The organism is Streptomyces sp. NBC_00878, assembly GCF_026341515.1.
GTDB lineage: Bacteria > Actinomycetota > Actinomycetes > Streptomycetales > Streptomycetaceae > Streptomyces.
The window spans coordinates 4,938,688-4,993,233 of the sequence record NZ_JAPEOK010000001.1; the positions used below are offsets into that span (position 1 = coordinate 4,938,688).

Genomic DNA, 54,546 nt, shown 5'->3' on the forward strand with positions numbered 1-54,546 from the left:
ACAGGGCCCAGGGCTCCGCCCCGAAGAGTAGGGCGGGGCCCTGCGGGGTTTTGCTGTCGCGGACGCGGACGGGGACGAGGTCGGGGTAGCCGTCGGCTACCTCGACGCAATTGCTCGCTCCCCCGTCGCTGTAGGACGACTTGCGCCAGGCGGCGGTGCTGAGGTCGGGGGTGCTCGTCATGAACTGTGCTCCTCCAGAACGCCCTTGATGAACGGGGGCCGGTGCCCCAGAAAGGCAGCGCTCACTGCCAGAAGAGCTCCACCACCACGATCTGCGGATCCTCAATACGCCGCTTGAAGGTGTAGACCAGCCAGCCTTTGTAGGTGTCGAAGTACAGAATGCGCGGTCCCTTGGGATCGGTGGACCGCACCGGCTCAACGCTCATGGTCTCCGGCAGGCCACCATCGGCATCAATCCCCCGAAAATACGGGTCCTTCGCCGTAACCAGCTCGGCGCGGACCTCGTCAACCATCTTCCGCACGTGCTCAGGCAGTGCATCACGGTAGGCGAGGACATCGAGCCGCCAGTCCATCTGCCAGGGCGGCCCCATGAACGCGCCGGTCACTCGCCAGGCTCCAGTTCCCGCGTCCTGTAGCGGATCTTCGACACCTCTTCGAGGAGAGCCTGAGCCTCAGCGAAGTCGGCGGTTTCTGCCGCACGGCGGTGAAGGTCCCTCACGTGAGCGTCGAGCCTGGGATCACGGGCAATCGCGTACTCGCACCACCAACGCGCCACGAAAGCGGGCTCAGGTTCAATATCGTATGTGTCGGCGATCGCGCGCTTCCAGTGCTTGTCGAAGTCGGGGAGGAGCTGGGGCGCATCCTCGGCGAGGGCCCTGCGCAGCGCCTTGGGAGTCCGCTCGGGCATGGGAGAAATGGTCGGATCGGTCTCCGCAGCGTGAGCAGCCATGATCGATGTCCTCCTTCGACGCGCCGTGTCTACGACCATAGCCGCGCTCACCTTCCCCGCGCGGACTGTCCGGGCACCGGCTCCAAGAGAGACGGTAAGCCCCGGGCGCGGATCTTCTCGGCGGCCAGGGCGTACAGGTTGGCCAGTACGTCTGGCCCTTGATCGAGTCGATCGGCGGTGAGCCGCTCAGCCGCCAAGGGGTCTGTGGTCGTGATCTCTGCCATGGCATCACCGTGGCCGGACCGCACACCTTTCCGTCCAGGTTTCCCGCCCGCTTCACCCGGCGGTGTTCACACCCGCCTCACGGTTGACGCCCTCCACGAACGCGGACCATGACGCGGCCGCGAAGACCAGCGGCCGGCCCGCCGGGGTCTTACTGTCGCGGACCGGGACGAGGCCGGGGTAGCCGTCGGCTACCTCGACGCAATTGTTCGCTCCCCCGTCGCTGTAGGACGACTTACGCCAGGCAGCGGTGCTGAGGTCGGGGGTGTACTTCATGACCTGTGCTCCTCCAGAACGCCCCGGATGAACGCCAGCGAGTCTGACGGGGGCAGCGCCAAGTCTCGGAACCGATCGTAGGACAAACGGTGGCGCAGGACCTCCTCCGAGTCGTCGATCAACTCGCCGCCGCCGCTGCCCTCCTTGTAGGCAACGGCGCTTCCGTCGTTCTGCCACAGCAGGGTCAGGGATCCGTCCATGAGGTGGTGCACTCCGGTGGCGAAGGGGAGCACCTGCAGGACAACGTTCGGCCACTCGGCCACGGCCTCGATACGAAGCAGCTGGTCGTCCCAGGTCTTCGCGGTGGCCGCAGGACGGCGGAATGCGTACTCGTCAATGATGAAGCGGAAGTTAGACACTGGCTCCCGGCTCAACAGAAGCTGCCGCCCCATGCGCGCGGCCACCTGTTCCTCAATTTCCTCGGTGTTGCCAGCCGTTGCCTGGGCTCCAGACAACACCCCACGGGCGAACTCCTCGGTCTGCACGAGTCCGGGCACGCCGGGCGTGAACAGGTGCATGATCCGCGCCGTCGCTTCCAGCCGCATGAACTCCTTGTACTTGTCCTTGAACGCGTCGTGCCGTGCCACCTTCCAGAGCTGAACCAGCAGGTCACCGGACCCGTAGTAGCGGTCCAGGTCCTCCATGACCGCCAGCTTGGACAGCCGCTTGCCCGATTCCAGGCGGCTCAGATAGCTCTTGTCGTATGCCGTCTCCTGGGCCACTTGCCCCAGTGACTTTCCGGCCTTCTCCCTCAGGTACCGAAGGGTCCGCCCGAGCCCCGCGAGCCCCGACTCCCCATCCGTGTCAACAACTTCGCCCACTGTCACCCCTAACCGTTGCCTGGCGCCCCAGACAACACCGACCCCCTTCCGCAGCGTACGTCCAAGCAGTGACGATCGAGCCACGAACGGTAATCACCGCTCGTCAAAGCCCCCTCCCCCCAGAAGGAGCACGACCATGGGCCAACTCGTCACAGTCCTCTGCGAGTTGTTGCTGCGCGTACTGCTGCCCGCACGCGGCCGACATCGAGGAACGCCCACCACCACCACCGCCGCCCCGCCCGACAGGAGCGAGTCATGGGCGCCCGCCGCACCCCCGTGCCGCTGCCAACTCAGCCCCGGGGCAAGGAACTTCGAGTGGGACACCCCTCTCGCTCGCCCCTACCTCCGCGACATGGAGGTGTCCGCGTGACGAGTCCGCTGCGTCTGCTGCCGTGGACGTCCCCGGAGGGCAAGCCCTGTTACCTCAGTACGGACAGCGAGGAGAGCAGGCTCTCCCGGCTCGCCGACGACCTGGAGGCGGCGCAACTCGACTCCGGCGAACAGGTCCTCACGGGAGCCAGAGCCGTACTCGCCGACACCGAGGCAGGCGAACGCGCAGTGCGCTTCGCGCTCACCAGGGCGGTGGAGTGCCTCGGGGACGTACTCCGCATCGCGGTCAGCCGGGGCGGACGCATCCCCGGGAACGAACAGTGATGCCGCGCTGGTGGCGGGGCGGGGCCGCAACACTCCGTGGCCCGCTCACCTCGTCATCACCTTCATCCTCCAGCACTCGGCACCCAGCACGCTCTACCGTGGGCCTCCGGTCACCACACACCGCCCCTGCCGGAGAAGAGAAACCGATCATGGCTCACGAGGTGGATCCGAGCTCCTGCGAGAGAACGCCCGAGGCAATCCGCGCGGCCTTGCAGCGGCGCCCCGACTGGCTGCAGGCCTTCGAGCAGGACTGGCTGAGTGCGGCGGCGGACTTCGACCAGTCGGCGCTCGACGCCGTGACCGACAAGTGGTTCCCCTTCGCCTGCGCCTGCGCGACACCCGGCTATCTGGACGACATGGAACAGACCGTCAAGCGCATGACGGAGGGCGACACGGACGGCATGGTCTTCCGCGACGCGGACGGGAACGCCTACGACGCCGACAACCACCCGATCGACCCCATCGACGCGGGCCGGCGCGGGTGAGCGCGTACGACATCAGGTACGTGGACCGCGCGGCTCAGCGCAAGTCCGCACTGAGCGCACCGCAGCGGGCCTCGCTGGAGGAACTGGAGAAGCGGCTCAGCCTGAACCCGTTCGGCGCGCCCGCGGTCAGTAACCGTGACAACAGCTGGTCGGCCTCGTTCAAGGGCGGCTTCATCACCTACGTCGTATCGAACCGTCACGTCGTGATCAACGTCGTCGATCTGGTGGCCCTCTGAACCACGGCCCCCACCAGCCCTCACCCGGCTCTCAGCCGACGAACAGCCGCCCCATGGATCCCCCACAGACAGCGCGCCTACTGTCATTTCCATCAGCGGGTGGCACAGACGTGGATACAGCCACAAACAGGCGCCACAGACAGGCACAGGAGAGCGGCCATGAGTGAAGAACTGCACGATCACGACCGAGGTCTCTCCTTCGACCTGCCGACCCTTCACCGGCGGAAGATGATCCGGCTCCTGGCCGGTGCCAGTCTGGTGCCGCTCGTCGGGTGCGGTGGAGACGACTCGGACAGCTCGGCCTCGTCGGCCTCGTCGGCCTCCTCATCCAGTTCGTCCTCCGCCGCCTCCTCCGGGAGCGCCGAGTGCGAGACCATCCCCAACGAGACCGCCGGGCCGTACCCCGGTGACGGCTCCAACGGAGTGAACGTCCTCAAAGAGAGCGGTGTCGTCCGCAAGGACATCACCTCCAGTTTCGGCTCGGCGAGCGGCAAGGCGGAAGGCGTACCGCTGACCATCACGCTCACCGTCGTCGATGCCGCATCGGGCTGCGGTACGCCCAAGGAGGGCGCCGCCGTCTACCTCTGGCACTGCGACCGGGACGGCAACTACTCCCTCTACTCGGAGGGCGTCACCGAGGAGAACTACCTGCGCGGCGTCCAGGAGACCGACGCCAAGGGGCAGGTCACGTTCACCAGCATCTTCCCCGCCTGCTACACCGGCCGCTGGCCCCACATCCACTTCGAGGTGTACGACAGCCTGGAGGACGCCACCAAGGCCACGTCCATCACGGCCACTTCGCAGCTCGCCTTCGCCAAGGACGTATGCGACACCGTGTACGCGTCGGACGGCTACGACCGCAGTGTCCAGAACATGAGCCAGCTCTCCCTGGAGACCGACAACATCTTCAGCGACGGCTACGACCAGCAGCTGGCCACGACCAAGGGCAGCGTCGAGAAGGGCTACACCGCCACGCTGACGGTTCCCGTGTAGGCCAGCGCCCATCGCGCCCATCGCGCCCGCCGCGCTCGCCTCTCGGTTCTTCCTCCCCAACTCGCGCCTCCGTCCCCTCCCCCGGGGCGGAGGCGCGTTCGTGTTCGTGTTCGCGTTCCATGGCTCGGCAACCCATTCCCGGCAACCTTTTCCCTGGCGGCGGCGACCAGCAACTGACGCCTCCCTCCACAGACTTGAACGGAAGCCGCCGTGAGCGAGAACCGCAGCAAGGCCCGCCATCGCAGACGTAAGACCGCCGTGGTCTTCGGCGCTCCGCTGGCCCTGGGTGCCGCCGGGGTCATGGCCTACGGCACCGCGCTCGGCGTCTTCGGCGAGGACGCCCAGCCGAAGGCCTCCGCCGCGACCAAGGCGGCGGCCACCACCCTCACCGTCGCCAAGGACGGCTCCGGCACGTACGCGACCGTGCAGGCCGCCGTCGACGCCGTCCCCGCGAACAACCCCTCACGCGTCCTGATCTCGGTCAAGCCAGGCACGTACCGCGAGATGGTGAAAGTGCCGTCGAACAAGCCGCACGTGACCATCCAGGGCACGGGCTCCAGCCGCAAGGACACCGTCATCGTCTTCAACAACGCGGCCGGAACGCCGAAGCCCGGCGGCGGCACGTACGGCACCGGCGGCAGCGCGACCGTCGCCGTCGAGGCCGACGACTTCCAGGCCCGCAACCTGACCATCGCCAACGACTTCGACGAGGCGCGGAACCAGAGCCTGAGCGGCCACCAGGCTGTGGCGCTGCGTACCGCCGCCGACCTGGTCCTCCTCGACGGGATCATCGTCGACGGCGACCAGGACACCCTGCTCCTGGACACCGCGGCCAAGGAAAGACTCGGCCGGGTCTACGTCACCAACTCCTACGTCAGCGGCAACGTCGACTTCATCTTCGGGCGCGCGACCGCGGTGATCGACCAGTCCGTCATCACCCTGAAGAAGCGCTGGGACGGCAGCTCGGCGGGGTACGTCACCGCCCCCAGTACGGCGGCCGACCGCAAGGGCATCCTCATCAACCGGTCCGTCGTGAACGGTGACGTGGCCGCCGGAAGCTACTTCCTCGGCCGCAACTGGCACGCGGGCGGCGACGCGACCCTCGACCCGCAGACCACCGTCCGCAACTCCACGCTCAGCGCCGCGATCAAGTCGACCCCCTGGTCGGACATGGGCGGCTTCCCGTGGAAGGACGACCGCTTCGCGGAGTACAAGAACACCGGCCCCGGATCGGGCACCGCGAGCGGCAACCGCCCGCAGCTGACCGACGCCCAGGCCACCGGCCAGGAGGTCGCGGACTGGCTGGGCACCTGGAACCCGACCGCCTGACACCCCGACCCCGACGTCACACCACTCGTCACACAAACGGCTCGTCACGTCGGTCCACACCAGTCGACACCCACCCGGCTCGTCACGCCGGTCCACACCAGTCGACACCCACCCGGCTCGTCACGCCGGTCCACACCCGTCCGGCTGGGGAGTGCGAGCCACGAGCCGCTCCCCAGCCGGCGACCCCGCCACCCGGCCACGCCCCTACGGGCACGGCTGCGGCAGCAGCAACCTCATGGTCGTCTCCACATCCGCATCCACATCCGCATGCGCATCCACGCCCACGCCCACCGGCAGCGGCAGCGGGCCCGCCAGCCTCGCGTACACCCCTCCCCGCGCCAGCAGTTCCTCGTGCGTGCCCTCCTCCACCAGCCGTCCGCCGTCCACCACCAGGATCCGGTCGGCGTCGGGGGCGAGGGTCAGATCATGGGTGATCATGACGGTCGTACGCCCGGACACCAGGCGCCGCAGCGGCTGGACGACCCGGCGCGCGGCGAGAGCGTCGAGTCCGGTGGTCGGTTCGTCGAGTACGAGGACGGGGGCGGCCCGCAGGATCGCGCGGGCGAGCGCGACCCGCTGGAGCTGGCCGCCGGAGAGGGCGGCCGTGCCGGGAGCGATCTCGGTGTCGTACGCGTCCGGCAGCGCGGTGACGAAGGCGTGCGCGTCGGCGTCCCGCGCGGCCCGCTCGATCTCCTCGTCGGTCGCGCCCGGCCGCCCGCACGCGATGTTCTCGCGGATCGTGCCGCGCAGGACCAGCGTCTCCTGGGGCAGCAGGGCCACGTTCTCGCGCAGGAACTCCAGGGGTACGTCCGTCAGCGGGACGTCGTCCAGGCAGATCACGCCCGCGGTGGGGTCGTAGAAGCGGGTCAGGAGTTTGGAGAGCGTCGACTTTCCGGCGCCGCTCGGGCCCGTGACGAGGACGAACTCGCCGGGTCCCGCGGTGAACGTCACGTCGTGCAGCGCGTCGTGCAGCCCGTCGCGCAGCCCGTCGCCGCCCGGGTAGCGGAAGGAGACGCCGTGGAAGCTGACCCAGCCGCGTACGGGCCAGGGCCGGACCGGTTCGGCGGGGTCGGTGACGGCGGGCTCCGCGTCCAGGATCTCCTGGAGGCGCTGGGCGCCGGCCGTCGCTGCGGTCAGCGTCAGGCCGAGCTGGCCGAGGTCGCGGATCGGCGGGTAGAGGTAGCCGAGGAAGGCGGCGAAGGCGAGCAACTGCCCGAGCGACATGCGCCCTTGGGCGATCTCCCAGGCGCCGAGCCCGATGACCGCGAGCACGCACACCGTCTCGACGACCTCGACGAACTGCTCGTACAGCTCACTCGCGCGGGCGCCCCGCACACTGGCGCGCAGCCAGGCCCGGGCCTCCCGGTCGAGGCGCTTCTCCTCGGCGTGGCGGCGGTTGTAGGCCTGGGTGAGTACGACGTTGCCCAGTGACTCCTCGACGACCGAGGTGATCGCGCCGTCGGCCGTGCGCTCGTCCTGGGCTGCCGTCCTGATGCGGCCGGCGAAGCGGCGGGCCGCGACGAGGAAGAGGGGGGCGAGGAGGAAGGTGACCAGGGCGAGGTCCCAGCGGAGCCAGAGGGCGGCGGCGGAGTAGAAGAGCGCCGAGAACATGGCGGAGACCGTTCCCACGACCCCCGACACCACCATCTGCTCGATGGCCTCGACGTCGCCCGTGAGCCGTTCGACCAGATCGCCCTGCCGGTGCTTCTGGAAGAAGTGCGGCGGCAGGTCCTGGACGTGCCGGAAGACGCTCGCGCGCAGCCGCAGTACGAATCTCTCGGCCGTCCAGACCGCGAGGGAGTTCCCGAGGTATCCGACGATCGCGCCGAGCACGGCGACACCGAGCCAGGCCCCGGCCGGCCCCCAGAACGCGGCGAGCGAACCGGCTTTCAGCGCGTGATCGGTCAACTCCGCGAAGAGCAGGATCGAGGCCGTCTCCGCCAGCGCCGACACGATCACGCACGCGACGATCAGCAGCAGCCACCTGCGGTCGTCGCGCGTCAACGGCCAGAACCGCGCGAATGCCTCGCGGACTTCCCGCATGCCGTCACATTCCCTTTCCTGATTACTGGTTCCCTGGTTCCGGGTTCCGGTCAACAGATCCGGAAAATAGCCGAGGCGGGGTCTCCGGAACGAATCCGGAGACCCCGCCTCGCGGCAGTGACTACTTCTTGCCCACCGGACGACGCTGCGGCTTCTTGGCACCGTGCTTCGGCGCGGGCTTCGCGGCGTGCTTCTTGGCGGCCGGGGCGGGCTTGCGGGTCTTCTTGACGGGGGCGATCTTGTGGAAGCTCATGGGAGTCCCTTTCCTCGGTTTCCTCGGTGTCCTGCTGCGGTTGATGCTGCGATTGATTCTCTTTCGCCGTAAGCCCCGTTCGGCTTCGACATGGAAAACACTACGAGACCGCGGAAGCGAAAAACACCAGATCCGCTGAGACCTCAATTAATTGCAGCTGAGACCGATTTTCAGGAACTCACGGGAACCGGACCGCTATTCACACAGAACTTATTACGCGACTCACCTGGATTTTATTTACCCCGGTGTCTACTTGCCGACGGCCAGCCCCTGCCCGGTGACCCGCACTCTGATCCCGTCCTTCTGCACGCGCACGTCCCGCAGGGTCAGTTCGCCCTTCGGGGGCTTCGGGAGGCGGAAGCCGAGGGAGAGGCGGTCGACGAGGGCGGGGCGGGTAAGGCGGGAGAGACCGTCGAGGAGCGCCAGGTCGAAGCCGAGGCGCTTCAGCAACTCGGGGTTCTCCACGGCGAGGTCGATGAGGTTGACCTTCATCAGCCCGTCGGCGAAGCGCGGGGAGCCGGTGAGCTCCTCGAACTTGGTGTCGTCGCTCAGCGCCTCCTGGACCGCCGAATCCGGTACGCCGAGCCGCTTCGCGATCGACGGCACCGACAGCAGCTCCTTCGCCCGCTTCTTCTCCTTCGCGAGGCGCGTGGCGGACTTGCGGGTCAGGTGCAGGCCCTGGGACTCGCGGGTGCCGGGGCTGAAGGTGGCCAGGTCGCCGATGTCCAGGCGCATGCCGCCGACCTCCGTCGAGATGCCGCGCTCGCCGTCCCGCTTGATCCGCGCGTCGGCGCGCATCCGCAGGTCGTGCCCGGCGACCGGCAGTACGCCGCGCGCCCGCACCTCGTCGCCGCCGTGACCGGTGAACGTCATCTGGGACGCGCCGAGTTCACGGTTCAGGTCGTTGAAGGAAAGCAGCACCTCGCCGCGCAGCTCCGGTATGCGGGCGCCGCGTATGGAGGTGGGGCCGCCGTCGATCCGTATGCCCGTGGCCTCGGCGGAGACCTTGGCCAGGGAGACGCGGTTCGCCGCCACGTCCGGGACGGTGACCGACACGGAGTCGATCCTGCGGTCGAGGACCTGGGTGAGGAAGGGGAAGCCGTCGATCTCGACCTCGGGCGCCGCGCTGAGGTTCAGCTGGTCCCGGACCTTCTCGGCCGCCGTGCGCTCGGCGTACAGCAGCGCCCAGCGGTCACCGAGGGCGAGGAAGGCGGCGAGGACGAGGACGGCGATGACGGCCTTGGCCGCGAGGGACAGTCCCGCGAGGGGGCTTCGACGGCGACGGGTCCGGCGGGTCCGGCCGGTCCGGCCGGTCCGGCGGCGTGGGCGGGTTCCGGAGTCCCGACGTCCGCGGGAGCCCCGGCGGTGATCGGGCGGTGCCCAGTCCGCATCTTCTCCGGCCCCCTCGGTCGCGTCGGGCTCCTCATGGAGGAAGTCCTCCAGAGGTCCGTCGTCGAGGGCGGCGAGATCCTCGTACGGGCTCGGGCTCGGGCTCGGGCTCGGGCTCGGAGGGGAATGAGAATGCGCTGCGATGGGGTGGGGGGTACGCATCATCTGATTCGATCACGCGTACCAACCCCACCCGCAACTCGTACCGGCGGTTTGGGATCTACCTCACGGACAGACCGCCGTTACCGAGTGGCTACTTCACTTCACCGGATGGCTACTTCACGACCGTGATCCGGTCGGCCGCCGGCGGCGCGATCGGGTTCGTGGCCGACGAGTTGGCCAGCAGGTACTTCTCCAGGGCGGCGAGGTCGTCGTCGCCCACCAGGTCGTTGGTGCCCTGGCCGAGCGTGGTGAAGCCGTCGCCGCCGCCCGCGAGGAAGCTGTTCGTCGCGACGCGGTAGGTGGCGGCGGGGTCGATCGCGGCCCCGTTCAGCTTGACCGAGTCGGCGACGACACGGTCTGCGCCGGTCTTCGTCAGGTCGAGCGTGTAGGTGAGGCCCTTCGAGATCTGGAGCACCTTCGGCGAGGCCGCGTTCGTGCCGGTGACCTGCTCCTTGAGCACCTGGACGAGCTGGGCGCCGGTGAAGTTCTGCAGGTTCACCGTGTTGGCGAACGGCTGGACCGTGAAGCCCTCGGCGTACGTGACGACGCCGTCGCCCTCGGCGCCCTTGGCCGCGTAGGTGAGGGGTGCCCGGATACCGCCCGGGTTCATCAGCGCGAGGTCGGTCTCGGGGTCCAGCTCCTTGCCGTACGCGAGCTGCGCGTCGGCGATCAGGTCGCCGATCGGGGACTCGGTGCCGATGTTCGAGATGTCACCGGAGATGTACCCGATGGCCTTGTTGCCGATCGGCGCGGCGAGGGTGTTCCACTTGGTGATCAGCTCGGTCATGTCCGGCGCCTTGGGCACGGTACGCGTCACCACGTGGTTCGCGGAGGCGACGGCGGTCCGGGCGATGTCGCCGGTCCGGCGGTCGTACGTCAGCGTCGTGTCGGTGTAGAGCCGCCCGAAGGACGCGGCCGAGGTGACCATGCGGGGCTTGCCCGACGGGTCGTTGATCGTGCACGCGTACGCGGCGTGGGTGTGGCCGGTGACCAGCGCGTCGACCTTCGGCGTGATGTTCTTGGCGATGTCCACGATGGGGCCGGATATGCCGTCGCCGCCACCGGGCGAGTCACAGTCGTAGTTGTACGCGGCCGAGGCCGGGAGTCCGCCCTCGTGGATCAGCGCGACGACCGACTTGACGCCCTGCTTCTCCAGCTCCTTGGCGTACTTGTTGATCGTCTCGACCTCGTCCTTGAACTTGAGGCCCTTCACACCCTCGGCGGAGACGACACCCGGGGTGTCCTCAAGGGTCACGCCGATGAAGCCGACCTTGACGCCGTTCTTCTTCCACACCCAGTAGGGCTTGAGGATCGGCTTCTTGGTCTTCTCGTCGAGAACGTTCGCCGCGAGGTACGGGAAGTCGGCGCCCTTGAACTTCTTGCCCGGCGTGTAGCAGCCGTCCGTGGGGTGGCAGCCGCCCTTCTGCAGACGGCCCAGTTCCTTGGCGCCCTCGTCGAACTCGTGGTTGCCGACGCTCGTCACGTCGAGGTCGAGCTTGTTCAGCGCCTCGATGGTGGGCTCGTCGTGGAAGAGCCCGGAGATCAGCGGGGAGGCACCGACCATGTCGCCGCCGGCCGCGGTGACCGAGTACTTGTTGCCTTCGCGGGCCTGGCGCAAATGCGTCGCCAGGTACTCGACACCGCCCGCGTCGATCGTCTTGCTGGTGCCGTCCGGCTGAAGCTCGGTGACCCGGCCGGAGGAGCCGGCCGGCGGCTCCAGGTTGCCGTGCAGATCATTGAAGGAGAGCAGCTGGACGTCCTGGTAGCGGCTCGGGCGCTGGTAGCCGGGCTTCTGGCCCGACTCGCCCGCGGACGCGGGCAGCGCGGCGACGAGCGCGCCGACGGTGGCGACGCCCGCGGCCGCCGCCAGGAGGCGGGTGGTCCGGCGTCTGCGGCGGTACGGATGAGGTGTGGCTGACATGTGCCCCCCTGTGGGTCGGCTGATATGTGGGCCCCGTCCGGCCGCAGCCTAGAGTCAACGCGCGTAGCGCGACAGGGGGTTCAGGGTTACGGACTGGTTGCCTTCAGGGGCGATTCGCCACCAACCGGACAGGCGGCGCGTCGGCGGCGCCCTGGCCGCGCGCTCACCCGTCGGACTCGTCGGACCACTTCGCCATGAACCGGACACGCCGTACCCTCGTACTCATGACCAGCGACGACACCGCACCGGCTTCCCCCAGGGTCTCGGCTTCGCTCGACCAGGGTGGTTCCCCCACCGTCCGCTCCCTCGACGTCCTCTCCGCGCTGCGCCCCGAGCAGACCGAGGCCGTGCTCGCGCTCCTCGCGGAGGCCGCCCTGGCCGACGGACAGCAGGCGGTGTCCGAGCAGGGCCGGCTGCAACTGCGCGGTGGCGCCCGGGAGGGGGTCCGGCATCTGCTGCTGACCGCCCAGGGCCTGCTCGTCGGGTACGCGCAGCTGGAGGACACCGACCCCGTCGAGGCCCCGGCCGCCGAACTGGTCGTCCACCCGGCGCACCGCGGCCACGGCCACGGGCGGGCGCTGGGCAACGCGCTCCTCGCCGAGTCCGGCAAGCGGCTGCGGGTCTGGGCGCACGGCGGCCACTCGGCGGCCCGCCATCTCGCCCAGGTCCTGGGCCTCACCCTCTTCCGCGAACTGCGGCAGATGCGGCGGCCGTTGACCGACCTCGACCTGCCCGGGCCGAAGCTTCCCGACGGCGTTCGCGTGCGGACGTTCGTACCCGGCGAGGACGACGCCGCGTGGCTCGCCGCGAACGCCGCCGCCTTCGCCCACCATCCCGAGCAGGGCTCCCTCACGCAGCGGGACCTCGACGACCGCAAGGCCGAGCCGTGGTTCGACCCCGACGGTTTCTTCCTCGCCTTCCGGGGCGGGGAGCTGGTCGGCTTCCACTGGACGAAGGTCCATGCGGCGGAGGGGCTCGGCGAGGTGTACGTCGTGGGTGTGCGGCCCGGTGCGCAGGGGGGTGGGCTGGGTAAGGCCCTCACCACGATCGGCCTTCGGCATTTGGCGGGGCAGGGGGTGCCTACCGCCATGTTGTACGTCGATGCGGACAACAAGGCCGCGGTGACCGTCTATGAGCGGCTGGGGTTCGTTACGTACGAGACGGATTTGATGTATCGGACGGAGTCCTGAGCGGGGTCCTCGCCGGACGGGCAACGGGATTCAGCGGACCGTTTCGAACGTGCGGGCCGGTGGGGGCTGGTCGCGCCCACGCTGCGAAGCCGCATATGTCACAGCCCCGCGCCCCTAAGGGCGGCGCAGCCGCAATCCCGCCCGCAGCGGCTCCGCGCACGCCCTCGCCCCCACCGCCGTCGCCGCTATCAGCAGGATCGCCCAGTGATCGTGGGTCGTGTCCCAGCGGGGGTTGTCCGGGGTGACGAGGAGTGTCCAGGTGCCGGGCAGGAGCAGGTACGCGGCGACCGCGGTGGACAGGAGCCAGGTCGACACCGCGACGCCCGGCTCGGTGGCCGCCATGCGGCGGACGGTCAGGGCCGCCGCGGTGAGGGCCAGCACGGCGGTGCCGGCCGCCTCCAGGGAGAGGGCGCCGGCCGCGGGCCTCGCTCCCTCCGGGACCAGGAACAGCGCGGCCGTCCAGCAGAGCGCGGCCCACGGGGCGACGAGCGCCACGCGCAGGCCGACGCGCAGCGGGCGCCGGACCGGCACCACCGAGGTGGTGTGCCGGGCCGGGTCGTCCAGCAGGTAGGCGAGACCGAGGGCGAAGGCGAGTGCGGCGCCCCGCAGCGCGTTGAGGCCGAGCCACGGGTCGGGCTCGCCGGACTGCAGGCGCGGGAGGCCGGCCAGCAGCAGTCCCGCGGCACCGGCGGCCGTGAGCGCGCGCCAGGGCAGTGTGCGCCACACGGGGGTGATGAGGGCGCGTGTCATGGCGGTCATCCCTCCTCCTCGCACGAGTCGGCGTCCGCCTCTGCCACGTCCGCCGTCTTGCTCGCGGCCGGGACCCCCAGCAGTTCCGCCACCCGTGCTGTCGACGTCTTCGGCGAGGTCAGCTCCGTCCAATGGGCCTTCACCTTGCCCGCGACGCTGTAGCGCGGCTTCTTGAGCAGGTTCGCCACGATCCGGGTCTGTTCGGCGCTCATGCTGAAGGTTTCCGTGGGGGACAGGAGGATGGCGGAGCCCGAGACACTGTCGTCGATGCGGACGTCGCTGAGCGCGGACATCGGGTCGGAGTCCCCGCCGAGCGCGAGCCACATGATCGTCACTATGCGGGCGTCGCAGACCAGGCTGGCCGTCTTCTCGTCCCCCGCCACCAGCACGGACGCGACGGCCACGGCGAACTCGGGGACGCGGTTGCCGCCCCAGTCCGTGCCCACGGTCACATGGCCGGGCTCGGTGGACGGGGAGAGCGTGGTGTCGGTCTGCAGCCCGTAGCGGGCTTCGAGGCGCTGCTGCACGGTCAGCCGCTCGCCGCCGGCCCGGCCGCCCGCGAGGTTCTGGACCCGGTCGACCACGGCGGCCCAGTCGGCGGTGCGGCCCGTCCACTCGGGGAAGGCGCAGTACGAGGACTTGCCGTGCTCGATGCACGACCAGACCTTCTCGGGGGTGGTCGACGCCCGTTCGCGGGCCGGCGTCGTCCCGGCCGGGGTGCCCCCGGACTGGCCGACTCCGCCGACCAGCGCCAGCGCGAGCGATCCGGCGAGGGCCGCCTTGACGACCGCCGTACGCCCGCCGCTGACCAGCACCGCGAGCACCGCCAGGAACAGGACGAGCCCGACGAGGTACAGGGCGTGCCAGGCGGCGGGGCGGTCCAGCAGGTCGGAGGGGAACGGGGTGGAGCCGGTCTCGGTGACCATCGGGCCCAGCCAGTTCGTCCAGTTCGTCCCGTACGGGTTCCCCACGAAGAGCAGGCCGAAGATCAGGAGGAGCAGGACGAGCGGCGCGGCGAAGAGGGAGCGGACCAGGCGGGCGAGGAGGACACCGAACACGCCGAACAGCAGGACCGTCAGGGGGCCCACGGCGAGTTCGGCGGGCGAACCGTGCCCGACCGCGCCGGGCTTGAGCGCGGCCCAGGTGAACTGGGCGATGACACACACCGCCGTGAGCAGCACCGCCGGGACGGCGGACAGCACGTGGGCGACCGTACGCCGCCAGGGCTCGACGACCAGCACGTCGAAATGGCGGTCCGTGTCGCGCCGGTGGGAGCGCAGCACGGCGCGGTTGACGCCCAGCATGACGGCGAGCGCGACGAGGACCGGCATGGCCTGCGTGGACCGGTCGACGTCCTGGAGCACCGGGTAGTCGCCCTGGCGCTGCGTGGCCTGCCACACGGTCACGGCGACGTACAGGACGGTGATGCCGAGGAAGCCGACGGTCATGCGCAGCTCGCGCGCCTCGAAGCGGGCGAGGGCGAACACGGCCGCCCAGGGGCGGGGCGGGTGCGCCGGACGGACGGCCCGGGCGGGTGTCTCCAGTACGGTGCTCATGCCGCCGTCACCTCCGAGGACGCACCGTCGAGGGTGAGCAAGTAGCCGTCCTCCAGGGTCGGTTCGACGAGTTCGGCGCCCTCGGGGGGCTCGCCCACATTGCGGAAGGAACCCGTGCCGGTGCGCCATCCGGCCCACGCGCCCGGGTCGCGTTCCGTACTGCTCCACACCCGGCCCGCCGCCCGGGCGGTCAGCTCGGCCGGGGTGCCCTCGAAGCGGACGCGGCCGCCGGCCATGACGATCACGCGGTGGCAGAGCATCGCGACGTCCTCGGTCTGGTGGGTGGAGAGCAGCACGGTCCGCCCCTCCCCCGCCCGGGCGATCAACTCCCTGAAGCGCATGCGCTGTTCGGGGTCGAGTCCGACGGTCGGCTCGTCGAGCACCAGGAAGCCGGGGTCGCCGACGAGGGCGGCGGCCAGCGCGACCCGCTGGCGCATCCCGCCGGAGAGCTTCTTGATGCGCTTGCTCCGTACGTCGGACAACCCGACGGAGTCCAGGACCCGCCGCACCTCGCGGTGCCGGGCGGTGCGGTCCGTCAGCTCCTTCAGGATCGCCACGTAGTCGACGAACTCGAAGGCCGAGAAGTCCGGGTGGAATCCGGGCGCCTGCGGCAGATAGCCCAGCATGCGCCGTAGTTCCTGTCGTCCGGCCGCGGTGCCCGGGTCGTGCCCGAGCACGGTGAACGCGCCCCGGTCCGGGGGCACGGCGGTGGCCAGGACCCTCAACAGGGTGGTCTTTCCGGCTCCGTTGGGCCCGAGCAGCCCGGTGACGCCCTCGCCGAACCGCAGCGACACGTCGTCGAGGGCGGCCGTTCCGCCGTAGCGGAGGGTCAGCCCGGAGGCGGACACCGTCGGTGTCGTAGGAAGGTCGGACACGCGTGACTCCTGGAGAAGAGGGCTAAAGCAAGGGGAGGGGGAGGCGGGCGGCCGGGATACGGCACCGGCGCCGGAGTGGGGCAGCGGCCCTCACCCGTCGCCTCCGTCGGAGGAGCTGTCGGAGGAGGTGAAGGGGGAGGAATTCCGTTTGCGGGAGGACCTCGGGAGGATCACGGCGATGAAATGGAGTACCCGCAGGACGACCGAAGCGGTCATCAGCAGCCCGGCCTTGAGCAGCTTGAGCCTCCTGCGCGTGGTGTCGGACATCACGCTTTACCTCCGTCCGTGAAGCCCGCGAACGGCGTGTTCGCGGGGGACAAGTCGAATCGGTCACGGCCGAGGTAGAAGAGCCCGGCGGCGAGTGCGGCGACCGCGGCCGCGATGCCCTGCCCCGCCGCGGTGTACGGCGCGAGGGTCCCGTGGCTCGTCCCGTGCGCGACCACCAGCAGGGCGACCCATGTCCCGCCGACCAGGCCGGGCGCGAGGACCGGACCCAGCCGGGGCGTCAGCGCGAGCCCGGTCGCGGTGAGCGCGAGCGCGGGCAGCAGCCAGGCCAGGGCGCGCAGTCCGTACGAGGGAAGCGCGAGCGTCGCAAGGCCGTTCAGGACGAGCGCGACGGCCAGCACGGGGACCGTGCGGATCATCAGCAGCCGGAACCCGTGCATGGGCGATACCACGGCCATCTCGTACGTCGGGTCGAGGACCGGCCCGTACGACAGCGCGACCCCCGCGAGGGGCAGCAGCGGGGCGAGGGCGAGGAACAACGCCGGAGAGTCGGACGTCCGAACGGAGTCGGTGGCGATCACCGTCATGACCAGCACGGCGACGACCGCGGCCAGCCACGACCGGCGCAGCACCGGCGTCGCGGCGAGCAGCCGCGCGGTGTGGTCGGCCACCCCGGCCCGCATGAGCAGCGACTCCATGAATCCCGGTCGCGGCACGTCCAGTTCGGCGTCGAGCCGCTCCCATCCCGCGTCCAGGGCGACCGGGTCGCTCACTTCGGCGAGCTGTGCCCGGCAGCGCGCGCAGGCGACGAGGTGCGTGTCGGCCGACCAGAGCATCGGCTGCGCCAACTCGCCCCGTACGTACGCCCGGAGGTCGTCCTCCGCGACGTGCCAGGTCATGCCGTCCGCGTCACTCATGCCGTTCCTGTCGCTCATGCCAACTCCTCCCGCAGCTGCTTGCGGGCCCGCAGGGCCCGTGTCTTGACCGTCCCCGGCGGGATGCCGAGCAGGACGGACGCCTCCCTGGTGGTCAGCCCGTCGATGACGGTGGCCTGGAGAACCGCCCGCAGCTCCGGCGACAGCCGGACCAGGGCGCCCGCGAGGTCCCCGTGCTCCACCCCCGCGAGCACGCGCTCCTCCGCGGACGCCTCGTCGCGGTGCCGCAGCCGCGCGAGCGTCTGCCGCAGCCGGCCCCGGGCGCCGTCGCCGCGCAGCGCGTCGATCAGCCGCCGCGAGCCGATGCGCCACAGCCACCCCGCCACGTCGCCCTCCTCGCGGTAGCGGGCTGTGCCCCGCCACACCGCGAGGAACGTCTCCTGCACGACGTCGTCGACTATCCCGGCGTCCGCGCACCGCCCGCGCAGCCGTGCTGCGAGCCAGGGCGCGTACCGCCGGTACAGCTCTTCGAAGGCGCGCCGGTCACCGTCCGCCGCGATGGCCCGCAGCAGATCCCCGTCGCTTCTCGTTTCCCTCACACCCCCTCATCGCACGAGCCCCGCCGATCGGTTCACGGCTCCGCGAGAAGTTTCCGGAACCTCGCATTCACGTTGCCAGGCTCCCGCATTCGCCTTGACAAGGCCCCCAGCCTTCCACCACCCTTTCACTACTCAATTAGTGAAAGGGTGGTGGTCGGTTGTGGTCGAGTACCGCATCGACCGGCGCAGCGGTGTCGCCACGTACGTCCAGATCGTCCAGCAGACCAAGCAGGCCCTGCGGCTGGGCGTTCTCGAACCGGGCGACAAGCTCCCCACGGCCCGCGAGGTCGTGGAGGCCACCGCGATCAATCCGAACACCGTCCTGAAGGCCTACCGCGAGCTGGAGCGCGAGGGCCTGGTCGAGGCCCGGCGTGGCCTCGGCACCTTCGTACGGCGCTCGCTGGGCGCCGCACCCGCCGACCACACCGCCCTGCGCTCGAAGCTGACCGCCTGGCTGGACGAGGCACGCAAGGAAGGCCTGGAGCGCGAGGACATCAGCGCGCTCTTCACCTCCGTACTGGACGAGAAGTGCCCTGAAGGGGAGCGATGAACAGGGTTGGGGAGATGGACAAAGACGGGGAAGGGACCGCGCTGGCAGCGGTCGGGCTGGGCAAGCGGTACTGGCGGCGGCGCGGCCCCGCGCTGCGGGACTGCTCCTTCCGGCTGCCGGCCGGCCGGATCTGCGCCCTGGTAGGGCCGAACGGCGCGGGCAAGTCGACCCTCCTGCAACTGGCCGCCGGGCTGATACGCCCCACCGAGGGCGCCCTGACCGTCCTGGGCACCAGCCCCGCCGAGGCCCGCGAGCGGCTCGCCTACGTCGCCCAGGGCAAGCCGCTGCCGCCCCAGCTCACGGTCGCCGCCACGCTCCGCCTCGGCGCCGAGCTGAACCGCGCCCGCTGGGACCGGTCGGCCGCGGAACGGATCGCGTACGGAGAGCGCGCCGACGCGCACACCCCGGCGGAGCCCCGGGAGGGCGCCCTCGAACCCACCGCCAGGATCCGCTCCCTCTCCGGCGGCCAGCGCACCCGCGTCGCCCTCGCCCTGGCCTTCGGCAAGCGGCCCGAACTGATGCTGCTGGACGAGCCGATGGCCGACCTCGACCCGCTGGCCCGGCGCGAACTCCTCGGCGCGCTGCTGGGCGAGGCCGCCGAACACGGCACGACGATCGTGCTGTCCTCGCACGTCGTCGCCGAGCTGGAGGGCGCCTGCGACCACCTGCTCCTCATGGGCGGCGGCCGGATCCGGCTCGGCGGCGACCCGGACCGGCTGCTCGCCGCGCACACCCTGCTCACCGGCCCGGCGCGCGACCTCACGGGCCACACCGTCGTCGAGTCGCGCGACACCGGCCGCCAGCTCACCGCCCTGATCCGCCCGGGCGGCCCGCTGCCCGACGACTGGCAGACCACCGCGCCCTCCCTGGAGGAACTGCTCCTGGCCCACCTGCGCAACCCGAAGGCACCGGACCTGCTCACCGAGGAAATCGAAGAGGCCGACGGGGCCGAAGCGACCGATGGGGGCAGCCGGAACGAGCCGAACGGGGCCGCCGAGGAGAGTGCGCGCGCATGACGACACCCCTCCTCACCTCCGCCGGCCCCACGCCCAGCCCCTCCCCCGGCACCTCCCCGCGCCCCGACCGTGGACCCGGCCGCGGCCTCGCCTGGTCCGTGCTGCGGCTGCACCGGGCAGCCCTGTGGTGTTGGCTGCTGCTGGTCGCGGCCCTGTCGGCGGCGATGCTGTGGGCGTACGGTCCGGGCTTCGACGCCGCCCTCGCGGACGTCCGGGAGCAGTGCCGCGGCAACGTCGAGGCCTGCCACTCCCCCGGCGGCCCCTGGCTGAACAAGTACGACACGACCGTGGGCCTCACCACCCTCGTCGTCGCCTACCTCCCCCTCCTCGTCGCCGCCTGGGCGGGCGCGGCCCTCATCGGCCGCGAGCTGGAGAACGGCACCGCGCACCTCGCCTGGACCCAGTCCGTCTCCCCCGCCCGCTGGCTCGCCGCGAAGCTCGCCGTACCCGCGCTGCTCATCACCGCGGGCACAGCCGTGCTGGTCCCGCTGCACCACCTGATGTGGAACGGCGGCGAGGAACTGCTCTGGACGGACTGGTACGACCAGGAGGGCTTCCGCGCGGGCGGCACCGTCACCCTCGCCTACGCCCTGTGCGGCCTGGCCGTCGGCGCCCTCGCGGGCCTGCACCTCGGCCGCACGCTGCCCGCCCTGGGCGTCGCCTTCACCGCCATGGCGGCCGTCACCCACCTCGGCAACAGCTACCGCCCGAGCCTGTGGCCCACGGTCACGGTCACCGGCGCCAAGGTCCTGAACCCGCCGGACCAGGCCCTCCAGCTCGACCAGGGCGTGATCACGGACGAGGGCACCCGCATCGCCGACAACATGGCCTGCACCGACGCCGACGGCGCCGCCGATCTCCAGCGCTGCCTGGCCCGCGGCGGCCTCGACGACATCTGGGCCACCTACCACCCGCGGTCCCACTTCTGGCCCCTCCAGCTCGCCGAGACCGGGGTCGTCCTCGCCGTCGCCGCCCTCGCGGTCATCGCCGCGTTCGTCCTGCTCAACCGTCGTACCGCAGCCGTAGGAGCCGCCGTATGAGTGCCTTCGCCGTCAACGAAACAAACGGAACAGACGGAACAGACAGAACCACAGCCGACGGAGCCGGGGATCCGCCCGGCGGGCCGGTCAGGGGGCTGCCGTGGGCCGTGCTGCGGCTGCACCGCGCGGCGCTCGTCGTGTGGGGCGCCTTCCTGCTGGCCGCCGTCGGCGTGCTGGTGTGGGAGGTCGAGATCACCGCGGACTCCGTACGGGACCGGATCGCCTCCTGCCACCAGGGCGCCGCCTCGTGCCGCTTCGAGGCCGTGCTCGACTACGGCGGAAACATCGGCTGGGCGTCGACCCTCGTCTACTACAGCTTCTTCGCCGTGGCCGCGTTCGCCGGCGGCGCGCTGATCGGGCGCGAGCTGGAGAACGGCACCGCCCAGCTCGCCTGGACGCAGTCCGTCTCGCCGACGCGCTGGCTTGCCGCCAAGCTCGCCGTGCCCGCGGTGCTGCTGGTGGTCGGCGGCACGGTGTTCGTCCTCGTGTTCCGGTGGGCCTGGGCGGCGAACCGGGACCTGATGGGCGACGACTGGACGTTCGCCGACGTGTTCGCGGCGCGGGGGCCCGCACTGGTGGCGTACTCCCTGTGCGGCCTGGCGGTCGGGGCCCTCGCCGGTGTCGTACTGCGGCGGTCGCTGCCCGCACTCGCGATCTCCTGCGTCGCGATGTACCTGCTCAACCACAATCTGGAGGAGCACCGCGAGGATCTGTGGCCAACGGTTTCGCCCGCCCCGACCAAGGGGGTCGAGATGTCCGGGGACGTGTGGCAGCTCGGTGACGGGACCGGTCGGTTCCATCCCCAGGCCCACTACTGGCCGATGCACCTGGTGGAGACCGGGATTGTTCTCGGTGTCGCCGCTGTTGCCACCGGGGCGGCTTTCTGGGTGCTTCGGCGCCGTACGGCCTGAGGATCGGTTGTACGTGCGGGCCGTATATGGCTGGTCGCGCCCTGCGGCGGAGCCGCAAATGTCACAGCCCCGCGCCCCTAAAAATCGGGGCGCGGGCCCTCCTGCAAGGCCCGGGGACGGACGGGACGGCGATCTGAACGCCGGGGAGCCTCCCCCCGATATCCCGCACGTCATGTCGCCGTAACCGTTGATTCAGACGAGCTTGCGACGCTCGGCCAATGAACCCCGACGCGCCCGAGCCCGCGCCTGAGCCGGAGCACGAGCCCTCGCCGGTGAGGGAGAACGGGAGCCCGCACATCCCCGTGGCGCTCCCACACGCGCTCGCCGACGCGCCCGTTTCCGTCCAGACGCGGAAGAATGGGTTCATGAGTCAGCCCAACGCCAAGGCGCAGGTCCAGCACCCCCAACCGTCCGTCGGTTCCATAGCCGCGCACCGCCCGCACACCGTGGCGGCGAACGTCTCCGACCTGGAGCCCGATCTCGACGCCGACCTCGACGCGTACGAGGACACGGTGCAGGACGGCGTCCAGCTTCCGCCGGGCCGTTTCCTCGACCGGGAGCGCAGCTGGCTCGCGTTCAACGAGCGCGTCCTCGAACTCGCCGAGGATCCGAACACACCGCTTCTCGAACGGGCGAATTTCCTGGCGATCTTCGCCAGCAACCTGGACGAGTTCTTCATGGTCCGCGTGGCCGGACTCAAGCGCCGCATCCACACCGGCGTGGCCACCCGCTCCGCCTCCGGCCTGCAGCCCCGCGAGGTCCTGGAGATGATCTGGGCCCGCTCCCGCGAGCTCATGGCCCGGCACGCCGCCTGCTACCAGGAGGACGTGGCCCCCCAGCTCGCCGAGGAGGGCATCCACCTCGTCCGCTGGAGCGAGCTGACCGAGAAGGAGCAGGCCCGCCTCTTCACGCTCTTCCGCCACCAGATCTTCCCGGTCCTGACCCCGCTGGCGGTCGACCCCGCGCACCCCTTCCCGTACATCTCCGGCCTGTCGCTGAACCTGGCCGTGATCGTGCGGAACCCGGTCTCCGGCCACCGTCACTTCGCGCGCGTCAAGGTCCCGCCGCTGCTCTCCCGCTTCCTGGAGGCCTCCCCGGACCGCTTCGTCCCCATCGAGGACGTCATCGCGGCCCACCTGGAGGAGCTCTTCCCGGGCATGGAGGTCCTTGAGCACCACGCGTTCCGCGTCACCCGGAACGAGGACCTGGAGGTCGAGGAGGACGACGCCGAGAGCCTGCTCCAGGCCCTGGAGAAGGAGCTCATGCGGCGCCGCTTCGGACCGCCGGTGCGCCTGGAGGTCGAGGAGTCCATCGACCGGTACGTACTCGACCTGCTGGTACGGGAGTTGAAGATCACCGAGGCCGAGGTGTACCCGCTGCCGGGCCCCCTGGACCTCACCGGCCTCTTCGGCATCGGCAAGCTCGACCGGCCCGAGCTGAAGTTCCAGAAGTTCATCGCGGGCACCCACCGCGACCTCGCGGAGGTCGAGTCGGCGTCGGCGCCGGACATCTTCGCGGCACTGCGGGAACGGGACGTACTCCTCCACCACCCGTACGACTCCTTCTCCACCTCCGTCCAGGCCTTCCTGGAGCAGGCGGCCGAGGACCCGGACGTCCTCGCCATCAAGCAGACCCTGTACCGCACCTCCGGCGACTCCCCGATAGTCGACGCGCTCATCGAGGCCGCCGAGGCCGGCAAGCAGGTGCTGGTCCTCGTCGAGCTCAAGGCCCGCTTCGACGAGCAGGCCAACATCAAGTGGGCGAAGAAGCTGGAGGAGGCGGGCTGCCACGTGGTCTACGGCCTCGTCGGCCTCAAGACCCACTGCAAGCTGTCCCTCGTCGTGCGCCAGGAGGGCGAGACCCTCCGCCGCTACAGCCACGTCGGCACGGGCAACTACCACCCGAAGACCGCCCGGCTGTACGAGGACCTGGGGCTCCTGACCGCCGACCCGCAGGTCGGCGCGGACCTCTCGGACCTCTTCAACCGGCTCTCGGGCTACTCCCGCCGCGAGACGTACCGCCGTCTCCTCGTCGCGCCCAAGTCCCTGCGCGACGGCCTGATCGCCCGCGTCAACAAGGAGGTCCAGCACCACCGTGCCGGACGTCCCGCCTACGTCCGCATCAAGGTCAACTCCATGGTGGACGAGGCACTCATCGACTCCCTCTACCGCGCGTCCGAGGCAGGCGTGCCGGTGGACGTGTGGGTGCGCGGAATCTGCGCCGTACGACCGGGAGTCCCGGGCCTGTCCGAGAACATACGCGTACGGTCCGTCCTCGGCCGCTTCCTCGAACACTCCCGGGTCTTCACCTTCGGCAACGGCGGCGAACCCGAAGTGTGGATCGGCAGCGCCGACATGATGCACCGCAACCTCGACCGCCGCATCGAAGCCCTGGTCCGGGTCACCGACCCGGCGCACCGGGCGGCGCTCACCCGGCTCCTGGAGACCGGTATGTCCGACACCACTTCCTCCTGGCACCTCGGCCCAGACGGCGAATGGACCCGGCACGCGACCGATGCCGACGGCCAGCCCCTGCGCAACGTCCAGGAGATGCTCATAGACGCCCGGAGGCGCCGGCGTGGCACAGCAACACCTTGACCCCACGGCCGGACCCGTGGCCGGGGACGCCCTGGCGGCCTATCTCCAGGCCCAGGCCACGGAGTTCCTGCGCGCGCTGCGCCAGCACCGCGAGACCGGCGGTGCGACGGCGACGGCGACGAACGGGACGGAGGAGGCCGTGGACGCGGCGCGCGCCCTGCGCCGCTCGGCCCGCCGCATCAGCGGCACGCTGCACACGTTCCGGCCTCTCCTCGACGAGGGCTGGTCGGAGGGCATGCGCCCCGAACTGGCCTGGCTGTCGGGCACGTTGGCCCGGGAACACGCGTACGGGGCCCGGCTGGAACGCCTGCTGGCGGCCCTGCACCGCCTGTCGGGCTCCTCGGCGTTCCCGGCACAGGCCGCCTCCGAAGTGCGCACGGAGAAAGGCACCTTGACGGTCGGCGCGGCCAAGGCGGGCGCCCTTCTGGAGCGTCAGCTGACGCTCGCCCGGACGCGCGCCCACTCGGCCGCGCTCCAGGCGCTCGGTTCCTCCCGCTTCCACGCCGTCGCCGACAGCGTCGCCGTCCTCGCCAGCGAGGTCCCGCTGACCGCGTCCGCGGCCGGCACCGCGCTCAGACCCCTGGCCGCCGCCGCGGAGGACCGCCTCGGCGACGCCGTGACCGGGCTGCCCCTGATCACCGCGGGCCACCCCTACAACGCGGAGGCACTCGTCCACGGCCTCTCCGCCGACACGGCACCGCAGCCCCAGGACGCCCCCTGGCACCAGGTCCGGCTCCTGCTGCGCCTGCACCGCTATGCGCGGGAAGTCATGTACAGCGACGAAGTCGCCGTGGACGTACGCCTGTTGACCACGGGTCAGGCCCTGGACCGGCACCGCGACGCGGCGGAGGCCGCCGCCGCGGCGGCCTCGGCGGCCCGCACCCCGCGCATCGCCCCGGCGACGGCGTACGCGCTCGGGGTGCTGCACGCGGACCAGCGGCACGAGGTGGAAGCGGCCCGGTTCGCGTTCCAGCGGGCCTGGCTGAGGGAGACGGTCGGCACTCCGTGACCGCGGAGGCCCCGGACACGCGATGGGAGGCCCAGTGCACGCGATCGCTCACCACCGTGAGCGAAACCGGCAGGTCAGAGGCGCAACGAGATCGAGGTAGTGATGGACATCACACCGTTGGTACGTGCCGCGGGCTGTGCCCTGTGGCGCAAGTCGTCCTCCGGCGAGGGCATCGAGCTGGCCCTGGTCTACCGACCGAAGTGGTCGGACTGGTCACTGCCGAAGGGCAAGCTCAAGCACGACGAGGAAGCCCGCGACGGGGCCTTTCGCGAAGTCCTCGAGGAAACCGGCATGGAATGCGCCCTCGGCCCCGAACTCCCCACCGCCCACTACACCGACGCCCAGGGACGCCCCAAGGAAGTGCGCTACTGGGCGGCCGAAGCGACCAGCGGCACCTTCGCCCCCAACGACGAGGTGTCCCGCCTCCTCTGGCTGTCTCCCGAGGCGGCGACACAGCGCCTCACACACGAGAGGGATCGAGAGATGGTCTCCTCGCTCCTCGACGCGCTGCACAAGACGGGGACGAACAACTAGGTCGGACGATACTCAAAGGCAAGGGGCGCCCCTTTATGGGAGCGCCCCTTACTCATCCCGCTTTTCTCCTCAAGAAGATGAGGCCGCGTTCTCGCTCACTTCTCGCACATCGCCCGGGACTTCCGCGGCCCGTCCTTGTCGTGCTGCTCCCACGGGGGAGGCCCGTCGTGCTTGGGGGGGCAGGGCTTGTGACCGCCGTGGTCGCCGTGACCACCGTGACCGCCCTGGTCACCGTGGCCACCGTGGCCACCGCCGGGTCCCGCAGGGCCCTGCGGTCCTTCAGGACCCTGTGGCCCTTCAGGGCCTTGAGGGCCTTCAGGGCCTTCAGGTCCGGTGGGTCCGGCAGGTCCGGTCGGCCCCACGGATCCGTCAGCTCCGGGAGGCCCGGAGGGTCCAGCAGGTCCGCTCGGTCCGGCAGGCCCGGTCGGCCCGACAGATCCGTCAGCTCCGGGAGGCCCGGTCGGCCCCACGGATCCGTCAGCTCCGGGAGGCCCGGTCGGCCCCACGGATCCGTCAGCTCCGGGAGGCCCGGAGGGTCCGGCAGGTCCGCTCGGTCCGGTGGATCCCGTGGGCCCGGGAGGCCCGGTGGGGCCGGTCACGCAGAACGGCCTCGTGATGTCGTTGTCGTCCAGCGTCACCGCGGCGGTTTGCGCCAGTGCTCGGCCCTGAATGTCGGCGCCGGTATTCAGCGTGATGGATGCCAGGGCCATGATGGTGCCCACGAAGTCTGTATCTGTCCCGAGAGTGGCGGAACTGCCCACCTTCCAGAACACGTTGCAGGCCTGCGCACCGTTGATGAGCCTGACGCTGCTGTTCGAAGCGGTGATCAGCGTCTCTGTGGTCTGGAAGATGAAGACGGCGTTGGGGTCACCCTGAGCGTTGAGCGTGAGTTCTCCGGTGATTCCCAATGTCTCGTTCGAGTAGACGCCGGGCCCCAGTACCCGTCCGCCGAGTTCGACATCAACGTCAGTCCCGGTTCGACCGGCCGCGTCGTCGTAGGCCGCGGTCAGATCCAGCTTCGCCTGACCAGCCGCGCCGTTGGCGATGTTCAGGGTGCCGAAGATCTCTCCGGGCGGGAAGCCCGTCACGGAGGTGCCCGGACTGAGCCCCACGTCGCCGATGATGTCGGAGTCGCCGGTGTTGGTGATCGTCGAACCGGCCAGGATCGCGTAACTCTCGGCGGTCCCCAGGGGAACAGGGGCTTCCGCGGCCTGCGCGGTGGTGGCCCAGGCCAAGGTGGCCGTGGCCAGCAGTACTACGCCGGGGATCAGCGCGAGACGCACCTTGCGTCCGCGGTTCATACGGGATCTGCCTGGCGGCGATGATGGTGTGTCAACCACTGTCATGGGGCCTGCCTTTCTTGTCACCGTTGAGCTCGGTCGCCCTGGCACAAGGGGGATCCCGAACTCCCGAAGCGGATTCCGGTCAAGCCGGAAGCCGCGTCTCGTGTCGAGGTTCCGCGGATCAGCCCCAAACAGAGGACCACTGGGGCGAGCACCTGCCGATGGCGACGAGCCGTCACTAACCAGTGAAAAGCTAGCAATAGCCTCATAAAGTACATATGGCTAAGAGGCCGAACGGGGTGCTGAGTGCGTGTTATTCACCCTGCCGGTCGTGTCGGTGCTTGATCCCGAGCCATCGGCTCGCTCTCAGGGAGGGCCGGGTCACCAGCCGGATGATGAGGGTGGCGACCGGCTCGGCAAAGCAGAAGGCCCCGCGGAAATCCGCGGGGCCCTCAAGCAGGTGAAGACTTTCAGCTGCCCTCGGTTGAGTGCGTCTCCGCGTCCCTGCGCGCCCGGCCTCTCGCTCGTCTTGCCGGGCCCCGCCAGCCGCAAGTGCAGCGGGCCACGCAGAAACTGCCCTGTTCGACCGTTGTCGTGCGGTGCTCCGGGGGGCCGGTCTGCTCCTGCTGTGCCACATGAATCACCGTACCCATCCCGGGTGGACGCATCCCCGGGCCGGGCTCCCGCGTGACAACACCCCCCACCCGTCGTTAAGCGGAACGTCAGTAGGTCCGCGTGAGGACGGCCCGGCTGGGGGTAGCAGGCGATGGTGGAGCGGCAGCGAAGGCTGCGGAGCGGGGCGGTCGCCCTGGCCGCCGCGACGGCGGGGCTGGTGGTCTGCACCGCGGGCTGCTCGGGCAGCGGCGCCGCCGTCGAGGACGCGCGAGCGGCCGAGGACCCGGTCGAGGTCCTCCGCCGGGCCGCCGGGAACCTGGTCCGGGCGGACAGTTCCAAGGCGCGTACGTCGATGGAGATGGCCACCGGCGGCACCCGCGTGACCATCCGCGGCGAGGGCGTCTACGACTACGGGGACCAGGTGGGCCGCCTGAAGGTGCTCCTCCCCGAGGACCCGACCGGCGCCGACGCGCACCGCCCGATCACCGAACTCCTCGCGCCGGGCGCCCTCTACATGAAGAACCGCGGCGCAGGCGTCCCGGCGGACAAGTGGGTCCGCGTCGACACGGCCACGCTCTCCGACGGGAACCTGGTCACGGGCGGCGCGACCGACCCGTTCGCCGCCGCGGAACTGCTGCGGGGCACGCGGAAAGCGACGTACCTGGGGAAGACCTCGGTCGCGGGCACCCCGGTACGGCACTACCGCGGTACCGCCGATCTCGCCGCGGCCGCGCGCGATGCCTCGGCCGGGAACCGGGCGTCCCTGCGGGCGGCGGCCAAGGGCTTCGCCACGGCCACGGTCCCCTTCGACGTCTACCTCGACGACGAGGGACGCATCCGCAAGGTCCGGCACCGCTTCAGTTTCGTGAACGGACGGCAGAAGGACACCGTCGCCGTCTCCTCGACGACCCTGCTGTACGACTTCGGGGCCCCCGTCGACGTACGGCTGCCGGACGCGAAGGACATCTACGCCGGGCGGATCGCCGAATGATCGCCGGTCAGGGGAGGCCGGAATGTGCGGGGCCGGAAATGGTCCGTTGGTGCCATGCGCGGTCCGTGGGCCGCTCCCTACTCTAGGAAGTCGGTGACGGCAGGAAGAGGTGATGCACGTGGCTCCGGCGCGCGGTACGGCAGTTCAGGACCACGTGGCCCTCGCCGAGATCGAGCTGTGCGGCGACCTGATCATCGCGGCCTCGGCCGCCCGCGAGGACCGGCTCAGCCCCGACCGCATCGACGAGGTACTGAAGCTGGCCGAACAGCGCTTCCTGGCGGAGCACGGCGAGAAGACCGACAGGTAACACCGCCGCGCACCGACTGCCTTTCAGGGGCGCGGGGCTGTGTCGTCGTGCGGCTCCGCCGCGATGGGGGTCCCCCCGCTCATGGGGGTCCCCCCGCTCGAGCGAAGCCGAGAGTGGGGGAGAAGCCGAGAGTGGGGGAGCGACCAGCCACTACGGACCCGCAGACAACACACCGGCCTTTATACGGCTCCCCCCGGAGGGGTCACGTGCGCAGGAGTCGTCCGATCGCCTTCGTCGCCTCCTCCACCTTCGCGTCGATCTCGGTGCCGCCCTTGAGGGCCGCGTCCGCGACGCAGTGGCGGAGGTGCTCTTCGAGCAGCTGGAGGGCGAACGACTGGAGGGCCTTGGTGGAGGCGGAGACCTGCGTGAGTATGTCGATGCAGTAGACGTCCTCGTCGACCATGCGCTGCAGGCCACGGATCTGGCCCTCGATGCGCCGCAGCCGCTTGAGGTGCTCGTCCTTCTGCTTGTGGTAACCGTGGATCCCGCGGTCGTGGTCGGTCACGATGTCCTGCGTCCCGGTCTCCTGGCCTCCGGCCTCCCGCGCGTCCCTCGCCTCCCCGGAGGGCGCCGTCGCGCCGGCCTCGGTGGTCGTCATCGCGTCCTCCTGCTGACTGATACCCCTACCGGGTATATGGTAACGAACTTTGCTGGGTATAGGGCTCTTGGCGAACGTCCTCGAAGGACCCCATGCTGATCACTGTGCCCGATGAGCGACACTGGTGGGCGGCCGGTTAGCCGTGGCCGAATGATGCACCTAGCATCAGCCTGACCGAACCCGAAGCAATCCGAGGACCACACGTGCGATTTCGTCTGACCCCCAGGGAGACGAGCTTCTACGACATGTTTGCCGCATCCGCGGACAACATCGTCACGGGCTCGAAACTCCTGATGGAACTGCTCGGGGCGGACGCGTCCGGCCGGGCCGAGATCGCAGAGCGTATGCGGGCCGCGGAACACGCTGGTGACGATGCCACACACGCGATCTTCCACCAGCTGAACTCCTCGTTCATCACGCCGTTCGACCGCGAGGACATCTACAACCTCGCCTCGTCCCTCGACGACATCATGGACTTCATGGAGGAGGCCGTCGACCTGGTCGTCCTCTACAACATCGAGGATCTCCCGAAGGGCGTCGAGCAGCAGATCGAGGTGCTGGCGCGGGCGGCCGACCTGACCGCGGAGGCCATGCCGAACCTGCGGACGATGGACAACCTCACCGAGTACTGGATCGAGGTCAACCGCCTCGAGAACCAGGCCGACCAGATCCACCGCAAGCTGCTGGCCATGCTCTTCAACGGCAAGTACGAAGCCATCGAGGTGCTCAAGCTCAAGCAGGTCGTGGACGTGCTGGAAGAGGCCGCCGACGCCTTCGAGCATGTGGCCAACACGGTGGAGACCATCGCGGTCAAGGAGTCCTGACCTCTTCATGGACACCTTCGCCTTGATAGTGACCATCGGTGTCGCGCTCGGATTCACCTATACCAACGGCTTCCACGACTCGGCCAACGCCATCGCCACGTCCGTGTCCACGCGCGCGCTGACGCCACGGGCGGCGCTCGCGATGGCCGCGGTGATGAATCTCGCAGGCGCGTTCCTCGGCAGCGGGGTCGCCAAGACCGTCAGTGAAGGCCTGATCGAGACACCGCAGGGCACCAAGGGTATGTGGGTCCTGTTCTCCGCGCTGGTGGGCGCGATCGTGTGGAACCTCGTCACCTGGTACTTCGGCCTCCCGTCCTCCTCCTCCCACGCGCTGTTCGGCGGCATGGTGGGGGCGGCGCTCGCGGGCGGCATCGGGGTCATCTGGTCCGGCGTCCTGGACAAGGTCGTCATCCCGATGTTCGTCTCACCGCTCGTCGGCCTGGTCGCCGGCTACCTGGTGATGTGCGCGATCATGTGGATATTCCGGCGCTCCAACCCGCACAAGGCGAAGCGCGGTTTCCGCATAGCGCAGACGGTGTCCGCGGCGGGGATGGCGCTGGGCCACGGTCTCCAGGACGCCCAGAAGACGATGGGCATCGTGGTGATGGCCCTGGTCATCGCGGACGTGGAGGACGCGGGCGACCCGATCCCGGTATGGGTCAAGATCGTGTGCGCGGTGATGCTGTCCCTCGGTACGTACGCGGGTGGCTGGCGCATCATGCGTACGCTGGGCCGGAAGATCATCGAGTTGGATCCGCCGCAGGGTTTCGCGGCCGAGACGACCGGCGCCTCGATCATGTTCACGACGGCGTTCCTCTTTCAGGCGCCCATCTCGACGACTCACGTCATCACCTCGGCCATCATGGGCGTCGGCGCCACGAAGCGGGTGAACGCGGTCCGCTGGGGCGTGGCCAAGAACATCGTCCTCGGCTGGTTCATCACGATGCCGGCGGCGGCGCTGGTCGCGGCGGCAAGCTTCTGGGTTGTGAACCTGGCGTTCGTGTAGGGCCCTTTTTCGCCCCCGCCGCCCCTACCCTCCCCCGCTCGAGCGAAGCCGAGAGTGGGGGAGGGTTAGGGGCGGCGGGGGCGGAAACCCGACGGGCCCGCCCCCCGGGAGCCGGGGGGCGGGCCCTATTGGGCCCCGCGGTGGCACCGCCATGCAGCACCGCGAGGGGTCGGAAAGACCAGCGAACCAGTGAGAACGACCCGGCTCAGCCGAAGCGGCCCGAGATGTAGTCCTCCGTGGCCTGGACAGACGGGTTGGAGAAGATCCGCTCCGTGTCGTCGATCTCGATGAGCCGCCCCGGCTGACCGACCGCCGAGAGGTTGAAGAAGGCCGTCCGGTCGGACACCCGCGCCGCCTGCTGCATGTTGTGCGTCACGATGACGATCGTGAAGCGCTCCTTCAGCTCACCGATCAGGTCCTCGATGGCCAGCGTCGAGATCGGGTCGAGCGCCGAGCAGGGCTCGTCCATCAGCAGCACCTGCGGCTCGACCGCGATCGCACGGGCGATGCACAGACGCTGCTGCTGACCACCGGAGAGGCCGGACCCGGGCTTGTTCAGCCGGTCCTTGACCTCGTTCCAGAGGTTCGCGCCCTTCAGCGACTTCTCCACGACATCGCTCAGCTCGGACTTCTTGTACGAGCCGTTCAGCCGCAGCCCCGCCGCCACGTTGTCGAAGATCGACATGGTCGGGAAGGGGTTCGGCCGCTGGAACACCATGCCGATGGTGCGGCGCACGGAGACGGGGTCGACTCCCTGCCCGTACAGGTCCTCGTCGTCGAGGAGCACCTTGCCCTCGACGCGGCCACCGGTGGTGACCTCGTGCATACGGTTCAGCGTGCGCAGGAACGTCGACTTGCCGCAACCGGACGGGCCGATGAAGGCCGTCACCGAACGCGGCTCGACCGTCATCGAGATGTCCTCGATCGCCTTGTGGGATCCGTAGTAGGCGGTGAGCCCGCTTACGTCGATTCGCTTGGCCATGACTACTTCACTTCTTCCGGATCAGTCGCTGGGGGTCGCGTCAGCGACCGGTCTTCGGGGCCTTCCAGCGGGCGATGCCGCGGGCTCCCAGGTTGAGGATCATCACGAAGGCGATCAGCGTCAGCGACGCCGCCCATGCGCGGTCGTAGGCCGCGCCCGCACCCGCACTGTTCGCGTACTGCTGATAGATGTACAACGGCAGCGACTGTTGCGCACCTTCGAAGGGGTTGGTGTTGATGAGGGTGTTGCCCCACACCAGCAGCAGCACCGGCGCGGTCTCGCCCGCGATACGGGCGACGGCCAGCATGATGCCGGTGGTGATGCCGCCGATCGAGGTCGGCAGGACCACCTTCAGGATGGTGCGCCACTTCGGGATGCCGAGCGCCAGGGAGGCCTCGCGCAGCTCGTTCGGTACGAGCTTGAGCATCTCCTCGGTGGAGCGGACGACCACCGGCATCATCAGGATGGCCAGGGCGAGCGAGCCGGCGAATCCGAAGGGCTGCATGTCGAACTGCAGCATGATGCTGAGGATGAACAGACCGGCGACGATCGACGGGATGCCGGTCATCACGTCGACGAAGAAGGTGACGGCCCGGGCGAGGTTGCCGCGCCCGTACTCCACCAGGTAGATCGCGGTGAGCACGCCGATCGGCGCGGCCATCAGCGTGGCGAGGCCGACCTGCTCCAGGCTTCCGACGATGGCGTGGTAGATGCCGCCGCCCACCTCGGTGTCGGCGATCAGGCCCATCGAGTGGGTCAGGAAGTAGACGTCGAGGACCTTCACACCGCGCGAGACGGTCGTCCAGACCAGGGAAACCAACGGGATCACGGCGAGCAGGAAGGCGACCCAGACCAGCGCGGTCGCGACCCGGTCCTTGGCCTGGCGGCGGCCCTCGACGAGGGAGGCGACGACGAACGTGGTGAGGACGAAGAGGATCCCGGCGATCAGGCCCCACTGGATGCGGCTGTGGAGGCCGCCCGCCAGGCCGATGCCGATCGCGACGACGACGGAGCCGGCGCCGATCGCGTACGGCGCCCACTTGGGGAGGTGGCCGCCGCGCAGGCTGTCGCTGGGGCGCTTGTCGGCGATTGCGGTGCTCATGCGTTGGCCCCCGAGTACTCCTTGCGGCGGGCGATGATCGCGCGGGCCGCGCCGTTGACCAGCAGGGTGATGACGAACAGGACCAGACCGGACGCGATGAGCGCGTCCCGGCCGAGCTCGTTGGCCTCACCGAACTTGCTGGCGATGTTCTGGGCGAAGGTGCCGCCGCCCGGGTCGAGCAGGCTGGACTGGATCAGGAAGGTCGGGGAGAGCACGGTGGCCACGGCCATCGTCTCGCCGAGGGCGCGGCCGAGGCCGAGCATCGAGGCGGAGATCACGCCGGAGCGGCCGAAGGGCAGGACGGCCATGCGGATGACCTCCCAGCGGGTGGCGCCGAGGGCGAGCGCAGCCTCCTCGATCATCTGCGGGGCCTGGCGGAAGACCTCGCGGCTCACGTTGGTGATGATCGGCAGGATCATGATCGCGAGCAGGATGCCGACGGTGAGCATTGAGCGGGGGGCGCCGCCCTGCCACTCGAAGATGCCGGTCCAGCCGAAGTACGTGTCCAGCCAGCCGAAGAGGCCGTTCATGTGCGGTACGAGGATCAGGGCGCCCCACAGGCCGTACACGATGGACGGCACCGCGGCGAGCAGGTCGATCACGTAGGAGATGGGACCGCTCAGCCTGCGCGGGGCGTAGTGCGTGAGGAACAGCGCGATGGCGACGGCGATCGGGACCGCGATGACCATGGCGATGACCGAGGAGACCACCGTGCCGAAGGCCAGGACGGCGATGCCGAACTTCGGCGGGAGGACGCCGGTGTTCCATTCGAACGTGGTGAGGAAGTTGGCGTCGTCCTTGCTGATCGCGATCGAGGCGCGGTAGGTGAGGAAGCCCGCGATCGCGGCCATGATCACCAGCAGCAGGATGCCCGAGCCGCGGGAGAGACCGAGGAAGATCCGGTCACCGGGTCGGGTGGCGCCACGGGCCGCACGCTTCTGCTCGGCCTCGGTCGGCTGGGGAGTGGGTGGTGGGGCGTCTGTGTTCTTCGTGGTTATGTCCATCGGGTTCTCCGGTCTGCGGACCCGTACGCACTGTACGGCCCTGTGGAGCCGTACGCGGTCGGCGGCGGCTCCTGGCGGCGGTGCACCGGACGGTGTGGTCCGGTCCGGGGGTCGTCAGCCCCGGACCGGACCACACGCTCAGATCAGCTCAGGCTCTCGACGGTGGTACGGACCTTGGTGATGATCTCCTCGGGCATCGGGGCGTAGTCGGCCTCGGTGAGGACGTTCTGGCCCTCCTCGGAGGCGATGTACCGCAGGAACGCCTTCGTGGCGGCCAGGGTGTCGGCCTTGTTGCCCTTGTCGCAGACGATCTCGTAGGTGACGAGGGTGATCGGGTAGGCGCCCTCGGCCTTGGTCGCGTAGTCGAGCTTCAGCGCGAGGTCCGGGGCGGTGCCGACCGTCTGGGCTGCCGCGATGGCCTTCGTGGCGTTGGCGACGGTGGCCTCGACCGGAGCGGCGGCGCCGGTGTCGATCTTGACCGGGGTGATGCCTTCCTTGGCGTACGACAGCTCCATGTAGCTGATCGCGCCGTTGGTCTGCTTCACCTGCTGGGCCACGCCGGAGGACTGCGCGGCGGACTGGCCGCCCTTGGCCTGCCAGGCCTTGCCGCCCTCGTAGGGCCACTCGGTCTTGGCCGTGGCGATCAGGTACTTGGTGAAGTTGTCCGTGGTGCCGGACTCGTCCGAGCGGTGGAACGCCTGGATCTTGAGGTCGGGGAGCTTGGCGTCGGGGTTGAGCGCCTTGATCGCCGGGTCGTTCCAGTTCTTGATCTTGTCGTTGAAGATCTTGGCGAGGGTGGGCGCGTCCAGCACGAGGCTGTCGACGCCTTCCACGTTGAAACCGACCGCGATCGGGCCGCCGACCATCGGGAGGTCGATGCCCTGGCCGCCCTTGCAGACCGACTTGGAGGCGGTGAGCTCTTCGGGCTTCAGCGCCGAGTCGGAGCCGGCGAAGGCGACCTGGCCCTGCGTGAAGGCGGTGACGCCCGCGCCGGAGCCGCCACCCTTGTAGTTGATCTGCACGCCACAGGCGGCGGTGAACTGCTTGACCCAGGCGTCGATCGCGTTCTTCTGCGCGGAGGAGCCGTCGGCAAGGAGCTGCCCCTTGGCGTCGTCACACTTGATGCTGCCGGCCGAGGGCTGCGCCGAGGAGCTGGTGTCGCCACCGCCGGTGTCGTCCGAGCCGCACGCCGTCAGCGTCAGGGCGCCGGTGACGGCGACAGCACCGAGCGAAAGGGCGCGAAGCCGGTTCTTGCGCTGAAGCTTCACTTTCGGGAGTTCCTTCCAGGAGCCGCCGTCTGGTGGCGGCGTGCGAGGTCGTGGTGCAGCCCCTCGTCGTCCGAGGCTGCCTCGTACTGCTGTTGTCGACTTGCTGGCATCGACTGATACGCAGGCGTACTTCCGTTCGCACCACGCACCGGGTAAGGCCGAAATTAGGCAGATGAGGTGAAGCCGCCGATGGCCGTGAGTGAACGGGGGGTGAACCCCTGCCGTCAGTGCGGTGAGGTCACGGAACGCTTACGGGAGGAACACGCGAGGGTCCCGACGACCGGAACCACCTCGTTCGGAAGCACCGCCCACCTCCTCCCACCACTCCTCACCCCTTCCGAACCCCTTCCGGCCGACTCTCCCGTCCCATATGCCCCTGCGGCCCCAGCCTCCTCCTGGCTGAAAATCGCCGGTACTACCTAGTCGTACCGCGATTCCCGGTGCCCCGCCCGTGGAACCCGCCGGACCGTACAGCCGTCTCGTTCCACGGGAACAACGGGGAGGCGCTCATGCAACGGCGTACGTTCATAGGTGGCGGTGTCGCACTCGCGACGACGGCGGTTTCGGCCGCGTGCACCACCGCGGGTTCCAAGCCGCCGACGGGTGGGAAGGCTCCTACGTCCAGCACCTCGCTCGAGACGACGAGCCGCACCGCCGCGGCCAACCTCAAGGCCCTGGCGCGGGACCTGGACGGCTCCTTGGTCCGCCCCGGTGAGGCCAACTGGGCGGCGGCCCGCCAGCTCTACAACACCCGCTTCGACTCGCTCAAGCCGACGGCCGTCGCGTACGTCGCCCACGCCGAGGACATCCGTACGACACTCGCGTACGCCCGCGCCCGCTCCGTCCCCGTCTCGATCCGCAACGGCGGCCACTCGTACGCCGGCTGGTCCTCGGGCAACGGCCGCCTGATCGTCGACATCTCGAAGCTCTCCAAGGTGCGGGCCTCCGGCAACGAGGCCGTGGTCGGCGCGGGCGCCAAGCTGATCGACGTCTACCGCGCGCTGGCCGCCAAGGGCGTCACGATCCCGGCGGGTTCCTGCCCGACGGTGGGCGTCTCGGGCCTGACACTCGGCGGCGGCCACGGCGTCGTGTCCCGCGCCTACGGCCTGACGTGCGACAGCCTCACCCAGGCAACCCTGATCACGGCCGCCGGAAAGCAGCTCACCGCGAGCGCGACCGAGAACAAGGACCTCTTCTGGGCCCTGCGCGGCGCGGGCAACGGCAACTTCGGCATCGTCACCGAACTCCGCTTCACCACCCACCCGGCCCCCCAGGGCGTCTCGGCGTACATGTCGTGGCCGTGGTCCAGGGCCGCCGCCGTCCTCAGTGCCTGGCAGGAGTGGGGCCCCGACCAGCCGGACGAGATCTGGTCCTCGTGCCACTTCGCGAACGCGGCCGGCGGCACGCCCACGGTCTCGGTCGCCGCGTTCTCCCTCGGCACGTACGGCGAACTCCAGAACGCCGTCGACCGCCTCGCCGACCGCATCGGCGCCCCCGCCCGCAGCGTCTCCCTCAAGCGCCGCTCCTACGAGGAGTCGATGGAGCTGTACGCGGGCTGCTCGACCTTCCCGACCGACGCCCAGTGCCACCTCCCGGGCAAGACACCGGGCCGCTCCGCCCAAGGCGCCCTGGGCCGCGAAACGTACACGGGCCGCTCGGACTTCTTCGACCGCTCGATCTCGGCGGCGGGCATCCAGACCCTGCTCTCCCAGATATCCGGAGTCCGCGGCGGCACGGGCAGCTTCGTCCTGACGGCCCTGGGCGGCGCGATCAACAGAATCGACCCCACGGCAACGGCCTTCGTCCACCGCCGCTCCCGCATGCTGGCCCAGTACATCGCGGCCTGGCGCGCGGGAACCTCCGGCACGACATCCAACGCCTGGCTGACCGAGGCGCACGCGGCGATGAAGCCGTACGCATCCGGCGCGGCCTACCAGAACTACACAGACCCCACCCTCACCAACTGGCGCAAGGCGTACTACGGCGAGGCGGCCCCCCGCCTGAAAACCCTGAGGACGAAGTACGACCCCCAGGGCTTCTTCAAGTTCCCGCAGTCGCTGTGAGGCGCGGCTCACCGTTTTTAGGGGCGCGGGGAACTGCGCAATCTTGTGGCTTTTAGGGGCGCGGGGCTGTATCGATATGCGGCTCCGCCGCGGGGGCGCGACCAGCCCCCACCGGGCGCGCACCCGGCAACGAACGCAGGAGCCCCCCACCTACGCCGCAAGATCCCGCTCCTCCGCCTCAACCTCACTCCGAGCCCCAGGAATCACTTTCCCCCGCTCACCGGCGGAGCCACTCGCGCGGATCAACCACCCCACCCGCCCCGACCCCTCCACCGCGGTCATCACCGGCGTCAGCAAAGCCATCGCAAGCGGCGAAAGCAACAGAACCACCGCGGTCCCGAGCGCGAATCCACCGATCACGTCCGTCGGATAGTGCACGCCCATATAAACCCGGCAGAACCCGCCGAACAGCGCCAGCGCTATCCCCACGAGCCCGAACTTCCGATGCGCGACGAACAGCCCGACCCCCATCGCCATCATCAGAGTCGCGTGATCACTCACGAACGAATAGTCGCTCTTGCCGCCGATAAGAACATCCAGCCCGTCATGGTCGACAAAAGGCCGTGGCCGCTCCACAAATCCCCGTATCGGCACATTCACGAGTACGGCGATGGCACCGGCAAGCGGCGCCCACACCAGCGCGGCCACGGACGCGGCGGCATCCTCTTCACCCCGGCGCCGCACGGTGAACCAGCACCAGATCACCAACAACACCATGGCGGCCAAAAGCCCCCATTCGCCCACAAACTCCATGACGCGGTCGAACCAGCGGGGCGCGTCTTTGGCGAGACCATTGATGTCGTAGAGCAAGTCGACGTCGGGGTTCGACCCGGATTCGGCGAGTCCAGCCATGGTGCAACGGCCCCTTCGTCGTCTTCCCGGCGCACCCACCGGTGCGCCGCGCCATCAACCCCCGTCGTCGGCGTTCGAGAACAGGAACGCACACTCCCCTTCCATACGTTCCACCCTCCACCGAATGATCACTCAGCCGTTATCGAAGAGAGACCCATCGCCGCAGCTCAGGGGAGGGTTTCACACAGAGGTGGGCAACGCTTTCGCGCCATCTTCGGTGACCCGGGTCGCCCCGAAGTAGTCGGGGGTGTCGATCGGGTCGAACCGGATCACGGCCCCCGGCCGGGGCGCGTCGATCATGTAGCCGCCGCCCACGTAGATCCCGACGTGCCGGATGGCCCGGGAGTTGGTGAGGTCGTCCGAGAAGAAGACCAGATCCCCGGGCAGCAGCTCGTCCCGGCCCGGGTGCGGCCCGGCGTTGTACTGGTCGTTGGCGACGCGGGGCAGGGTGATCCCCACACTCTCGTACGCGGCCTTGGTCAGCCCGGAACAGTCGAAGCGTCCGCCCTGGTCCTCGGTGCCATTGCCGCCCCAGAGATACAGCGTCCCGAGTTTCTTCTGCGCGTAGCCAATGGCAGCGGCGGCCTGCTTCGAGGGGTCGACGCGGGAAACCGGAGCGGCGAAGCTCTCCTCAAGCGTGGTGATCGTTTTCACATAGTTCTGCGTTTCCGCGTACGGCGGCACGCCCCCGTACTTGATGACGGCGTACGCCCCCGCGTTGTACGCGGCGAGCATGTTCTTCGTCGGGTCTCCGGGCGCGTCCTTCACGTACTTGGCGAGTGTGCAGTCGTACTTCGCGGCCGATGGAATCGCGTCATTCGGATCCCAGACGTCACGGTCGCCGTCTCCGTCGCCGTCGATTCCGTGCGTCGCCCACGTTCCCGGGATGAATTGCGCTATCCCCTGTGCGGCGGCCGGGCTCTTGGCGGTGGGATTGAACCCGCTCTCCTGATACAGCTGCGCGGCGAGAAGAGCCGGATTGATGGCGCTGCACAGATTGCCCCACTTCTGCACGAGCGTCTGGTAAGCCGCCGGTACGGCCCCTTTCGCCAGGCCACGGGCACCCTGCCCCACTCCGTTGGCGAGGTTGCCGGCGACCATGTAGACCCCGATGACCAGCACCATGACGAAGCTGAGCCCCGCCCCCGCGGCGACGGTCACGACGATCCAGGCCTTACGCACCGTCAACCGCCCTCCACCACTCCGGAATTCGCCCACGTCAGTCTAGGAGCTTCCCACCCGGAACCCGGCGCAACCGATCCATTCCCGCCGCTCGTCCCGGGTCGGTGACCCGCGTCACACCCGGCTCCTGTCAGCAATCGGGTCGCCGTCTCGTTCAAAGGGCCCGCGAACGAGACAGGAGCAACGCCATGAAGCACCGCATCGTCGTACTCGGCGCCGGATATGCCGGGGCCTTCGCCGCCGGAAACCTGGCCCGCCGGCTCTCCCCCGCCGACACCGAGATCACCGTCGTCAACGCCGTGCCCGACTTCGTTGAGCGGATGCGGCTCCACCAGCTCGCGATCGGCCAGGACGTCGCGTTCCGCAAGCTCGCCGACGTGTTCGCGGGCACCGGCGTGCGGCTGCGCCTGGCGCGCGTCACCGGCGTCGACCCCGAGCGCAGGACCGTCGCCGTGACCGGCGAGGACGGCGATGGCGAGCTCGCGTACGACACGCTTCTCTACGCGCTCGGCAGCTCCGTGGCCCACCATGGCGTCCCCGGCGTGGCCGAGTACGCCTTCGATGTGACCGGCCGGTCCTCGGCACTGCGTCTGCGCGAGCGCATGGCCGGCCTGGCCGAGGGCGGCACCGTACTGGTCGTCGGTGAGGGGCTGACCGGCATCGAGACCGCCACCGAGTTCGCCGAGTTCCGGCCCGACCTCTCGGTCGCGCTCGCCGCCCGCGGCGAGCTGGGCGCCTGGCTCTGCCCGAAGGCCCGCCGTCACCTGCGCCAGGCCTTCGACCGGCTCGGCATCACCGTCCACGAGCACACCGGCATCGAAGCCGTGGAGCCGACACGGGCGATCGCCGACCGCGTCACTGGGGCGTCCGTCCCGGCCGACGTGACCGTGTGGGCGGCCGGGTTCGCCGTGCACCCCATCGCGGCCGCGAGCGGGCTGGAGGTCGCCGAGACCGGCCAGATCGTCGTCGACCGCACCATGCGCTCGGTCTCGCACCCGGACGTCTACGCCGCCGGTGACTGCGCCTACGCGATCGGCGAGAACGGCCGACCGCTGCCGATGTCCTGCGGCTCGGCCGGCTTCACCAACATGCAGGCGACCGCCGCGATCATCGCGCGCCTGACGGGCAGCGAGGTCCCGAACACCGCGCTGAAGTACTACGGCAACCACATCAGCCTCGGGCGGCGGGACGCGATCTTCCAGATGGTGGACGGGGACGCGCGGTCGAAGTCCTGGTACCTGGGCGGCAAGGCCGCCGCGCGGCTCAAGTCGGGCGTGCTCAAGGGGGCCGGGTGGAGCATCGCCCACCCGACCTTCGGCATGCCGAAGCGCAAGCGCCGCCTGGCCACCGCGCCCGACCGGGCCGGTGCAGAGGCCGGTGCAGGGGCCGGTGCAGGGGCCGGTGCGAGGGCCGCTGCATAGGCTGTTCCGCATGGACAGCGCAGCCATCGATCGGTTCGAGGCCAGCCGGGGCCGGCTGGCCTCGCTCGCGTACCGTCTGCTCGGTTCGGCCGCCGACGCCGAGGACGCCGTGCAGGACACGTTCCTGCGCTGGCAGGCCGCGGACCGCGAACGGGTCGAGGTGCCGGAAGCGTGGCTGACCAAGGTCGTCACCAATCTCTGCCTCGACCGGCTCCGTTCGGCGCAGGCGCGCCACGAGCGGGCGGCCGGTGCCTGGCTGCCCGAGCCGCTCCTGGAGGGCGACCCGATGCTCGGCCCGGCCGACACCTTCGAGCAGCGCGAATCGGTGTCCTTGGCCGTACTGACCCTCCTGGAGCGCCTCTCGCCGGTCGAGCGGGCCGTCTACGTCCTGCGTGAGGCCTTCTCGTACGGCCATGCCGAGATCGCCGGGATCCTCGACATCACCGAGTCCGCGAGCCAGCAGCATGTCCACCGGGCCCGGATCCGGGTCGCCGCCGAGCGCCGACGCGGCGGCGAGGCCGACCCCGCGTCCGCGCGCCGGGTCGTCGAGGAGTTCCTCGCCGCCGCCACGTCGGGGCGCACCGAACGGCTGGTGGCGCTGCTCACCGACGACGTGACGGCGGTCTCGGACGGCGCCGGACTGGCCAAGCGGCTGTTGCGGTACAAGACGCGCGAGAAGGTCGCCTCCTTCGTGCGCGCCGGCTTCAAGCCCACACCGGCGAAGCGGCGGCTGGCCGGCGGCTCGCCCGCGATGCATATCGCGCTGGTCAACGGCTCCCCGGCCGTCCTCGCCGTGGTCGACGGCCGGGTCGTGGGCGCCGTGGCGTTCGAAGTCAGCGACGGCAAGGTCGCGTCCCTGAGCGGCATCGCCGCCGCAGACCGGCTCGCGCGCCTCAACAAGGCCTGGCGGCGGCACGAACCGGACGCGCCGGTCATCGACGCATGGTGACTAGAGCAACGGAAGCCGTCCGTTCACGGGACAGCACTTGGTCACCCCCGCTGACACTCGGCCCAGAGCAACTTCCCGCCCCGGTCCCCGCCCAGCGCGTACGCGCCCCACGTGTCCGCACACGCCCGTACGAGGTTCAGCCCGCGCCCGTTCTCCGACATGTCCGGCGGTACGGCACCGGGGGCGTCGAAGCCTCGCGGGACGGTGGGGTCGGAGTCCCACACCCCGATCCGCACCCGCCCCGACTCGGCGGCACGCAGGCGCAGGGCGTACGGGCCGTCGGTATGGAGGTGGGCGTTGGCGAGCAGCTCGGCGGCGAGCAGCTCCGCCGTCGGGATGAGTTGCGTGAGGTCGTGCGCGGCGAGGACGGTTCGCAGGGTTGCGCGGCCGATGCCCGGGGCGCGGGGATCGCGCGGGAGATGAAGGGTGTAGGCCAAGGACGGGGATACGGTGACCATCGGAAGTCTCCGATCACGGAGGGGAGTTGGACGGTTGCTCAGTGACCGCGGTCGCTCCGTCGAGCGGGGTACTTCTGAGCGGGGCGCCTGACCAACAAGGTAGCGGCAGAAGTTATATTCTTCACCGGATAACAGTGAAGAATAAGCACAACCATCCGTGTGGGTGACTTGCAGCACGGAAGATCGAGGAGCATCGCCGTGCGGACCAACCCGACAGGACGTCAACTCCGGCTCGGGGCCGAGCTGCGCAAGTTGCGCGAACAAGCAGGTCTCACTTCAACGGCGGCCGCTCAACTCCTCGGCATGCCGCAAGCACAGGTCAGCAACATGGAGACCGGCCGGATCGGTGTTAGCGCAGAGCGCGTGCGCAGTTTGGCCTGCCAGTACGAGTGCTCAGACAAAGCCCTGACGGAAGCCATCGCGGGGATGGTTGGCGGCCGCAAGCACGGCTGGTGGGAGACGTACCGCGAGATCCTGCCCGGCCCGCTACTCGACCTGGCCGAACTGGAGCACAACGCCCAGTCGTTGCGCACCATGGTCACTGCACGCATCCCCGGCCTGCTCCAGACCGTCGACCATGCCCGTGAAATCTTCCGGCAAGCAGTCACGGAGCTTTCCCCACCGGACATCGAGCACCGCGTCTCGTTCCGCATCAAGCGCCAGGCCGTGCTGTACCGGGACGACCCCACTCCGTACGAGGCGATCATTCACGAGGCAGCTCTGCGGATGAAGATCGGCGGGCCGTCGGTGTCCCAACAGCAGCTCAAGCATCTGCTCGACGCGAGCGAGCGGGAGCACATCACCCTGCGCGCCATCACGTTCGATGTCGGCGCCTACCCCGGATCGGGCCAGTCCATCTTCTACGCGCACGGCCCAGTACCGGAGCTCGACACGGTGCACCTGGACCAGTCTCACGGCCTCACGTTCCTGGACGCCGAAGCCCAACTGCGCAAGTACCGGAACCTCTTCGAGAGACTGAACGCCGTCGCTCTCTCACCCGACAAAACCCGCGACCTCATCCACGCCGTGATCCACGACCTCTGAGGAACTCCCGTGACTCCCTACGCCTGGCAGAAGTCGTCCTACTGCTCCGAGGGCGACTCATGCATACATACGGCCTCCACCGCCGAAGCCATCCATCTCACCGAAAGCGGCGACCCCACCCACGCCATACTCGGGGCCACCCCCCAAGCCTTCGCCGCCCTCATCCACGTACTCAAAGAGAACCCGAACCATGGCTGACATCCCCGCGAACCTCACCTGGGAACGCGCCGCCCCGCCGGAGGCAACCGGCCCGGGCCCCTGGATCGAGCTCGCCTTCGGCGACAACGACCTCGTCTACATCCGCGAGACCAGCGACCCCGAGACCGTCGTCACAACCACCCAGAAGAAGTGGGACGCCTTCGTACTCGGCGTACAGGCAGGCGAGTTCGACCACTTCGTGGAGGGCGTGGAAGGCCTGGAGGACGGGTCACCCTAGACCGACGTCACTCCTCACCGGTGCTGCCATCGGCACCGGCATCGGCCCCGGTGTACGCCGCCGTCGTACGGTCGGCCCGTGCCCGCGCGACCCCCTCCGCCTCACCGCCGGAGACACTCGCCGCGTACCAGCCCTCACTGCTCAGGGTGACAAACCTGAGGCCCTCCTCCGTCCCGAACCAGGCCATGGCCTCCTCGGGGTTCACGGCCTCGCCGGAGGACAGGTGCAGGGTGAGGCCGATGAGGGCCATGTCCCAGCCGACGCCGACGGCTCCGGGGCCGAACTGCGCCCACTTCTCGTCGTCGTCCGGGGCGATGTGGTCCAGCTCGAAACGCGTTCCGCCGTCCTCCGCGGGGATCAGCCGGAGCTCGATCCAGCTGACGTTCCCGGCGAACTCCCAGGTCGCGGTGAAGCCCCGCGGCGGGTCACAGCTCTCGACGGTGCCGTTGGCGTTGCCCTGCAGCTGGTACTTGCCGCCGGGGCGGAGGTCGCCGGTCACGGGCAGAAACCAGCGCGGGATGCGCTCGGGGTTGGTGCAGGCGTCCCAGAGGTCCTCGACGGTCGAATCGTACGTCTGACTCAAGGTCACCACGTGTGCCTCGCCGGCCTCGATGACACGGCTGCCGACGTGACGCCGTACGGCGTTGATCTGGTGAGTGACGTCGATCATGGGTTGCTCCTCCGCTGTGGAGAGTTGTCGTCTGAGGGGGCGCCCTCGCCGGTGTCGTCCGCGGATCCGCGGAGCCGGCGCTCGCGTTTGCCCCGGGCCAGCTCCGTGGCCAGAGCGTCCAGGTGGGGAGTCCAGAAGTGCCGGAAGCGGGCCAGCCACGCGTCGATGTCGCGCAACGGGTCGGAGTTCACCGCGTAGAGCCGCCGGGTCCCCTCCGGCCTGACCGTGGCGAAGCCGTTCTCCCGCAGCACCTTCAGATGCTGGGAGACGCCCGGCTGCGATATCCCGAACTCCTCCCTGATGGCCTCCGAGACGGCCCCGGAACTCATCTCGCCGCCTGCGAGCAGCTCAAGGATCCGGCGGCGTACGGGATCCCCGAGTACGTCGAATGCGTGCACGGAACCAATGTATCACTGGTGACTTATATAAGCGCAAGACTATGAATCACAGATCACTGACACCCCACCAGATCCGCACGCCCCCACGCGAGATAACCTTTCCCCAGCGCAAAACGGGCGGTGTCTACTCACCAGGAGACGCACGACCCGGAGAGCATCGGCACGACGAACCGGCGCACATGGGACGGGGTCGGGCTCGATGGACAGGCGGAGTCGGTCGCCGCCAGGGGTAAGCCGGATAAGAGGGGTTAACGACGGAACCACACCTCAGGTTCCGGTTCGACTTCCGGTTCCACTTCATTGCCCGGCGTGACCAGCCGTGATACACAGAGTGACAATACGCCTCTCTGTATACCGTCTCCCGCTCCCTGACAGGGCCTCGCGAGGGCCGGTGGCAAGGGATACGTACGAAACCCGCCAATCAATGACGCCAAGTCGACATACGACAGCGCAATTGTCGGCGAGAATAGGCCTGACCTCTGCGCAGAGTGGCAGGGGGTGCAGAACAACCCACAAGGGGCGGTGACTTACATGCTTTTCGCAGCCGAAAAGGGCGACATCAACACGATCATCGGCGGGATTGCCCCTGACTGGGGCCCCTTCGGCAGCCTGGGCAACGAGGCGCGGGTGATGATCGAGGTCGTGATGGCGGTCGCCATCCTGCTGTGCCTCGGCATCGCGATCTGGGGAGCGGCGAAGCAACGCATCGGCGCGACGGCCCTCCGCGACACCTTCAGCGCCGAACAAGGCAAAGGCCTCATCGTGGCGGGTCTCACCGGAGTCTTCATCATCGGTTCGCTCGGCACTGTCTTCACCATCGTGTACGGCATGGCCGTCTAGGCGGCCGCCGGCTCGGCGTCCTCAGACCCGGCCGGGCGCACCCGGTCCCCCTCCAACCCACCCGTCCGTCGTGCCCACCGGCTGAGGTTGCGTTTCCCTGATGTCGAGTCACCACACCGCGCCCGCGCGGGAGCCAGCGCGGCTACCGTCGTATTACGCGGTCTACGCGGTTCAGCACGAGGTTGAGGGGGCGTACGCGGCATGAGTCTCGGCGACGAGCACGGAGCGCGCGGCGACGACGGCGGATACGGGGGTACCGGCCAGACCCGCACGCGGCTGCCCGACAGTGCCGGTGACGTCTACGGCGGCGCCCGACGCGGCCGCTCGTCGTCCCGCAGCCTCGTCACCGTGGTGGGTGTCGTGGTGCTCCTGATTGCCGCCATCGCCTTCGCGAACCGTGGGGGCGATGATTCCGGGTCGAGTGAGACGGGGGGCGACAAGGCGGAGAGCGCGCCTACGGCGGCCTCCGGAACGCAGCCGGTGGAGACGCAGGCGGGCGGGATTCCCTCGGGGTTCGCACACGACCAGCAGGGGGCCCAGTCCGCCGCCGCGAACTACTCGGTCGTACTGGTCTCGGCCGACATCCTCAAGCCCGCCCGGCGCGGCGAGATCGTCCAGCGGGTGTTCGTCGCCGACAAGGTGTCCGCGCTGCAGGCCAAGCTCGACAAGGCGTACTCCAAGGAGTTCCTGAGTAACGTCGGCCTGGACGAGAACGGCAACGCGGCCTCAGGACAGACCTACGTCTCACGCACCATGCCGGTCGGCACCAAGGTCGCGGACTACTCGACCGGCGCGGCGACCGTCGAGGTCTGGTGCACGGGCGTGTTCGGCACGGCAGGGGACGACTCGAAAAACCCGGTCAGCAACGACTGGTTCACCATGACGCTCCAGCTGCGGTGGACCGACGGCGACTGGAAGGTCGACAGTTTCTCCCAGAAGGATGGACCGGCGCCGGTGAACGGCGACAACAAGGTCTCGCCGTCCGACGAGATCTCGAAGGCCGTGGAAGAGTTCGGAGGCTTCACGTATGCCCGGTAGCCCGCGCCGCGTGCTCAAGGTCACCGCCGCCGTCACAGCCGTACAGACCACGCTCGTCCTGCTCGCCACGCGGGCGGCCGCCGCACCGACACCGACGCCCACGCCGTCCGACGACAACTGCGACCTGATCGTCGGCCCCGCCAAGGACTACTGCGAACGAGGCAGCGGCGACAAGGGCGACACCACCGCCCCCTCCGTCACCGACACCCTCGACCCCCTCGCCTCCCTCGCCAAGGGCTGCGCCAAAGCCGCCTCCTGGACCATCGACAAGCTCAGTGACGCGGTCCAGAACACGGCGACCGTCGACTTCACGAACACCACGTTCCTCCAGCAGTACGCGGTCGTCTTCGCCGCGTCGACGATCCTCACCCTCCTCCTGTGGCTGCTCGCGGTCGCCAAGCGAGCCGTACGAGGCGTCCCGCTCAGCACGGCCATCGGCGAGGCGATCGGCTTCCTCTGGCTGACGGTGCTGGCGTCGGCCTTCACCCCGCTGATCCTCTACACCATCGTGTCGGCGACCGACGGCATCGCCGAGGTCCTCGCCAAGACGACCGGCAACCAGACGGACACGTTCTTCGGCAACTTCTCCGGCGCCCTGAACAAGGGCAACGACATCGGCGGCGGCCCGATCATGCTGATCGTGGTGTCCCTCGTGTCGATCCTGGCCGCCGGCATCCTGTGGCTGGAGCTCGTGATCCGCGCCGCCCTCCTCTACGTGGGCGCGCTGCTCGGCACCGTCGTCTACGCGGGCCTGGTCGACAAGAACCTCTGGGGCCACGTCCGCCGCTGGGCGGGCATCATGATCGCCGTCATCCTCGTGAAACCGGTCATCGTGATCGTGCTGGGCCTCGCCGGAGCCCTGTCCGCCGAGGACGGGCCCGACGCCTTCTCCGCCGTCGTCTCCGGCCTCGCCATCATCCTGCTCGCCATCTTCGCGAGCGCGATGATCTACCGCTTCGTACCGGGCTTCGGCGACGAAATCGCCAACTCCCGCAGCAACCGCATCATGCAGGGCGCCGAAGGCAAGGCCGCGGCCGTCATCAGCTCGCCCGCCACCCTCGTCGCCCAGGGCATCAAGACCCACAGCGCCCGTGCCGACAACAACGGCGGCGGAGGCGGCGGGGGCGGCAACAGCGGCGCCCGGCCCTCCAACCCCGCCTCCGGCGGCGTCGCCGCCCACAGCTCACGCGGCTCGGGCGGCAGCTCCGGCGGAGGGGGCGGATCCGCACCCTCGGCCGCGCCCCCGCCCCGCAGCAGCCCGGTCAACACCCCCCACGCCAGCAACTCACGCAACAGCAGCAACAACCGCACGGGAGGTGAAGGGCGTTGACGACCGAGTCCCACGTGTCCCACGTGGTCACGCCCCGCCGGACATATCTGATCGGCCGCGCCCGGCCGAACGCGATCGTCGGCCGGAACCGCGAGTCCGGCGAGATCGCGCTGATCATCGTGGGCGCGTTCCTCGGCATGATGTCCGGCCTGCTCGTCCCCGTGCTCTCCCTGCGCATCGTGACGCTCGTGGGCTTCCCGCTGCTCGCGCTGGCCGCGGTGTACGTGCCGTACAAGCGGCGGACCTTCTACAAGTGGTTCGAGATCAACCGCAGTTACAAGCGCAGCCTGCGCAAGGGCACCGCCTACCGCAGCAACGTCATGGAGTCCGGTACGAGCGTCGACGGCCGCGAGGTCGAGGTCGGCCCCCCGCCCGGCATCGGACGGATCACCTGGCTCGCCGCACCCTTCGGCCCCGACGAGATCGCCGTCCTCCTGCACGCCGACCGGAAAACCGTCACTGCTGCGATCGAGATCGAGGGCCCGGGCGTCGGCCTGCGCGACAGCGAGGACCAGGAAGCCCTCGTCGACCGCTTCGGCACCCTCCTCAAGCACGTCGCGAACGGCGACGGCTTCGTCACCCGCCTCCAGATGCTCGCCCGTACGCTCCCCGCCGACCCCGACGCCCACGCCAAGGACGTCGTCCAGCGCGGCGACGAGCGGTCCCCCGGCTGGCTGCAGCAGTCGTACGACCAGCTCCAGTCCATGGTGTCGACGAGCAGCGAGCAGCACCGCGCCTACCTCGTCGCCTGCATGCACTACTCCCGCGAACTCGCCGCCGAGGCCCACACGATGGCCCGCGCCGCCCGCCCGCACGGCGGCAAGAGGCTCGACAAGGACTCCGGCCTCGCCGTCGTCATGGCCCGCGAGCTCACCGACATCTGCTCGCGCCTCCAGGAGGCCGACATCCGGGTGCGCCAGCCGCTCGGCCAGGGCAGGCTCTCCTCCCTCGTGCACTCGATGTACGACCCGGACCACCCCATCGACCACATCCAGGCGATGACGAAACGGAACGCCTGGCCCGCCGAGCTGGACGCCGTCTCGCCCACCTACCTCCAGGCGAAGACCCGCGAGTCCTCCACCCGCGCCCCCTGGTGCCACGCCACGGCCTGGGTGAAGGAGTGGCCGATGACCCCGGTGGGCGTCAACTTCCTCGCCCCGCTGCTCGTCCACACCCCCGACGTGATCCGCACGGTCGCCGTCACCATGGACCTCGAACCCACCGAGGTCGCCATCGAGCGCATGCTGACCGAGAAGACGAACGACGAGGCGGAGGCCAGCCGCCAGGCCAAGATGAACCGCACCGTCGACCCCCGCGACGTCGCCTCGCACAACCGCATGGACCAGCGCGGCGAGGACCTCGCGAGCGGCGCCGCCGGCGTCAACATCGTCGGCTACATCACCGTCTCCTCCCGCAACCCCGAAGCCCTTGCCCGCGACAAGCGGACCATAAGGGCCTCGGCCGGCAAGTCGTACCTGAAGCTGGAGTGGTGCGACCGAGAGCACCACCGCGCCTTCGTGAACACACTTCCGTTCGCCACCGGCATCCGAAGGTAGGGCTGAGTACTGATGCGGGATCCGCTGTCCGTCCTCACCGAGGCCTTCACGTCCTTCCTCTTCGGCAAGGTCGAGACGACCCGCCCACCGGTGCGCACCTCCACCGGCCAGGCCCAGGCCGTCTACCTGCCGACCGCGGCCCCCGGCCTCGGCGACTCCGGCGTCATCATCGGCCGCGAGGTCTACTCCGGGAAGGGCTACATCTACGACCCCTTCCAGCTGTACGGACAGCAGCTCCCGGCCCCGCACTGGCTGGTCCTCGGCGAGTCCGGCAACGGCAAGTCGGCCCTGGAGAAGACGTACGTCCTACGGCAGTTGAGGTTCAAGGACCGCCAGGTCGTCGTACTCGACGCACAGGGCGAGGACGGCGACGGCGAGTGGAACCTCATCGCCCGGCAGCTGGGTATAACCCCCATCCGGCTCGACCCGACCGCCGCCCTGGACATGGGAATCCGGCTCAATCCGCTCGACCCCGCGATCACCACGACCGGCCAGCTCGCCCTGCTCCGGACGATCATCGAGGTCGCGCTGGGCCACGGCCTGGACGAGCGCTCCGGCTTCGCACTCAAGGTCGCGCACGCGTACGTCAACGAGACGATCGTCGAGCGCCAGCCCGTACTGACGGACATCGTCGAGCAACTGCGCCACCCCGAACCGGAGTCGGCGGAGGCGATGAACGTCGCCATAGACGACGTACGGGCCTGGGGCCTGGACGTCGCCCTCGTCATCGACCGCCTCGTCGACGGTGACCTGCGCGGCATGTTCGACGGCCCGACCACGGTCGGCATCGACCTGGACGCCCCGCTCATCGTCTTCGACCTGTCCCACATCGACCGCAACTCCATCGCCATGCCGATCCTCATGGCGATCGTCGGCGTATGGCTGGAACACACATGGATCCGCCCCGACCGGAAGAAGCGCATCTTCCTGGTCGAGGAGGCCTGGCACATCATCAACAGCCCGTTCGTGGCCCAGCTGTTCCAGCGCCTGCTGAAGTTCGGCCGACGCCTGGGCCTGTCGTTCGTGGCGGTGGTCCACCACTTGAGCGACGTGGTCGACGGGGCAGCGGCGAAGGAGGCCGCGGCAATCCTGAAGATGGCCTCGACGCGCACGATCTACGCCCAGAAGGCGGACGAGGCACGCTCAACAGGCCGGGTCCTCGGCCTGCCCAGGTGGGCCGTGGAAATCATCCCCACCCTGACGCCAGGCATCGCGGTCTGGGACGTCAACGGCAACGTCCAGGTGGTCAAACACCTGATCACCGAGACCGAACGCCCCCTCTGCTTCACCGACCGCGCCATGACACAGTCGTCGGCCGACCACCTGGCCGACGACGCCCTGCGGGCCGCCGAACTGGAGGCCGAGGAACGCGCGGCGGCGTTCATGGAGCAACACCTGAGCGATCTCGACGACTCGTCCGAGTCCACGGTGGCGTAGGCGCAGAGGAGCGGCCCGAGATGAGACCGGACGAGCGCGACCGCCACCGCGGCGGCGAAGGAGGCATCCCCGACGGGCTGTTGGTCGGCGTCCTGGCCTTCGTCCTCGGCATGACCGTGATGGTGTGGACGGCGACCGGCCTGGCCGGCCTGTTCGCCCACGGCTCCTGGCCCACCGCCGTCACCTTCCGCCGTACGCCCCTGGCCATGCGCCAACTCGTCCAGGCCCCGCACGACATCGCGGCCGCCTGGCCGGACACCCCGGACACCCAGCTGTCGGGCTACGGACTCTTCTGGGGCCTGTTCATCGGCCAACTGATGGTGCTGCTGGTCCTGACGGTGTTCGTCCTGGGCACGGTGGCGAGATGGCGGGCGGGGAGAGTGAGACGCAGAGCGCTGGCCGCGTCCGCGTCCACCGTGCCGGAGCCCACTCCCGAGCCGCAGCGGAAGCAAGAGGCAGCACCGCAGCCACAACCACAACCACAACCACAACCACAGTACGAGAGCGTGCCCGTGCCTCGTGAGGTCGCCCCGCGCCCTGCGGTGGAGCGGGTATCGGCGGCCGAGCCCATCGCCGAGCCTGTCCATGCGGCGGAGCCGCCGCTGGAGTCGGTTCCCTCGGTGGCCGACGGTAATCGGGTAGGTGGGTGGGAAAGCATCCGCGCCGAAGGCGCAGGGGCAGAGGCAGGGGCAGAGGCAGGGGCAGGGGCAGAGGCAGGGGCAGGGGCAGGGGCAGGGGGCGTACCCACCCCGCGAGGCCCCGTAGTCCTCGGCCCGCCCGAGACCCGCCACCCCCTCGCCGTGCAGGCGATCCGGGACGCGGACGGCCCGGCCCTGGTCATCACCTCCAACCCCGCCCTCTGGTCGGACACGAAGGACGCCCGCGCGAAACTGGGCCCGGTCCTCCTCTACGACCCCTCCCACCTCTGCGACACCCCGGCCCGCCTCCATTGGTCCCCCTCCGCCGGCTGCGAGAACAAGGACACCGCGGGGGCCCGCGCGGCAGCGCTCCTCGCCCCGGTGCGCCCCACCGCGAAGATCGACCAGACGGTCGCCGACACGGCCGAAACCCTCCTGCGCAGCTACCTCCACGCCGCCGCCGTGGACGGCCGCGCCATCCGCCACGTCCACCGCTGGGCGCAGGGCACCCAGGTCCAGGAAGCCGTACGCATCCTCCGTACGAACCCCAAGGCGGCCGCCGGCTCCGCGGGCGAACTCGAAGCCACCCTCACCTCGCACCCCGAACGCCGGGACATCGCCCAGGAGTTGACGGCCCGGGCGCTCTCCGCCCTCTTCACGGTCAACGTCCGAGAAGCCTGCACCCCAAACCGAACCGACAGCCTCACCCTGGATTCCTTCGTCGACGAAGGGGGCACGCTCTATGTGGTCGGTGAACCCATCGAGGACCCCAGGGCAAATCCGGGTGCGATGCCCCTGCTGACGGCCCTCGCCTCAAGCGTGGTCGAGCGCGGCCGGCGCATGGCCGAACGGTCATCCTCCGGTCGCCTCGACCCACCACTCACCCTCGTCCTGGACGACGTGGCCGCGGTGGCCCCACTCCCCCAACTCCCGGACCTGCTCGCCACGAGCACAAGCACGGGTATGGGCACGGGCCCGAACCGAGGCCTCCCCATCCTGGCCCTCCTCCGCTCCCGCGAACAGGCCCGCTCCCGCTGGCCGGACCGCGAACTCCCGGTGTAGGCCACCTCCCCCAGGGCCCGTCAGGGCCGCTTGAACACGAACTCCAGCTCCCGCGTGCCCGGATCCCCGGCCACCGGCAGGCTCTCCCCCGTGGGCACGAACCCGAACTTCCGGTAGAAGCCCTCGGCCCGCCCGTTCCGCTCGTCCACGAACAACCGGACCCGGTCCACCCCGGCGACCTCCCACGCCCACTCCAGGGCGCAACCGAAGAGCCGCTCGGTGAGCCCCCGCCCGCGCATCTCGGGCCGCACATACACCCCCACAAGATGCCCCTGGCGTACGTCGCTGACATCCCCGAGCGCGCCGACCGCCCCGGCCTCCTCCACGAGCACGACCACCGACCCGACCCACCGCCGGTCGGGCGCCACGGCCACCACCTGCTGCCGCTCACGCACACCCTCGGCGGCCCCGGCCGCCCGCTCCCGCCAGAAGCTGTCGGGCCGGCCCACGGCAGCCTCGTACGTCTCCAGAAAAGCGAGGTGCGCCACCGGATCCCGGAGCGCGGCCAAACTGAGCTCCTTCGCCGCGGGCCACTCGTCGGCACGTACCGAACGCACCACATGGCCCGCCGAGGCATCGAGACGGTCATCAGAACGAACATCGGGGCTCATGAGGGTCACCGTAATACCGGGGTACTACGCCCCTCACCTCATATCCCGCCGTCGTCCGACGCCCCGGCCACCCGCCCGCCCGACCATCGAAGACATGATTACGGTCTCCGAACTGACCAAACGCTACGGCGGCAAGACAGTCGTGTCCGACCTCACCTTCACGGTCCGCCCTGGCACCGTCACCGGCTTCCTCGGCCCCAACGGCGCCGGCAAGTCCACCACCATGCGCATGATCCTCGGCCTGGACGCCCCGACGCGCGGCACCGCGACGGTCGGCGACCACGCGTACGCCGACCACCCCGCACCCCTCCACGAGGTCGGCGCACTCCTGGAGGCCCGCTCGGTCCACCCGGGCCGCACGGCCCACCACCACCTGGTCGCGCTCGCCCTCACCCACGGCATCCCCAGGAGCCGCGTGGCCCACGTCCTGGACCTCACCGGCCTGACCGATGTGGCCGGACAGCGGGTCAAGGGCTTCTCCCTCGGCATGGGCCAACGCCTCGGCATCGCGGCCGCGTTGCTCGGCGACCCGGCCACCGTGATCCTCGACGAACCAGTAAACGGCCTGGACCCCGAGGGCGTCCTGTGGATCCGCAACCTCCTCAAGTCCCTTGCCGCAGAAGGCCGTACGGTCTTCGTCTCCTCCCACCTGATGAGCGAAATGGCCCTCACCGCCGAGCACCTGATCATCATCGGCAAGGGCCGCCTGCTGGCCGACACGACAGTCGACACGTTCGTACGCGAATCGGGCGCGGGCACGGTCAAGGTGGTCACCCCGGAAGCAGGCCTGCTCACCCAACTGCTCACCGCCCCGGACGTAAACGTGTCGAGCTCCACCCCCGGCACCCTCGAAGTCCGCGGCACGGACGCCGAACACATCGGCCGCACCGCCGCCGCCCACCGCATCCCCCTCTACGAACTCACCCCGCACGCCGCCTCGTTGGAAGCGGCCTTCATGGACCTGACCCGCGACTCCCTCGAATACGCAGCCCACCTGGAGCCGGCATGACCACCCTCGCCCTCACCCCGTCCCGCATCCTGCGCTCCGAATGGCACAAGCTGTGGACGGTCCGCTCCACCTGGATCATGCTGACCGCCGCGACCGCCGTGACCCTCGTCATCGGCATCGGGATGAGCGCGTCGTACGAGGAGGACGTCAG

General features: G+C 69.7%; 61 protein-coding genes (2 of these 61 cut by a window edge). 32 read left to right on the forward strand and 29 right to left on the reverse strand.

From position 1 onward, the window contains the following. From OHA11_RS20860 to OHA11_RS20885, 6 genes are all read right to left on the reverse strand, one after another. Window positions 1-181 carry the 5' portion of a DUF397 domain-containing protein gene (locus OHA11_RS20860; RefSeq protein ID WP_266498517.1) on the reverse strand. It extends 26 nt beyond the left edge of the window, so only the first 181 of its 207 coding nucleotides appear in the window; its start codon is at window positions 179-181; its stop codon lies beyond the left edge, outside the window. Between the two features lie 61 nt (window positions 182-242). Then, window positions 243-566, reverse strand: coding sequence for a hypothetical protein (locus OHA11_RS20865; RefSeq protein ID WP_266498520.1), 324 nt, complete (start codon window positions 564-566; stop codon window positions 243-245). Continuing rightward, window positions 563-910, reverse strand: a complete 348-nt coding sequence (locus tag OHA11_RS20870; protein ID WP_266498522.1) for a DUF6247 family protein — start codon at window positions 908-910, stop codon at window positions 563-565. Before OHA11_RS20870 ends, OHA11_RS20865 begins: the two co-directional genes overlap by 4 nt. Before the next feature lie 47 nt (window positions 911-957). Beyond that, entirely contained in the window at window positions 958-1,134 is a 177-nt protein-coding gene (locus OHA11_RS20875; protein WP_266498524.1) for a hypothetical protein, read from the reverse strand. A gap of 52 nt (window positions 1,135-1,186) precedes the next feature. After that, window positions 1,187-1,408 carry a DUF397 domain-containing protein gene (locus OHA11_RS20880; protein ID WP_266498525.1) on the reverse strand — a complete coding sequence of 74 codons (222 nt, stop codon included), beginning with the start codon at window positions 1,406-1,408 and terminating at the stop codon, window positions 1,187-1,189. After that, a complete protein-coding gene (locus OHA11_RS20885; RefSeq protein ID WP_266498526.1) occupies window positions 1,405-2,229 on the reverse strand; it encodes a helix-turn-helix transcriptional regulator in 825 nt (274 codons plus the stop codon). Before OHA11_RS20885 ends, OHA11_RS20880 begins: the two co-directional genes overlap by 4 nt. A 136-nt stretch (window positions 2,230-2,365) precedes the next feature. Here OHA11_RS20885 and OHA11_RS20890 point away from each other — a divergent pair, with 136 nt between their 5' ends. The 6 genes from OHA11_RS20890 to OHA11_RS20915 all read left to right on the forward strand — a co-directional run bounded on the left by OHA11_RS20890 (window position 2,366) and on the right by OHA11_RS20915 (window position 5,926). Beyond that, the gene (locus tag OHA11_RS20890) at window positions 2,366-2,599 is read left to right on the forward strand and encodes a hypothetical protein (protein ID WP_266498528.1); all 234 of its coding nucleotides are present in this window, start codon (window positions 2,366-2,368) and stop codon (window positions 2,597-2,599) included. Continuing rightward, the gene (locus OHA11_RS20895) at window positions 2,596-2,883 is read left to right on the forward strand and encodes a hypothetical protein (protein ID WP_266498529.1); all 288 of its coding nucleotides are present in this window, start codon (window positions 2,596-2,598) and stop codon (window positions 2,881-2,883) included. Before OHA11_RS20890 ends, OHA11_RS20895 begins: the two co-directional genes overlap by 4 nt. Before the next feature lie 149 nt (window positions 2,884-3,032). Then, on the forward strand, window positions 3,033-3,368 hold the full coding sequence (locus tag OHA11_RS20900; protein ID WP_266498530.1) for a DUF6247 family protein: 336 nt from the start codon (window positions 3,033-3,035) through the stop codon (window positions 3,366-3,368). Then, window positions 3,365-3,604, forward strand: coding sequence for a hypothetical protein (locus OHA11_RS20905; RefSeq protein WP_266498531.1), 240 nt, complete (start codon window positions 3,365-3,367; stop codon window positions 3,602-3,604). The genes OHA11_RS20900 and OHA11_RS20905 overlap by 4 nt, the downstream gene beginning before the upstream one ends. A 159-nt stretch (window positions 3,605-3,763) precedes the next feature. Then, complete coding sequence (locus OHA11_RS20910) at window positions 3,764-4,597, forward strand: intradiol ring-cleavage dioxygenase (RefSeq protein WP_266498532.1); 834 nt, start codon at window positions 3,764-3,766, stop codon at window positions 4,595-4,597. 210 nt (window positions 4,598-4,807) lie between these two features. Beyond that, a complete protein-coding gene (locus OHA11_RS20915; protein WP_266498533.1) occupies window positions 4,808-5,926 on the forward strand; it encodes a pectinesterase family protein in 1,119 nt (372 codons plus the stop codon). A gap of 204 nt (window positions 5,927-6,130) precedes the next feature. Here OHA11_RS20915 and OHA11_RS20920 read toward each other — a convergent pair whose 3' ends face one another. The 4 genes from OHA11_RS20920 to OHA11_RS20935 all read right to left on the reverse strand — a co-directional run bounded on the left by OHA11_RS20920 (window position 6,131) and on the right by OHA11_RS20935 (window position 11,694). Continuing rightward, window positions 6,131-7,969 (reverse strand): ABC transporter ATP-binding protein, encoded by a 1,839-nt coding sequence (locus tag OHA11_RS20920; protein WP_266498534.1) that lies wholly within the window; start codon window positions 7,967-7,969, stop codon window positions 6,131-6,133. Between the two features lie 121 nt (window positions 7,970-8,090). After that, a complete protein-coding gene (locus OHA11_RS20925; protein ID WP_266498536.1) occupies window positions 8,091-8,222 on the reverse strand; it encodes a hypothetical protein in 132 nt (43 codons plus the stop codon). A gap of 249 nt (window positions 8,223-8,471) precedes the next feature. Then, on the reverse strand, window positions 8,472-9,773 hold the full coding sequence (locus tag OHA11_RS20930) for a DUF2993 domain-containing protein (protein ID WP_266507335.1): 1,302 nt from the start codon (window positions 9,771-9,773) through the stop codon (window positions 8,472-8,474). A 112-nt stretch (window positions 9,774-9,885) separates the two neighbouring features. After that, a complete protein-coding gene (locus OHA11_RS20935; RefSeq protein ID WP_266498538.1) occupies window positions 9,886-11,694 on the reverse strand; it encodes a bifunctional UDP-sugar hydrolase/5'-nucleotidase in 1,809 nt (602 codons plus the stop codon). Between the two features lie 224 nt (window positions 11,695-11,918). On the opposite strand from OHA11_RS20935, the gene mshD reads away from it, so the two are divergent. Then, on the forward strand, window positions 11,919-12,884 hold the full coding sequence (gene mshD / locus OHA11_RS20940; protein ID WP_266498540.1) for a mycothiol synthase: 966 nt from the start codon (window positions 11,919-11,921) through the stop codon (window positions 12,882-12,884). A 114-nt stretch (window positions 12,885-12,998) separates the two neighbouring features. On the opposite strand, the gene OHA11_RS20945 is transcribed toward mshD, so the two are convergent. The 6 genes from OHA11_RS20945 to OHA11_RS20970 all read right to left on the reverse strand — a co-directional run bounded on the left by OHA11_RS20945 (window position 12,999) and on the right by OHA11_RS20970 (window position 17,764). Then, on the reverse strand, window positions 12,999-13,643 hold the full coding sequence (locus OHA11_RS20945; protein WP_266498543.1) for an ABC transporter: 645 nt from the start codon (window positions 13,641-13,643) through the stop codon (window positions 12,999-13,001). Next, window positions 13,640-15,190: an ABC transporter permease gene (locus OHA11_RS20950; protein WP_266498544.1), complete on the reverse strand. Its 1,551-nt coding sequence runs from the start codon at window positions 15,188-15,190 to the stop codon at window positions 13,640-13,642. Before OHA11_RS20950 ends, OHA11_RS20945 begins: the two co-directional genes overlap by 4 nt. Further along, window positions 15,187-16,065: an ABC transporter ATP-binding protein gene (locus OHA11_RS20955; protein ID WP_266498546.1), complete on the reverse strand. Its 879-nt coding sequence runs from the start codon at window positions 16,063-16,065 to the stop codon at window positions 15,187-15,189. Before OHA11_RS20955 ends, OHA11_RS20950 begins: the two co-directional genes overlap by 4 nt. 90 nt (window positions 16,066-16,155) lie before the next feature. Then, window positions 16,156-16,332, reverse strand: coding sequence for a hypothetical protein (locus tag OHA11_RS20960; protein ID WP_266498548.1), 177 nt, complete (start codon window positions 16,330-16,332; stop codon window positions 16,156-16,158). Then, window positions 16,332-17,189, reverse strand: coding sequence for a zf-HC2 domain-containing protein (locus OHA11_RS20965; protein ID WP_266507337.1), 858 nt, complete (start codon window positions 17,187-17,189; stop codon window positions 16,332-16,334). The genes OHA11_RS20960 and OHA11_RS20965 overlap by 1 nt, the downstream gene beginning before the upstream one ends. 32 nt (window positions 17,190-17,221) lie before the next feature. Continuing rightward, window positions 17,222-17,764: an RNA polymerase sigma factor gene (locus OHA11_RS20970; RefSeq protein WP_266498551.1), complete on the reverse strand. Its 543-nt coding sequence runs from the start codon at window positions 17,762-17,764 to the stop codon at window positions 17,222-17,224. A 160-nt stretch (window positions 17,765-17,924) separates the two neighbouring features. Here OHA11_RS20970 and OHA11_RS20975 point away from each other — a divergent pair, with 160 nt between their 5' ends. The 7 genes from OHA11_RS20975 to OHA11_RS21005 all read left to right on the forward strand — a co-directional run bounded on the left by OHA11_RS20975 (window position 17,925) and on the right by OHA11_RS21005 (window position 25,421). After that, window positions 17,925-18,314, forward strand: a complete 390-nt coding sequence (locus OHA11_RS20975; protein WP_266498553.1) for a GntR family transcriptional regulator — start codon at window positions 17,925-17,927, stop codon at window positions 18,312-18,314. A 14-nt stretch (window positions 18,315-18,328) separates the two neighbouring features. Continuing rightward, window positions 18,329-19,330: an ABC transporter ATP-binding protein gene (locus OHA11_RS20980; RefSeq protein WP_266498554.1), complete on the forward strand. Its 1,002-nt coding sequence runs from the start codon at window positions 18,329-18,331 to the stop codon at window positions 19,328-19,330. Further along, window positions 19,327-20,370, forward strand: a complete 1,044-nt coding sequence (locus OHA11_RS20985; protein ID WP_266498557.1) for an ABC transporter permease — start codon at window positions 19,327-19,329, stop codon at window positions 20,368-20,370. The genes OHA11_RS20980 and OHA11_RS20985 overlap by 4 nt, the downstream gene beginning before the upstream one ends. Next, window positions 20,367-21,281 carry a hypothetical protein gene (locus OHA11_RS20990; RefSeq protein WP_266498558.1) on the forward strand — a complete coding sequence of 305 codons (915 nt, stop codon included), beginning with the start codon at window positions 20,367-20,369 and terminating at the stop codon, window positions 21,279-21,281. The genes OHA11_RS20985 and OHA11_RS20990 overlap by 4 nt, the downstream gene beginning before the upstream one ends. Window positions 21,282-21,646: 365 nt before the next feature. Beyond that, a complete protein-coding gene (locus tag OHA11_RS20995) occupies window positions 21,647-23,878 on the forward strand; it encodes an RNA degradosome polyphosphate kinase (protein ID WP_323186598.1) in 2,232 nt (743 codons plus the stop codon). Continuing rightward, window positions 23,859-24,887: a CHAD domain-containing protein gene (locus OHA11_RS21000; protein WP_266498562.1), complete on the forward strand. Its 1,029-nt coding sequence runs from the start codon at window positions 23,859-23,861 to the stop codon at window positions 24,885-24,887. The genes OHA11_RS20995 and OHA11_RS21000 overlap by 20 nt, the downstream gene beginning before the upstream one ends. Before the next feature lie 102 nt (window positions 24,888-24,989). After that, window positions 24,990-25,421 carry an NUDIX hydrolase gene (locus tag OHA11_RS21005; RefSeq protein WP_266498563.1) on the forward strand — a complete coding sequence of 144 codons (432 nt, stop codon included), beginning with the start codon at window positions 24,990-24,992 and terminating at the stop codon, window positions 25,419-25,421. A gap of 95 nt (window positions 25,422-25,516) precedes the next feature. On the opposite strand, the gene OHA11_RS48370 is transcribed toward OHA11_RS21005, so the two are convergent. After that, a complete protein-coding gene (locus OHA11_RS48370; protein ID WP_323186599.1) occupies window positions 25,517-26,722 on the reverse strand; it encodes an ice-binding family protein in 1,206 nt (401 codons plus the stop codon). A gap of 452 nt (window positions 26,723-27,174) precedes the next feature. Then, on the reverse strand, window positions 27,175-27,357 hold the full coding sequence (locus OHA11_RS21020; protein ID WP_266498566.1) for a hypothetical protein: 183 nt from the start codon (window positions 27,355-27,357) through the stop codon (window positions 27,175-27,177). 113 nt (window positions 27,358-27,470) lie between these two features. Between OHA11_RS21020 and OHA11_RS21025 the strand changes: the two genes are divergently transcribed. Further along, complete coding sequence (locus OHA11_RS21025; RefSeq protein ID WP_266498568.1) at window positions 27,471-28,310, forward strand: hypothetical protein; 840 nt, start codon at window positions 27,471-27,473, stop codon at window positions 28,308-28,310. Window positions 28,311-28,422: 112 nt separating this feature from the next. Continuing rightward, a complete protein-coding gene (locus OHA11_RS21030; protein ID WP_266498569.1) occupies window positions 28,423-28,617 on the forward strand; it encodes a hypothetical protein in 195 nt (64 codons plus the stop codon). A 202-nt stretch (window positions 28,618-28,819) separates the two neighbouring features. On the opposite strand, the gene OHA11_RS21035 is transcribed toward OHA11_RS21030, so the two are convergent. After that, on the reverse strand, window positions 28,820-29,215 hold the full coding sequence (locus OHA11_RS21035) for a metal-sensitive transcriptional regulator (RefSeq protein WP_266498571.1): 396 nt from the start codon (window positions 29,213-29,215) through the stop codon (window positions 28,820-28,822). Between the two features lie 203 nt (window positions 29,216-29,418). On the opposite strand from OHA11_RS21035, the gene OHA11_RS21040 reads away from it, so the two are divergent. Both OHA11_RS21040 and OHA11_RS21045 read left to right on the forward strand, forming a co-directional pair. Beyond that, complete coding sequence (locus OHA11_RS21040; RefSeq protein ID WP_266498572.1) at window positions 29,419-30,039, forward strand: DUF47 domain-containing protein; 621 nt, start codon at window positions 29,419-29,421, stop codon at window positions 30,037-30,039. A 7-nt stretch (window positions 30,040-30,046) separates the two neighbouring features. Beyond that, entirely contained in the window at window positions 30,047-31,045 is a 999-nt protein-coding gene (locus tag OHA11_RS21045; protein ID WP_266498577.1) for an inorganic phosphate transporter, read from the forward strand. Between the two features lie 205 nt (window positions 31,046-31,250). Here the strand turns inward: OHA11_RS21045 and pstB are convergent, their stop codons facing one another. The 4 genes from pstB to pstS all read right to left on the reverse strand — a co-directional run bounded on the left by pstB (window position 31,251) and on the right by pstS (window position 35,401). Further along, window positions 31,251-32,027 (reverse strand): phosphate ABC transporter ATP-binding protein PstB, encoded by a 777-nt coding sequence (pstB, locus tag OHA11_RS21050; RefSeq protein WP_266498578.1) that lies wholly within the window; start codon window positions 32,025-32,027, stop codon window positions 31,251-31,253. A 40-nt stretch (window positions 32,028-32,067) separates the two neighbouring features. Beyond that, on the reverse strand, window positions 32,068-33,129 hold the full coding sequence (gene pstA, locus OHA11_RS21055) for a phosphate ABC transporter permease PstA (RefSeq protein WP_266498580.1): 1,062 nt from the start codon (window positions 33,127-33,129) through the stop codon (window positions 32,068-32,070). Continuing rightward, window positions 33,126-34,133, reverse strand: coding sequence for a phosphate ABC transporter permease subunit PstC (gene pstC, locus OHA11_RS21060; protein WP_266498583.1), 1,008 nt, complete (start codon window positions 34,131-34,133; stop codon window positions 33,126-33,128). Before pstC ends, pstA begins: the two co-directional genes overlap by 4 nt. A gap of 143 nt (window positions 34,134-34,276) precedes the next feature. Then, on the reverse strand, window positions 34,277-35,401 hold the full coding sequence (gene pstS, locus OHA11_RS21065) for a phosphate ABC transporter substrate-binding protein PstS (RefSeq protein WP_266498585.1): 1,125 nt from the start codon (window positions 35,399-35,401) through the stop codon (window positions 34,277-34,279). A gap of 509 nt (window positions 35,402-35,910) precedes the next feature. Here pstS and OHA11_RS21070 point away from each other — a divergent pair. Further along, window positions 35,911-37,464 carry an FAD-binding oxidoreductase gene (locus tag OHA11_RS21070; RefSeq protein WP_266498588.1) on the forward strand — a complete coding sequence of 518 codons (1,554 nt, stop codon included), beginning with the start codon at window positions 35,911-35,913 and terminating at the stop codon, window positions 37,462-37,464. Window positions 37,465-37,614: 150 nt separating this feature from the next. Here OHA11_RS21070 and OHA11_RS21075 read toward each other — a convergent pair whose 3' ends face one another. Both OHA11_RS21075 and OHA11_RS21080 read right to left on the reverse strand, forming a co-directional pair. Next, window positions 37,615-38,316, reverse strand: coding sequence for a phosphatase PAP2 family protein (locus OHA11_RS21075; protein ID WP_266498591.1), 702 nt, complete (start codon window positions 38,314-38,316; stop codon window positions 37,615-37,617). A 180-nt stretch (window positions 38,317-38,496) separates the two neighbouring features. Then, window positions 38,497-39,504 carry a bifunctional lytic transglycosylase/C40 family peptidase gene (locus OHA11_RS21080; protein WP_323186600.1) on the reverse strand — a complete coding sequence of 336 codons (1,008 nt, stop codon included), beginning with the start codon at window positions 39,502-39,504 and terminating at the stop codon, window positions 38,497-38,499. Between the two features lie 182 nt (window positions 39,505-39,686). On the opposite strand from OHA11_RS21080, the gene OHA11_RS21085 reads away from it, so the two are divergent. Both OHA11_RS21085 and OHA11_RS21090 read left to right on the forward strand, forming a co-directional pair. Continuing rightward, complete coding sequence (locus OHA11_RS21085; RefSeq protein WP_266498593.1) at window positions 39,687-40,919, forward strand: NAD(P)/FAD-dependent oxidoreductase; 1,233 nt, start codon at window positions 39,687-39,689, stop codon at window positions 40,917-40,919. 10 nt (window positions 40,920-40,929) lie between these two features. Next, window positions 40,930-41,868, forward strand: a complete 939-nt coding sequence (locus OHA11_RS21090) for a sigma-70 family RNA polymerase sigma factor (RefSeq protein WP_266498594.1) — start codon at window positions 40,930-40,932, stop codon at window positions 41,866-41,868. Between the two features lie 41 nt (window positions 41,869-41,909). Here OHA11_RS21090 and OHA11_RS21095 read toward each other — a convergent pair whose 3' ends face one another. Next, on the reverse strand, window positions 41,910-42,326 hold the full coding sequence (locus OHA11_RS21095; protein ID WP_266498596.1) for an ATP-binding protein: 417 nt from the start codon (window positions 42,324-42,326) through the stop codon (window positions 41,910-41,912). A gap of 198 nt (window positions 42,327-42,524) precedes the next feature. Between OHA11_RS21095 and OHA11_RS21100 the strand changes: the two genes are divergently transcribed. The 3 genes from OHA11_RS21100 to OHA11_RS21110 are packed head-to-tail and all read left to right on the forward strand — an operon-like array spanning window position 42,525 to window position 43,806. Then, window positions 42,525-43,370 (forward strand): helix-turn-helix transcriptional regulator, encoded by an 846-nt coding sequence (locus OHA11_RS21100; protein ID WP_266498597.1) that lies wholly within the window; start codon window positions 42,525-42,527, stop codon window positions 43,368-43,370. A 9-nt stretch (window positions 43,371-43,379) separates the two neighbouring features. Further along, the gene (locus OHA11_RS21105; protein WP_266498598.1) at window positions 43,380-43,568 is read left to right on the forward strand and encodes a DUF397 domain-containing protein; all 189 of its coding nucleotides are present in this window, start codon (window positions 43,380-43,382) and stop codon (window positions 43,566-43,568) included. After that, window positions 43,561-43,806, forward strand: a complete 246-nt coding sequence (locus OHA11_RS21110) for a DUF397 domain-containing protein (RefSeq protein WP_266498600.1) — start codon at window positions 43,561-43,563, stop codon at window positions 43,804-43,806. The genes OHA11_RS21105 and OHA11_RS21110 overlap by 8 nt, the downstream gene beginning before the upstream one ends. A gap of 7 nt (window positions 43,807-43,813) precedes the next feature. Here OHA11_RS21110 and OHA11_RS21115 read toward each other — a convergent pair whose 3' ends face one another. Both OHA11_RS21115 and OHA11_RS21120 read right to left on the reverse strand, forming a co-directional pair. After that, a complete protein-coding gene (locus OHA11_RS21115; RefSeq protein ID WP_266498602.1) occupies window positions 43,814-44,476 on the reverse strand; it encodes an SRPBCC family protein in 663 nt (220 codons plus the stop codon). Then, window positions 44,473-44,874 carry a helix-turn-helix transcriptional regulator gene (locus tag OHA11_RS21120; RefSeq protein WP_266498604.1) on the reverse strand — a complete coding sequence of 134 codons (402 nt, stop codon included), beginning with the start codon at window positions 44,872-44,874 and terminating at the stop codon, window positions 44,473-44,475. Before OHA11_RS21120 ends, OHA11_RS21115 begins: the two co-directional genes overlap by 4 nt. A 531-nt stretch (window positions 44,875-45,405) precedes the next feature. Between OHA11_RS21120 and OHA11_RS21125 the strand changes: the two genes are divergently transcribed. The 6 genes from OHA11_RS21125 to OHA11_RS21150 all read left to right on the forward strand — a co-directional run bounded on the left by OHA11_RS21125 (window position 45,406) and on the right by OHA11_RS21150 (window position 52,775). Next, window positions 45,406-45,714, forward strand: coding sequence for a hypothetical protein (locus OHA11_RS21125; protein ID WP_055613376.1), 309 nt, complete (start codon window positions 45,406-45,408; stop codon window positions 45,712-45,714). A gap of 201 nt (window positions 45,715-45,915) precedes the next feature. After that, window positions 45,916-46,752 (forward strand): hypothetical protein, encoded by an 837-nt coding sequence (locus tag OHA11_RS21130; protein ID WP_266498610.1) that lies wholly within the window; start codon window positions 45,916-45,918, stop codon window positions 46,750-46,752. Then, complete coding sequence (locus OHA11_RS21135; RefSeq protein WP_266498611.1) at window positions 46,742-48,082, forward strand: hypothetical protein; 1,341 nt, start codon at window positions 46,742-46,744, stop codon at window positions 48,080-48,082. The genes OHA11_RS21130 and OHA11_RS21135 overlap by 11 nt, the downstream gene beginning before the upstream one ends. Further along, window positions 48,079-49,638, forward strand: coding sequence for an SCO6880 family protein (locus OHA11_RS21140; protein WP_266498613.1), 1,560 nt, complete (start codon window positions 48,079-48,081; stop codon window positions 49,636-49,638). Before OHA11_RS21135 ends, OHA11_RS21140 begins: the two co-directional genes overlap by 4 nt. Before the next feature lie 12 nt (window positions 49,639-49,650). Continuing rightward, a complete protein-coding gene (locus OHA11_RS21145) occupies window positions 49,651-51,075 on the forward strand; it encodes an ATP-binding protein (protein ID WP_266498615.1) in 1,425 nt (474 codons plus the stop codon). Between the two features lie 20 nt (window positions 51,076-51,095). After that, a complete protein-coding gene (locus tag OHA11_RS21150) occupies window positions 51,096-52,775 on the forward strand; it encodes a type IV secretory system conjugative DNA transfer family protein (protein WP_266498618.1) in 1,680 nt (559 codons plus the stop codon). 20 nt (window positions 52,776-52,795) lie between these two features. On the opposite strand, the gene OHA11_RS21155 is transcribed toward OHA11_RS21150, so the two are convergent. Continuing rightward, a complete protein-coding gene (locus OHA11_RS21155; protein WP_266498620.1) occupies window positions 52,796-53,386 on the reverse strand; it encodes a GNAT family N-acetyltransferase in 591 nt (196 codons plus the stop codon). Window positions 53,387-53,480: 94 nt separating this feature from the next. Here OHA11_RS21155 and OHA11_RS21160 point away from each other — a divergent pair, with 94 nt between their 5' ends. Then, the gene (locus OHA11_RS21160) at window positions 53,481-54,395 is read left to right on the forward strand and encodes an ABC transporter ATP-binding protein (protein ID WP_266498622.1); all 915 of its coding nucleotides are present in this window, start codon (window positions 53,481-53,483) and stop codon (window positions 54,393-54,395) included. After that, window positions 54,392-54,546, forward strand: partial view of an ABC transporter permease gene (locus OHA11_RS21165; protein WP_266498625.1) — the 5' end (the start) only. The gene runs 619 nt beyond the window's last position; the window shows 155 of its 774 coding nt (coding positions 1-155); its start codon is at window positions 54,392-54,394; its stop codon lies off the right edge, out of view. The genes OHA11_RS21160 and OHA11_RS21165 overlap by 4 nt, the downstream gene beginning before the upstream one ends.

Excerpts from the sequence above, each read along its gene's own strand:
- OHA11_RS20870 (WP_266498522.1), bottom strand. The coding sequence starts at position 910 with ATGGCTGCTCACGCTGCGGAGACCGATCCGACCATTTCTCCCATGCCC.
- OHA11_RS20875 (WP_266498524.1), bottom strand. The coding sequence starts at position 1,134 with ATGGCAGAGATCACGACCACAGACCCCTTGGCGGCTGAGCGGCTCACC.
- OHA11_RS20880 (WP_266498525.1), bottom strand. The coding sequence starts at position 1,408 with ATGAAGTACACCCCCGACCTCAGCACCGCTGCCTGGCGTAAGTCGTCC.
- OHA11_RS20890 (WP_266498528.1), top strand. The coding sequence starts at position 2,366 with ATGGGCCAACTCGTCACAGTCCTCTGCGAGTTGTTGCTGCGCGTACTG.
- OHA11_RS20900 (WP_266498530.1), top strand. The coding sequence starts at position 3,033 with ATGGCTCACGAGGTGGATCCGAGCTCCTGCGAGAGAACGCCCGAGGCA.
- OHA11_RS20910 (WP_266498532.1), top strand. The coding sequence starts at position 3,764 with ATGAGTGAAGAACTGCACGATCACGACCGAGGTCTCTCCTTCGACCTG.
- OHA11_RS20920 (WP_266498534.1), bottom strand. The coding sequence starts at position 7,969 with ATGCGGGAAGTCCGCGAGGCATTCGCGCGGTTCTGGCCGTTGACGCGC.
- OHA11_RS20925 (WP_266498536.1), bottom strand. The coding sequence starts at position 8,222 with ATGAGCTTCCACAAGATCGCCCCCGTCAAGAAGACCCGCAAGCCCGCC.
- OHA11_RS20930 (WP_266507335.1), bottom strand. The coding sequence starts at position 9,773 with ATGCGTACCCCCCACCCCATCGCAGCGCATTCTCATTCCCCTCCGAGC.
- OHA11_RS20935 (WP_266498538.1), bottom strand. The coding sequence starts at position 11,694 with ATGTCAGCCACACCTCATCCGTACCGCCGCAGACGCCGGACCACCCGC.
- mshD (WP_266498540.1), top strand. The coding sequence starts at position 11,919 with ATGACCAGCGACGACACCGCACCGGCTTCCCCCAGGGTCTCGGCTTCG.
- OHA11_RS20945 (WP_266498543.1), bottom strand. The coding sequence starts at position 13,643 with ATGACCGCCATGACACGCGCCCTCATCACCCCCGTGTGGCGCACACTG.
- OHA11_RS20950 (WP_266498544.1), bottom strand. The coding sequence starts at position 15,190 with ATGAGCACCGTACTGGAGACACCCGCCCGGGCCGTCCGTCCGGCGCAC.
- OHA11_RS20960 (WP_266498548.1), bottom strand. The coding sequence starts at position 16,332 with ATGTCCGACACCACGCGCAGGAGGCTCAAGCTGCTCAAGGCCGGGCTG.
- OHA11_RS20965 (WP_266507337.1), bottom strand. The coding sequence starts at position 17,189 with ATGACCTGGCACGTCGCGGAGGACGACCTCCGGGCGTACGTACGGGGC.
- OHA11_RS20980 (WP_266498554.1), top strand. The coding sequence starts at position 18,329 with ATGGACAAAGACGGGGAAGGGACCGCGCTGGCAGCGGTCGGGCTGGGC.
- OHA11_RS20985 (WP_266498557.1), top strand. The coding sequence starts at position 19,327 with ATGACGACACCCCTCCTCACCTCCGCCGGCCCCACGCCCAGCCCCTCC.
- OHA11_RS20990 (WP_266498558.1), top strand. The coding sequence starts at position 20,367 with ATGAGTGCCTTCGCCGTCAACGAAACAAACGGAACAGACGGAACAGAC.
- OHA11_RS20995 (WP_323186598.1), top strand. The coding sequence starts at position 21,647 with ATGAGTCAGCCCAACGCCAAGGCGCAGGTCCAGCACCCCCAACCGTCC.
- OHA11_RS21005 (WP_266498563.1), top strand. The coding sequence starts at position 24,990 with ATGGACATCACACCGTTGGTACGTGCCGCGGGCTGTGCCCTGTGGCGC.
- OHA11_RS48370 (WP_323186599.1), bottom strand. The coding sequence starts at position 26,722 with ATGAACCGCGGACGCAAGGTGCGTCTCGCGCTGATCCCCGGCGTAGTA.
- OHA11_RS21020 (WP_266498566.1), bottom strand. The coding sequence starts at position 27,357 with ATGGGTACGGTGATTCATGTGGCACAGCAGGAGCAGACCGGCCCCCCG.
- OHA11_RS21025 (WP_266498568.1), top strand. The coding sequence starts at position 27,471 with ATGGTGGAGCGGCAGCGAAGGCTGCGGAGCGGGGCGGTCGCCCTGGCC.
- OHA11_RS21030 (WP_266498569.1), top strand. The coding sequence starts at position 28,423 with ATGCACGTGGCTCCGGCGCGCGGTACGGCAGTTCAGGACCACGTGGCC.
- OHA11_RS21035 (WP_266498571.1), bottom strand. The coding sequence starts at position 29,215 with ATGACGACCACCGAGGCCGGCGCGACGGCGCCCTCCGGGGAGGCGAGG.
- OHA11_RS21045 (WP_266498577.1), top strand. The coding sequence starts at position 30,047 with ATGGACACCTTCGCCTTGATAGTGACCATCGGTGTCGCGCTCGGATTC.
- pstB (WP_266498578.1), bottom strand. The coding sequence starts at position 32,027 with ATGGCCAAGCGAATCGACGTAAGCGGGCTCACCGCCTACTACGGATCC.
- pstA (WP_266498580.1), bottom strand. The coding sequence starts at position 33,129 with ATGAGCACCGCAATCGCCGACAAGCGCCCCAGCGACAGCCTGCGCGGC.
- pstC (WP_266498583.1), bottom strand. The coding sequence starts at position 34,133 with ATGGACATAACCACGAAGAACACAGACGCCCCACCACCCACTCCCCAG.
- OHA11_RS21070 (WP_266498588.1), top strand. The coding sequence starts at position 35,911 with ATGCAACGGCGTACGTTCATAGGTGGCGGTGTCGCACTCGCGACGACG.
- OHA11_RS21075 (WP_266498591.1), bottom strand. The coding sequence starts at position 38,316 with ATGGCTGGACTCGCCGAATCCGGGTCGAACCCCGACGTCGACTTGCTC.
- OHA11_RS21085 (WP_266498593.1), top strand. The coding sequence starts at position 39,687 with ATGAAGCACCGCATCGTCGTACTCGGCGCCGGATATGCCGGGGCCTTC.
- OHA11_RS21090 (WP_266498594.1), top strand. The coding sequence starts at position 40,930 with ATGGACAGCGCAGCCATCGATCGGTTCGAGGCCAGCCGGGGCCGGCTG.
- OHA11_RS21095 (WP_266498596.1), bottom strand. The coding sequence starts at position 42,326 with ATGGTCACCGTATCCCCGTCCTTGGCCTACACCCTTCATCTCCCGCGC.
- OHA11_RS21110 (WP_266498600.1), top strand. The coding sequence starts at position 43,561 with ATGGCTGACATCCCCGCGAACCTCACCTGGGAACGCGCCGCCCCGCCG.
- OHA11_RS21115 (WP_266498602.1), bottom strand. The coding sequence starts at position 44,476 with ATGATCGACGTCACTCACCAGATCAACGCCGTACGGCGTCACGTCGGC.
- OHA11_RS21125 (WP_055613376.1), top strand. The coding sequence starts at position 45,406 with ATGCTTTTCGCAGCCGAAAAGGGCGACATCAACACGATCATCGGCGGG.
- OHA11_RS21130 (WP_266498610.1), top strand. The coding sequence starts at position 45,916 with ATGAGTCTCGGCGACGAGCACGGAGCGCGCGGCGACGACGGCGGATAC.
- OHA11_RS21135 (WP_266498611.1), top strand. The coding sequence starts at position 46,742 with ATGCCCGGTAGCCCGCGCCGCGTGCTCAAGGTCACCGCCGCCGTCACA.
- OHA11_RS21145 (WP_266498615.1), top strand. The coding sequence starts at position 49,651 with ATGCGGGATCCGCTGTCCGTCCTCACCGAGGCCTTCACGTCCTTCCTC.
- OHA11_RS21150 (WP_266498618.1), top strand. The coding sequence starts at position 51,096 with ATGAGACCGGACGAGCGCGACCGCCACCGCGGCGGCGAAGGAGGCATC.
- OHA11_RS21155 (WP_266498620.1), bottom strand. The coding sequence starts at position 53,386 with ATGAGCCCCGATGTTCGTTCTGATGACCGTCTCGATGCCTCGGCGGGC.
- OHA11_RS21160 (WP_266498622.1), top strand. The coding sequence starts at position 53,481 with ATGATTACGGTCTCCGAACTGACCAAACGCTACGGCGGCAAGACAGTC.